The sequence below is a fragment of the Streptococcus sp. oral taxon 071 str. 73H25AP genome, assembly GCF_000146755.1.
Taxonomy (GTDB): Bacteria; Bacillota; Bacilli; order Lactobacillales; family Streptococcaceae; genus Streptococcus; species Streptococcus oralis_T.
The window spans coordinates 284,373-341,268 of sequence record NZ_GL397254.1 but is presented as its reverse complement, the minus strand read 5'-3'; the positions used below and the strand labels follow the sequence as shown (position 1 = coordinate 341,268).

Sequence of the window (56,896 nt, the reverse complement as noted above, 5' to 3'; positions counted from 1 at the left end):
TTTGCCTTGTATTTTGCTTCTTCTAGCAAACGCTGAGCGTCTTGTTCAGCTTGTTGAATAATATTGTTCGAACGTTCTTGAGCAGCCTGTTTGACACGCTCCGCAGTATCTTGAGCAATCAAAACTGACTGACTCAAGGAATCTTTCATCTCATCAAAGTAAGACAAACGTTCTTCCAAACTCTTGATGTGTGTCTCTTTGTCGTGATTACTACGAACCAAATCTTCATAGTCACGAACAACGATATCAAGAAATTCATCTACTTCTTCTGGGTCAAAACCTCTAAATCTTGTACCAAAGGTTTTATCTTTAATTTCTAACGATGTAATTGGCATACTTTTCCTCACTTACTTAATAATAATTGAATGCTTAATTTTATCTTGTCTTTTTTTGTCTGTCCATTGTCTTTGACAACTTTTAGACGACCAAACTTTCTCACACTGATCAAATCCCCAACGGCAACCTGGTAATCAGATTTTTCAACCAGATGATAGTTTACCTGGACAGATTTTTTCTCAATTAGTTGACTGGTTTGATTTCTAGATAATTTCAAGGCACTTGATAAGAGGGCATCCAATCGAAAACTCGAAACTAAAATTTCTCGTTCTCTAAAGTCAATTTTAGATATAATCCTATCGGTAAAAGGACGTTCCTCCAGCGATACAGGAAGTCTGCCAATCTTTCTTATTCCATCCTGAAAAAGAGGAATAAAATCACGATTGACAAAAATCTGTGCTCTCTTTTCATCTACCAAGATATCACCAAATAATTTACGGTCAATTCCTAGCTGGTTGATGATTGTTCCCAATATTTTTCCATGGCTCAGCTGTTCAAACTTGCTCGGATAGCAAATTTCTAACAAGGTCATTTCAAAGTCTGATATCTCCGGTTCAAAGTAATCTGGATAGAGAAGAACTCGAACCGACTCCGTCGGAAGAAAATCACCACTACTTTGGCAACCCAGTCCATATGTCCCAGCTAGCACCCTCAAGATCTGTTCCTGATGGGGATTGATAAAAGGAGTAAGCACTGGTGCATATGTATCTTCTACCCGCTTGATCCACTCTAAACCCTTATCAATAAAGGGAATATCATCCTGGGAAAAATGCTGATAAATAGCTCGATTTACTGTCATAGTAATAGTACTAGTCGTGTTAAGATATTTCCAAGAAACTGGATCAGAATCAACGCGGCCCAAACCGTAAAATCAAGACCAGCAAACTGTAAATTGAGCTTACGAAGTGGCTCGATAACTGGACGAGCAAGTCTGATGACTAAGCGACCTAGTTGACTTTCATAGGCATTTGGAAACCATGAAAGAAGAGCAAATGCAACGAGAATGATGGAGTAAATGCTAACTGCATTTTGAATTAAACGGATTAAGAAAATCATTATCTTGCTCTATTTCGTTTAATATCAAAGCCGAACTCGGCACCTTGTGATTCGTCTGGAAGTTTGATATCCTCAATATTCACGATAACGTTGACAGGCGTCAATAGATACATCGTACTCGCAACTTTTTTCATATTTCCAGCCAAGACGTGACGGGCTCCGTCCAAGTAATCAAGGCAGCGGCGCGCTTGTACTTCTGTCATGTATTGAAAATCAATCAAGATGCTTTCATTTCCAGTTAACAAATCAACAATCTCAGTTGCATCCTCATACTTTCTTGGATAACGAACATCAATCGTCACTTTCTCATCTGAGTGATGGTTTTGCTTTGCCAACTCTTGTTGACGAGCATGGAGGCGAGTAATATTCGCATCTTTTACTGATCCCGGCTGAGCAGATGCTGGTAATTCTTTAGAAGATGAGATGGCTGGGCTAACTGTTTCCTCTTGTTGAGTCTGGTAGTTAGTCGTTTCTTCTCCATCTTCTGTAAAATAATCTATAAATTTATCGAATCTATCTTTTAAAGACATAGCTCTCTCCTATTTAAAAAATGCTGTACCGATTCGAACAAAGGTTGAGCCGAACTGAATCGCTTCTTTAAAATCACGACTCATTCCCATACTTAGCTCTGTCATCGGCATATTAGGGATTTGTTTTTCTCTAATTTCTGCTTGCAGAGCCTGCGTATCCTTGAAAATTTCTTTCAATTCATCACTGCCTGCCTCAAAAGGAGCCATGGTCATTAAACCAACATACTCAATCTGATCTAACTTAGCCAATTCTGGCAAAAGTTCTAGCAATTCTTCTTTTGAAAACCCATGCTTGCTTTCTTCCCCAGAAATATTAACCTGCAAGAAACACTTGATAACATGATCTGTTCTCTTTTGAATTTCCTGTGCTAACTTTAGGGAGTCTAAAGCATGAAAGTAATCCACATATGGGATTACTTCTTTTACTTTCCGTCTCTGTAGTGTTCCTATTAAATGCCAAGTGACTGGGTAATCTTTCAAGGCCTGATATTTTTCTAAAAATTCATCAACTCGATTTTCACCGATATGATGGATGCCAAGTGGAAGCAAGGCTTCCGCTGTTTGTACATCTACATATTTTGTCACTGCGATTACTGAAACAGCATCTAGATTACGGTTGGCTTTTTGACTAGCATCAGCAATTTGCTGAAAAACTAATTCAGTGTTTTTTTTCAAATTCATTGATTAACGATTTTTGAAGAATGGAGGTGTATCCAATTCATCCTCATCTTGTGAAACTGGTGTTTCAAAGCGTTCAACTGGTGAAACAACGGGATCTGTTTGGCGAACAATTGACTCACGGCGCAAGTCCCAATCTCCAAAAGCAGATGCTTGGTTGGTTTCAAAGCGACGTGGACTTGATTTAGGCAGTTCTGCTGTCTCTTCCAAGTCGAATTGACGGTCAAATGTGTGTGCTTGTGGAGTTTTAGTTGATGGTCGACCAACTGGTTGGTTGGTAGCAGACCCGACTACTTTTTCTAGTCGTTCTTGACGAACACCTGTCGCTACAACAGTCACACGGATTTCATCCTTCATGCTTTCGTCGATAGATGTTCCAAGCCAGATGTTTACACCTTTGCCAGCTGCTTGATTGACAATTTCTGAAGCTTCTTCTGCTTCAATCAAAGTTAAATCAAGACCACCAGTAACATTGACAATCACATCTTCGGCGCCATCGATAGTTGTTTCAAGAAGTGGAGAGTAAATTGCTTTACGAGCTGCTTCAACAACGCGCTCTTCACCACTACCAATACCGATACCCATAAGGGCATTCCCTTTGTTTGCCATTACAGTCTTCACGTCAGCAAAGTCAAGGTTAATCAATCCTGGGTTCGTGATCAAGTCAGTAATCCCTTGAACACCTTGGCGAAGAACGTTATCTGCTTCACTAAGAGCTTCAAGAAGCGGTGTTTTCTTGTCAACAATTTCAAGCAAGTTGTTGTTAGAGATAATCAACAAAGTATCAACGTGCTCGCGAAGTTCATTGATTCCTTCTACAGCGTACTGACCACGTTTGCTTCCTTCAAATCCGAAAGGACGTGTCACGACACCAACTGTAAGAGCACCAAGATCTTTAGCGATACGTGCAATAACAGGGGCAGCACCTGTACCAGATCCACCACCCATACCAGCAGTGATGAAGACCATGTCTGCACCGCTGATTGCTTCCGTCAAAGCTTCTTCGCTTTCTTCTGCAGCTTTACGTCCAACTTCTGGACGACCTCCAGCACCCAAACCACGAGTCAATTTGGGACCAAGTTGGATAACGGTTTCTGCTTTCGTACTGCTAAGTGCTTGTACATCAGTGTTAGCTGCGATAAATTCTACACCAGCAACACCTTCGTCAACCATGCGGTTAATGGCGTTACCACCACCACCACCGACACCAATTACCTTAATAACTGCGCCTTGAGCTGCTGCTGTATCAAATGAAAATGTCATAATTTCTTATCCTCTTTTATTCATCAAACATGCTTCCGATTAAACCACGGAAACGTTCTGTTAGCTTCGGTTTACTTTGAGAACTTGCTTGGAATTCTTCCTTGGGAGCAACTGGAGTTTCCTGTACAGTTTCAACTGGAGTTGTCTGTGTTGGGCTTGGTTGCGCCACAGGATTCAAACGTTGATTTGGAATGCCAAAGTTGATTGGTTTTTGACGAAGGAATTCATCTCCTTTAACTGCTTTTTGAGCAAGAAGATTGACTTCAGTCAATTTACCAGCAAACTCAGATAAACTAATCACGTGAGCAAATGCAGGGTTGCGAATTCCAACCTGATTTGGAACATAGAGTTTTACTCGAACACCAAATACTTCTTGGGCTAATTCAACAACGCCCGGCAAAATTGCATTTCCACCGATAAGGACGATACCCCCTGGCAGATCTAACAAGTGTCTTCTTTCCAACTCTTGTTTGATTTGGTCAAAGATATGTTTGATGCGTGCTGAGATAATTTCTGCCAAGTAGCTTTCTGTCACTTCAACAGGCTCTACTTCGCCAATTACTTCAACTTGGAAAGTTTCGTTACTTGCTAGCGGAACATAAGCTTCACCATAGTTCAGTTTCAAACTTTCTGCAATCTTTTGAGATGTTTTCAAGACTTTAGAGATGTCTTTTGTAACGTAATCTCCACCTTCTTGGTAGATGTTGGTGAATTGCAATTCTTGGTTTCGGATAGTCGCTACAGTAGTCTGACCTCCACCCATGTCAATGACAGTCGCACCAAATTCACGTTCGCCTTCATTGAGAACCGAGTTCACAATCGCCAAAGGTGAAATAATCACATTATCAACCTGGATACCTACACGTTCGACCGTCTTGCGAAGATTGTGTAGAATCGTACGAGGACCTGTGTAAAGCAGACCACGCATTTCCAAACGGACACCCATCATACCACGAGGGTCACGGATTCCTTGGAAACCATCCACGATGAACTCTTCAGGAATGAAGGTAATCACTTCACGATCAGGAGTCATGCTCTTTGTCAAAGCTGATTTAACAACATCTTCAACATCCTGATCTGTGATTTCTTTTGTATCTGATGTTACAGGAATCATTCCTTGTGTTGGTTCGACCTGCAGAAGATTTGCTGGAAGACCAACGTTGACAGACTTGATAGAAATGCCTGCTTTCTCTTCTGCCTGTGTGATTGCGGATTTGATTGCCGAAGCAGCCGCTTCAATATCAACAATAATTCCGTCTTTTACACCTTTACTTTTGGCATTACTAACACCAATTACATTTACTTCGCCATCTCTATGCTCAGCAACTAACACCTTAATGGAGCTAGTTCCGATATCTAAGCCTGTAAAAAAACCATCTCTAGTCATTACATCGCATCCTCTCTATCTTCCAAGTTTCTCACTTCTATTTAATAACTATGTTTGGGCATAGCTATTCAAAGAATATTATAACACAAAAAAACTAATCATGCTTAGTTTTTCGTAAATTTCCTGCATGTTTTTTGAGAAAATATTAGAAAATTTTTCTTCTGGAAAAAGTTTTTGATGTTCTTGTCAACAATTCGATAATATTTATAACCCATCAAAAAAAGAAGGTCTTTTTAGACCTTCTCTTGAATAAATTCTTCCGATTTTTGCTGTAAAAAAATCTCTAGCAATTTTGCTGTTACGCAAATTGCTATCACGATAACGCTCGAAACAATAAGGTAATTCAAAAGTTGTCCGTGATTTCCAACAAGTGGCGGTCTCGTTAAGAAACCATAATCCCCACTGACAACTAAATTAACAACCCATATCAAAGCGTTCAAGGTGAAGGTAATCACCGCTACATTTTTGAAGTTGAGCACGGAAGCTTCATAATTCTTAAACAAGTATAGGAGCGCATTCCCCAAAAGTGCCACGTGCCCGATGATAAAGGACAGGATGGTCACATGCGGAAACGGATAAGGGTCAAAGAGTGGGTATGCCAGAGCAACGGTTGCTCCAAAAGTTCCTAGAAGGGCAAAGTATTGCTTGTACTTGGAAGTTCCTGGTATCAATAGCATAACAAACATGGCGATACGGCAATGATAGAAGGGCAAACTTTCTGATAAGGGCATTTGATTCCCCCAATACCAGCTATACAGAACAATCAGTTGAAGAGACTGAAGGATCTGAATAAAACGCTGGTAAGCCACTTTATCACGAAAACGATAAGAAGCATAGAAAGTAAGAGCCAGTAAACATAACAAACCAATGTACCAGTGGAGTTCAAACTGGGGCGGTTCTGATATCTGTGTGGTAAATAATTGTTCCCACAAATTCATATTCTATTCCTCGTTCATCTAGCTAGAGGCAGTAAAAAATTCACTTTCCCCAGCTTTTAAATTTTTTGAAAAACTTGATTCCATGCCATGCATAGAATACTTGCGTCTTAAATTCGCAACCTATTATATCATTTGTATTGCAGAAATGCACCTTGCAGATACCCTTTTTTGATTTGTCGACTTCTCTAGCATAAACTAATCAACATATTGGTATCTTTGTCCTTTATAAACCTGCCAAAGAATCTCCATTTGCTCCTTGGTGATGCGTTTTTCAGATAAGACTGGCAATTGGTCAATGGCAAAAAATTGAAGCTCAGCAATTTCTTGATTCTCTTGAAATTGTCCATCAAGAAGCTTACATTCAAAGACAAACTTTGCATATTGTTTGCTCTGTAGTTGGAAACGATTGGTATCAAAAACTGCAAGTAACCTTTCAGCTTTTGCTGTAAAGCCGGTTTCTTCTTCAATTTCTTTAAGAATATTTTCGGTTGGAGAATAGCCGACTTCACCAAAACCACCTGGCAAAGCCCAACTATCCTCCCCTTTTCCTCTAACTAAACAGACTTTTTCATCCTCAACAATCCAAGCACGGACGTCCATCAGAGGAGTTGCATAAGCGGAAGTCGGTTTCATGACTTCTGCCACTTCTTCTTCATCGAGGTCTGATACCTGATTCAACATTTCAGATAACAGACTTCGCAAGTCTTCGTAGCGCTCACGGTCAAACGGATCTTTTGTAAAGGTTAATCCAGTATCCGTAATGGCTAGCATTCTTTGCAGATACTTGGCAAAATCACTTGCATTCATTTTCTAAACTTTCTACCAACTTGGCTAGATTCATGGAGTTAGAGCCTTTGAGCAAAATTTGGTCATTGGCACCGAGGCTTTCCTTAACCTGCTTGACTAGATCTTCAAATTGGTCCTCGTCGGCTGTTTTCTTGAAATAAAAAACATGGCCGATTGGGAACATTTGACTAGCCAGTTGTGCCAATTCGGCAATGTCTTCTCCGTAGAAAATAATGGTATCCAACACATCTGGCGAGAGGCTCAAAATCATCTGGTTATGGAGTTGAACAGACTGGCTACCTAATTCCTTCATATCCGCCAAAACTGCTATTTTCTTGCCTCCTTCGTTGGCTGGGATGGCAGAGAATGTCTCCAAAATCAACTTCATAGCAGTGGGATTGGCATTGTATACGTCAGACAGAATATCTGCTCCATTGGCTGCTTTCTTCCACTCGGTGCGGTTACGCGTCAATTCTAGGTTCTGGAAAGCCTGACGAATCTGTTCCTCTGAAACTCCTTCTTGTAGACCCACATAAGCAGCAATCATAGCATTGGTGGCATTGTACTTACCAGTCACTGGCAAATCGAGGGCTTGTCCTAAAAAATTCGCCTTAAATGTCAGACTATCCTTGCGCTCAATCAAGTCTGTGACTTCTAACTCAGCTCCTGACCCAAAACGGACCACCTTTTTATCTGTAGGCAAGTAGTCCTCTATAATCGGGTCAGCTGGTGCCAAAAGCAAAGAAACTGGTGCCATACCGTCTGCAATTTGCATTTTCCCTTTAGCGATCTCCGAACGATCTTTGAAAAAGGCCAAATGAGCCTCTCCAACCAGGGTCACGATGGCTGTCTTAGGATGAGCCAATTCAGACAAGAGATGGATATCCCCCAAGTGATCCTGCCCCATCTCCAAGACCAACTTTTCTGTTCCTTCAGGCATGTGGAGAACTGTGTAGGGAAGGCCAATCTCGTTATTGTAATTGCCCTGAGTTTTGTAGGTCTTGTAGGTTGTTGACAGTAAATGCGCCAACATATCCTTGGTCGTCGTTTTTCCATTTGAACCCGTAACCGCAAAGACATCAACAGCCGTTTTTTCAAGATAGTAGGCTGCGAGGGCTTGAAAGGCAGACAACACATCGTCTACTAGAATGTAGGGATGATTTGCAACCTCTTTCTCAGACAGGGTTACTGTTGCACCATTTTCAAAAGCTGTTTCGATAAAATCGTGGCCATCACGCGCTCCCTTGAGGGGCACAAACAAATCTCCCGTCCCAATCAAACGACTGTCAAACTCAGCTTTTTCTAACCAGGTATCCTCAAAAAGACTAACATCATTTTTAGCTCCAACAGCTTGGGCGACTTCATGGATTGTTAATTTCATTTCTACTCCTTTAAAAAGGGGTGAAGTCCGAGAACTCTCATCACCTACAGTGAAGGTTCGGGCTTCTACCCTCTCTTTCATTTTTATAGCAAATGTGCTTCGCGCTTGTCAAAACTTTCCTTGGCAAGGTCAACTAAACGCTCGATTAGTTCTGGATAGCTGATTCCCATATTGTCCCACAGTAGTGGATACATAGACCATTGGGTGAAACCTGGCATGGTATTGAGCTCGTTTAGGAAAATCTCGCCCTTATCTGTATAGAAGAAATCGCAACGAGATAGACCGAGACCACCAATCGCACGGAAGGCAGTTTCTGCATTTTGACGCATGACAGCTACCACATCATCACTGATTTTAGCCGGTATGTCCATGGTAATCTTGTTGTCAATATACTTGGCATCATAGTCATAAAAAGCAACATCCTTGACCACTTCACCTGGCAAAGTGCTCTTGACATCGTAGTTCCCCAAGAGACCAACCTCGATTTCACGGGCATTCACTCCTTGCTCAACCAAGACACGACTGTCATATTGGAAGGCGAGTTCCAAGGCTTGACGGAGTTCCTCTTGGTTTTCAGACTTAGAAATACCGACACTGGAACCCATGTTTGACGGTTTCGTGAAGACTGGATAAGTCAATTTTTCTTCAACTTCAGCGATTTTAGCAGTCACATCATCACCTTCGACGATGGCCACATAAGGAACTTGAGCAATTCCGACAGATTCTAGAACTCGCTTGGTGGTGATTTTATCCATGGCAAGACTAGATGACAAGATATTACAGCCGACATAAGGCATTTTCAAAACTTCTAAAAATCCTTGAACAGAACCGTCTTCTCCCATCGGACCATGAAGGACCGGAAAGACTACTGCACCTTCTTCGTAGATGGCACTTGGCGCTATTTTCTTGTCCCAGTCAATAGTCGCATTGGTCATGAGACGATCCTCTTGACCTGGAGTCTGGCTAAATTCTTGCGTTTTGATAAAGTCACCTGACTGGCTGATAAAGAAAGTCTTGACTGTGAAACGGTCGTAGTTGACCGCACGCATGACACTTTCAGCTGACAATACAGACACTTCACGTTCTGCACTGCGTCCGCCGTATAAAAGAATAATCGTTTGTTTCATATTACTTGTCCTAATTCTAATAGAATATTCGTTCTTTAGTATATCATATTTACTTTTTTTTTAAAACTTGAAGCTAATACTGATCTTCAAAAAACATAAAAAGAGACCGATAAAAACAAAGTCGGCCTCCTTGATTTTTTGTATAGATGAATGGAGTTAGTAAATTGGTCTACACTTACAACTCTGTCCGATTTTCAATGGCTCGTAAGAGTGTGACCTCATCCGCATACTCGATATCTGCTCCCACGGCTAGACCTCGTGCTAGACGAGTAACCTTGATACCAGCTGGCTTAAGCAAACGAGAGAGATACATAGATGTCGCTTCGCCATCTGCTGTCGCATTGGTTGCCACGATCACCTCTGAAACCTCACTATCCATGAGACGAGTCATAAGGCTCTTGAGATTGATATCGTCTGGGCTGATACCATTCATCGGAGAAATGAGTCCATGCAAGACATGATAGAGTCCGTGGTATTCTTGGATATTTTCCATAGCAGCCACATCGCGACTATCCTCTAACACCAAGATGGTTGTCTGGTCACGAGTCGGATCTGTACAGATCGAGCAAGGATCATCATCTGTCAAGCGACCACAGATGGAACAATAGGTCAACTCTCTCTTAGCAGAAAGGAGATTTTTTGCAAATTCATTGACATCGTCATCAGACATTCCAATGGTATAGAAGGCGAGACGAGTAGCCGTTTTGATCCCGATACCTGGAAGCTTCGAATAGCTATCAATTAACTTGGCAATAGGTGTTGGATACAGCATAAGTTCCTTTCTAATTCATTGGATGTTGTTGGTTATAAAGATTGATGATATCACGCGCAATTGAAGGTCCGACACCATTTGTTAGATTGGTGTTATGAGGAAAGACGACTGCGACCGCGATTTGAGGATTATCGGACGGAGCATAAGCAACTGCGTTGGTATTATTGGCCTTTTGACCGCCATTAACATAACTTTCGGCCGTCCCCGTTTTCCCGCTTATGGAAACGGCTGCGCCATTTGAAAAGGCACGACCAGTTGTCAGAGCGCTCGTTCCATGCGAAACTTGATAGAAACCTTGGTGCAAGAGGGCCATATCCGCTTCTGAGATATTGATCTTGTTCAGTTCCTTGGTGGCTGTTTCTTGAACTAGATTACCTAAGCCACCTTGTTCATTGTTTCCATAAACTCCCTCAACGATGTGAGGAGCCAATCGTACGCCATTGTTTGCAATGGTTGCGACATACTGGGCTAACTGCATAGGTGTGTAGTTATCAAACTGGCCAAAGGCGTTATTAATATAGTTGGCCAAATCAAACTCTTTTGGTGTAAATCCTGTAGATTCATCTGGGAGGTCAATCTCCGTTGAAGCTCCGAGTCCATATTCCCCAAAAGTTGATCGCAATTTGCCCATTGCAGTCTCTAACTGATCAGTTGCGACTATCATATTTGGCTGGTAGGACTGTCCCATGATCCCTAGCGCAGTCTGAACCATGTAGGTATTAGAAGAGTACTCCAAAGCTTCAACTGCTGTGATAGGGAAGGAGCCATAGGATAAGGTATACCATGAATTGATCGGAGCCGAACCTTGGAAAACAATCGGCTGATCTGTCAAGGTTTGATTGCCTGACAAGACCCCATTTTCCCAACCAGAGCTAAGGGTTGCCGCCTTAACGACAGATCCTGGAACAAAGACATTGGTTATCGTTCCAAGCGAATCTGAACTTAATTCACCGGATTCGACATCATGCTTGACACCCGACATCGCTAGAACTGCACCGGTTTTAGGATTGAGGGCTACAGCGTAGACTCCTTCAGAGTATTTGGCTCCACCGTTACCCAACTCTGAGTTGAAGTAGCTCTTGAGTAGATCATCTACACCATTCTGAAAAGTTAGGTCAATCGTTAGTTTGATGTTGTTTCCTTTGCTTCCTTCTTCGACATTTTCTACACTTTCCATATTCCCGTGTTTGTCGAGGTGGATTTCCTTGACGGAGCGTTTGCCTTGAAGAACATCTTCATATTGCTTTTCAAGATAGGAAGTTCCCACTCGGTCATTGAGAGAATACCCTTTTTTCAAATAAGCGTCCACTTCCTCCGCTGGAAGACCTGATTTTTCACTTGATACACTACCTACAATTGAAGACAAAGAAGTGTCTAGGACTTTCCGATCCCATGAAGTTGAAATACTAATCCCTGGTAATTCCTTGGATGCTGATGCAACGAGAGCAACTTGGGTATCATTCAAGGCATCCGTAGAAATGGTGCCCGTCGCAAAATTTTCAACGGCATTGAGCTGACTAAAGAGATAGATTTCCTTTTTCTGGTCATCTGTATAATTGAGTTGACTCACGTCAATACTTTCAACTGCATTATTGTAGAGAGTCGCTTCAGATAAGCGGTTCCCATCTGAATCTAGGCGTTTATCGCTTGGCAAGGATTCGACTGTTTTTTTGTAAATATCCTGGTCCGCCAAGTAGTAGTCCGCAATCTGGCGATCCGTCAGATCAGGGGAAGTGACATTCACATATGTCAGCAGTTTTTTAGCCGTCTCCTTTAACTCTGCTGCCGTCATCTTATTGTTTCGTGTGAAAGAAACAACTTGCTTGAGTGTGTTTTCTACCAAGGGTTTGCCTGTTGCATCGTAGATTTGACCACGAGCTGAACTGGTTGTAACCCTTGTCTGGCTGGCTGATGCCAACTTTGCTTCATAGAAGTCTTTATTCAGTACCTGCATGTATAACAATCGACCAATTATGGCCATAAACAGCAGGATAACAATCGCAAACAGTAAATTAAGCCGAATCGGAATCGAATGGCTATTAAATTTTCTCATACAACTAAGACTCTTTTCTAGAAAAATTGCAGATCTCTCGGATAAATCTCAGCTAAAAAATACTAGGATTTGACCGAAGACCAGTACTTTTCATTGTACCATATTTTACGGAGAAACTCTTGGAAAAGTCGAAGCATTTTTTGACTTTCAACTGAAAACGCCTTTTTATTTTGTTATCCTACCTTCTATGATATAATGATAGTAATAGTTAGGAAAGCGTTAACTTTTAAGACTTTGACTCATAAAAAGGAGCCTCATGAATAAGCCAGATATCGCAACCATAATCGATCTCCATTTTGAAGAATTAACCGAGCTCGAGCAAGAAATCGCTCGCTATTTTTTGCAGTCTGATACGATCCAAGACGATCTTTCTTCTCAGCAAGTTACCCAGAAATTACATATCTCCCAAGCAGCTCTGACTCGCTTTGCCAAAAAGTGTGGTTTTACAGGCTACCGAGAATTCATCTTTCAATACCAGCATCAGGCTAGTAAACAGGACATCCATTCACACAAACACAGTCCTTTGACTAAACGTGTTTTGAGAAGCTACAGTATCATGCGAGAACAAACGCAGGATTTGATTGACGAAGAACAACTGGAACGCGTCGCCCAATTAATCGATGACGCTGAACGGGTTTACTTTTTTGGAACGGGAAGTTCTGGTCTGATTGCCCGTGAGATGAAACTGCGCTTTATGCGTCTAGGTGTTGTCTGTGAAGCTTTGACCGATCGGGATGGCTTTGCTTGGACGACCAGTATCATGGATGAAAACTGTTTGGTGCTAGGTTTTTCGCTGTCTGGCACCACCCAATCCGTTCTAGATAGTTTGCTGGATGCCAAGGACATGGGCGCCAAGACCATTCTCTTTACCAGTTCTCCTAGCAAAGACTGTCAGGCCTACACTGAAACAGTCCTAGTCGCAAGTCATAGCCAATCTTCTTACATCCAACGTATTTCCGCTCAACTCCCTATGCTCTTTTTAACAGATTTGATTTATGCCTACTTTTTAGAAATCAATCGTGAGAGCAAGGAAAAAATCTTTAATAGCTATTGGGAAAATAAAAAACTCAATGGCTATCGTAGACAAAAACGCGTTAGAAAATCCTAGTTTGGTTGAACCAAACTAGGATTGTTTTGTCTTGAAATGATAGTAGGCTCCCAACATTCCTGCTGTATTTTGGTGATGGGCAAATTCTAATCGTGTTTTTTCAGCTAGGCTTGGTACCAAGGCCGCCTTCAAGGCTGTGCGAATTTTCGGTTTGAGGATAGCTTCTTGCCCCATGATACCGCCACCGAGAATGACCACTTCTGGATTGGCAACGTAGCAAATATTTGCCAGACCTTTTCCTAAATAGTCTACCATGCGGTCAATGCCAGCCATACAGATCTTGTTCCCTTCAGTAGCTTCCTTGAAAATGCGTCGGCCATTCCACTGGTCAACTGGATCTCCATGAGCTGTTGCTACATACTCTACCAAGGCTGTCGTAGAAGCAAGATCCTGAAAAGCTCCATCCTGCATGTGCATGTAACCGACTTCGCAGGCCGAATTGCTAAATCCATGGAAGACTTTCCCATCCATAATCAAGCAACCACCGATACCTGTTCCAATGGTCAAGCAAAGTATGACACTCGCTCCCTTACCTGAACCAGATACTGCCTCAGCAAGACCTGCACAGTTGACATCATTTTCAATTTCACAAGGAATCGAAAAGCTAGTCTCGATTTCCTTCTTGAACTGGGTTCCTGCATAGTTAGGGATTTGCGGGCCAGCATAGAAGATTTCACCCTTGTCAGGATCCACCATTCCCGCTGAAGAAATAGCAACACCTGCTACTGGGCCTTTTTCTAAATAGCTGGCTACGATATCTTTGGTCTTTTGTAAGATATGGGGTCCACCCTTATGCGCCTCTGTTGGCATTTCGTGCGATTCAACAAGTTGGCCTTCTTGGTCAATCAAACCATATTTGATGTTGGTTCCACCAATATCAATTGCAACGTAGTGTGTCATAAATACCTCCTTATGGATTAGAGGAAGCGCTCCTTGGTTTCACGAATCAATTGCGCTGCTGCTTCTACAACTGGTCGATCTTCTTCAGTCACTGGTGTCAATGGTGAACGAACTGAACCAATGTTCAAACCTTCATTGATCTTCAAAACTTCTTTGATGACACCGTACATATTTCCATGTGCAGCAGTCAATTTACCAATGATTGCATTGATAGCGTATTGCAATTCACGAGCTGTTTCCAAGTCTTTCTCAGCAATCAACTCATTAAGTTTCAAGAAGAGTTCTGGCATAGCACCATAAGTACCACCGATACCAGCTTTTGCACCCATGAGTCGTCCACCTAGGAACTGTTCATCTGGACCATTGAATACGATGTGGTCTTCTCCCCCAAGGCTGACAAAGGTTTGGATATCTTGAACTGGCATAGAAGAGTTCTTAACACCGATAACACGTGGATTCTTCAACATTTCAGTGTAGAGACTTGGAGTCAAAGCAACACCTGCTAACTGAGGAATATTATAAATTACGTAGTCTGTGTTTGGAGCTGCAGCACTAATGTCATTCCAGTATTTAGCAACTGAGTACTCAGGCAAGCGGAAGTAAATCGGTGGAATCGTTGCAATGGCATCTACACCCAAACTTTCTGCGTGGCGAGCAAGTTCCATACTATCCTTTGTATTGTTGCAAGCTACGTGAGCGATGATGGTCAATTTGCCCTTAGCAACTGCCATGACTTCTTCCAAGATCAACTTGCGGTCCTCTACACTTTGATAGATACATTCACCAGAAGAACCGTTGACATAGAGGCCTTGAACTCCCTTATCAATGAAGTATTGAACCAAGGCACGCGTACGCTCTGGACTGACTTCTCCTTGATCATCATAACATGCGTAGAAGGCTGGAATGACACCTTCGTATTTTTTCAAATCTGACATAGATTTTCTCCTAAGATTTCTTTTTTTTCTGCTGAGAGCAGTTCTATTTTTTACAAGTTTAGTATACACCTTGTGAAAATCGCTTTCAATATCTTGTATACACTTAGATTTTAGTTTCTACTTGTATTTTAGAAACTGTAACGATTGAAAGTAGTTTCAGAAACACCTCATCCTACTGGTATTTAGCGAAGATTTTCTCCATCAATCCTGCTTGGAGAAAGACTAGCAAACCAAATCCAAAGAGGATAAAGGCCGATCCACCCAAAAGGAGAGTGAAGGCGGATAGATAAAGAACCATCACAATAAGAAAGAGAATGGCTAACATGAGGAAGAACCATGGAAAGTTAAAACTTGCCAAGATAAGCCCTTTTTGCAGCACTTCTTTCCAAGACAAATCATAGCGGGCAGCGATGGGATAACTAGCCAGCATCACGAGAGTGAGGAAGATGAGAATCCCCAAACAAATAGCTTTCACAATCTGGAAAGGCAAAGCAGTCTGTCCCCAGAAGAGATAGAGGTCTAGAAGGTTTAATGACACAATGCCTAACTCCAGCAAACCTAACTTGAAACCCAGTTTCAGATTTTGCTTGAAGGCTCTTAGATAAGTTCTAAAGACTGGTACCCGTCTGCTTCTCTTAATCTCAAACATGGTCTCGTAAAGGCTGATTTTCGCCACTCCAATCGTCACGATGGGCAAACAAGAGACGACAAAAAGAAGATTGACTGTGACGATATCCAAGACCTTCTCACTGAAACGCATGAGAAAATTATCTGTATCAAATGCTGCCTTGATAAGGCTTACTCCTTTTTGTGCCATGTTTGCTCCTCCTGATTCTTTTAATCAATCAAAATTTTAAAGAGATATTTGCGAACCTTTTCTTCCATCCCTGCGTAGCCATTTGGCTGGTGTGGTTCTCCTGGAAAGAAAATCGCAAAATTGTGATAGCCCAACAAGAGTGGGTATTTTTCATGACAATGGACAAAACCAATGTCACTCGCTTCGTCGAATGCTACTGCCTCGTCTTTGATACGTGAACCGTAGCTCGAATATTCATGTCCTTCTACCAGTAAATGCAAATCTGCATAGTTCTTATGGTGTTCAAATTGATCATTTTCAGCTTGATTGAGGACATTTTCCTGAACAACTAGAAAGACCTTGTCCCCGTCAATCTCATACTTACCTAGCTCAAATGAATCTTTACGATGTTGGTAGAGATAGTCGATAGCCTTATCCAGATTGGGATGAATCCCTTTGTAAAAGGTGATGTTTTTCAAATCGTCAAAAATCATACTGTTTCCTTCGTTTCTGATAGTTAACTAAAATCATAAATTAAGTTGATAAGTGTCTGACAAAATCTTTAAGGTAAGCAAATACCCAACATTTTGTAGACACTTATAAACCTATATTTCTCTTAGCCTATAACATATTCTTCTGAATTTTGATAGACAGTTTTTCCTATACTCAATGAAAATCGAAGAACAAACTAGAAAGCTAACCGCAGATAATACTTGAGTATGGCAAGACGATGCTGACGTAGTTTAAACTCGATTTTCGCAAGGTCTTAACCTTTAACCGCTCCCATAGTAATCCCTTGAGTGAAGGATTTTTGGAAGACAAGGAAGACGGTTACGATTGGCACGGCTGCTAGAGCTGCACCTGCCATGATCAAACCATAGTTGGTTGCCATTTCGGCCTGCATGGTCGCAACCCCGAGTGAGATGGTCAAGTTTTGACGTGAAGTCAACATAACCAACTGCATAAAGTAGTCGTTCCAAGTATTGATGAAGGTAAAGATCGCAAGAGCTGCAAAGCCTGGTTTCACGATAGGAAAGGCTACGCTCCAGAAGGTACGAATCTCACCACATCCGTCGATTTTAGCTGATTCAAGCAATTCTGTAGGGATATTTTCACTAAATTGTTTCATAAGGAAGACCCCAAATGGCCATCCAATCAAAGGCAAGATAACTGCCCAAAGAGTATCGTGAATTCCCATGAAGTTGACGATACGTACCAATGGTACAAGGACAACTTGTTTTGGAAGAGCCATGGCAGCGATAAAGACTGCAAAAAGAATGCGCTGACCATAGAAACGTTTTTTAGCCAATACATAACCTGCTAGAGAAGAGGTTGCACAAACCAAGAACATAGTTACTAATGAAATAAATACAGAGTTCCACATCCACTGCATAGCAGGGTTTTGCACCATGAGTTGTTGGAAGTTCTCCATGGTTGGCATTTTAGGGAACCACTGTGGCGGAATCATAATGGTATCAGGCTGTGATTTGAAGGCCCCTGTCAAGATCCAGTAGAATGGAAAGATGAACAGTACGGTCAACAAGAGCAAGATAATCGTTGAAATAACAGTGAAAGCTGTTAAAGGTTTCTTTTGTGTAGGTTGCATAACTGTCTCCTTTCTTTAGTATTCTACGTCATTTCCGAGGATCTTGAATTGAGCAAAGCTGACAATGGCAATCATCACTGCCAAGAAGACACCGATGGTATTTGCATAGCCGTACTCTGTCAATTGGAAAGCTTTTTCGTAAAGGTAGTACATCAGTGTACTTGTTGAATAGTTTGGACCACCAGATGTCAACAACTGAATCAAAGCGAAACATTGGAAAGAGTTGATGGTTGTGATGATCGCGATGTAAAGAGTTGTTGGAAGGAGGCTAGGCCATTTGATCTTCCAGAAAACTTGGAACTCAGTCGCACCGTCAACACGCGCCGCTTCAACAAGTGAGTTGTCAATATTCCCCATAGCAGCGATATAAAGGATAATCGGTTGACCAACAGATGTTGTCAAAAGGATAATCATAATCGCTAGCAAAGCCCAGTTTTTGTCACCCAGCCAAGAAATGTTTTGGCTGATGATATGGCTTGACTTAAGGACAAAGTTTAGAATCCCTGATAGGGGGTCATAGATCCATTTCCATACAACCGTTACGGCCACACTACCTGTAACTACAGGAAGGAAGAAGACGAAACGATAGAAAGATCGGGCAATCGCATTTTGATGATAGGTTTGAGATGCTACAAAGAGCGAGAAGAGTACAACAATCGGAACAGATCCAATAACCAGGATAACAGTATTGATCAAAGACTTGGTAAAGACAGGGTCTTTAAACATGCGAATGTAGTTATCCAAGCCAACAAACTCAAAGCTGGTCATGGAGTAGTTAAAGAAGCTTGTAATGAATCCCATAATCATAGGAGCCAAGACAAAGATGACAAAGAAGAATAACACTGGTGCTAGGAAAGCGTAGGAAATCACTGTTTCCCGCATGCGAATTTTATTGACTTTCACAGTCGGCACCTCTCTTTCAAATAGAATATTTTTTGATTTTCTTGAACTGTTTTAAAATCAAAATGAAATTTTTTAAGATTCGCTTATGTAAGAACTTCATTTTAATTTCGTGACAGTTCCTTACATTTCAAACAAAAGTCCCCCTTTTCTTACACCGTAGTGCACAGGGAAAAGGGGGAATCAATCTGACTTAGTGCTTATTGTTTTGTAGCTTTTTTGATGGTTTCGTTAGCTTTTTCAGTGAAGGCTTTCAAAGCATCTGCTGGTTTTTCGTCACCATTTGATACAGATTGCAACATTGGGAACCAAAGTGTTCTCATTTCAGCAAATCCGTTGATTGTATTGTAGTATGGTGAATAGTATTTAGTCCAGCTACTGATTGTTTCCATACGTTTGTCATCATAAAGTTTGCCAAATGATGTACGAACTGGGAAGGCACCTGTACGAACAACGTCTTTAGGACCCCATTCTTTGTCATCTGCGATGAATTGAACGAATTTCTTAGCTGCTGCGACTTTCTTGTCGTCTTTGTTGTTAAATACTGCAAATCCATTTACAAGGTATTCAAGAGATGGTTTACCAGAGTCTGATGGGAATGGTACTTCTACCACGTCTACCTTACTTGCTTCCAAGAGTTTAGCTTGGATACCGTTTTGAGCTGGTGCCCAAAGGATTGTGTATGAAGTTTGACCGTTGGCAAAGTTTTGGATGTCTGCTCCACCGTCAAATTGTGAACCATTGTTCAACAAACCGTCTTTGATCCAGCTAGCAGCTTTTTCAAGACCTTTGACGAATTTAGGATCGTCAGTTGTATATTTGGTTACATCTTTATCTGTTACAGAACCGCCATAAAGGTTTGCGATGAAGGCACGTGTTCCTTGGTCTCCCCCTTGACCAGAACTGAACAATGAACCTGGTGTATATCCTTTATCTTTAAGCGCTTTCAAAACTTTTTCAAAGTCATCAGTTGTCCAACCTTCTTTTACAAGGTTTGCAACTCCAGCATCTTCCAACATTTTCTTGTTCATAGCCATGTAGAATGGAGCTGAACTGATTGGATACATGTAAGCTTTGTCTCCAGCCTTACTTGCTTGTACGATGTTCTCATTATTGACATCTTTGACGAATTCGTCTGTGAAGAGGTCGTTCAACTCAGCCAACTTACCATTTTTACCGTATTGGATGATACGTCCTGGTGCGTCAAAGAGTACATCTGGTGCTGTTCCTGCTTCGATGGCTGTTGTGATCTTTTCAGGTCCTGACTTGAAGTCGATAGTTTCCAATTTCACTTTTACATCTGGATTTGCTTTTTCGAAAGCCTCGATGATTGATTTTTCATAAGTTCCAACACCATCGCCAGTCTTTTCTTGTGTGAAGACTGGGAATGCCCACCAAGTGATTTCTGTTTTTCCGCTATCGCTACCAGATTTTCCAGCATCCTTACTTCCACCAGAATTCCCACAAGCAGCAAGGCCAAGAATCGCAGCACCTGCAAGTACTGTACAAGCTAGTTTTCTAAATTTCATTTGTATTCTCCTAATTGTTAAGCGTGTCCATATTGGATAGTGAGTAAGCTTCTATTTGTATACGTTTTCATTTCATCCGACGCATCGACCACTCTCCTCTGTTTTGAGATTATGTTATTTAAGACCGGCAACAAAGCGTTCCGTAATCTCTTTTGGTCTAGTAATAGCTCCACCAACAACGATACCTCGCACCCCATATTCAAGGATTTGTTTGGCTTGTTCTGGTGTATGAATTTTTCCTTCAGCGATGACATCCACACCTGCTTCACACAGTTTTTTGATCAGTTCAAAGTCTGGACCATCCACTTTGGGACTATAAGAGGTGTAACCTGATAGGGTTGTTCCAACAAAATCAATTCCTGCTTCGACTGCAGCTATTCCCTCTTCAAACGTACTGGTATCAGCCATTAAGAGTTGATGCGGATATTTTTCTTTGACTTGTCGGATAAAGTCTTGGATTTCCAAACCATCGTAACGTTCACGTTTGGTACAATCCAGAGCAATGACCTCAATGTCGAGTTCAGCCAGTTCATCCACTTCTCTCATCGTAGCTGTAATGAAAGGCTCCTGTGGCGGATAGTCACGTTTGATAATCCCGATAATCGGGAGTTTCGTAACCTCCTTGATCTCCTTGATATCGCGAACACTGTTTGCTCGGATACCGACTGCTCCACCTTGCTCAGCCGCTTTGACTAGCAAGGGAATGACTCCTCCCGCTTCTGTATAAAGCGGTTCGTGAGGAAGTGCCTGGCAAGAGACAATGATTCCATCTTTGATTTGTTCAATCAAGGCTTCTTTGCTGATCTGTGGCATCCTCTTTCCTCCCTTTCTTGTTCTTATGGGCTTATTATATATTATTTGTTAAGCGCTTTCAATAGCTTGTAGTGGAATAGATTTCAGTTTCAAAACTATTTTATAGAACAGCCGTTCCTGAAAGTAGTTTCAGACCTCTTATGATTTCAAATCAACCTGAATGTCATCAAAAAAGATAGCAGGCTTGAAAACCTGCTATCTCTTCTGAGACCTACTCAAATAGCTCTTGCTATTATTCTTTTCTCTTCTTTCCAAATGCAAAGAGGGATAAAAGGACGCCCGCAAGGCCAAGGGAAATTAGTGAGCTGGTTTCCTTGCTTCCCGTATTTGGAAGTTCATCTTGTTTAGCTGCTGGCGCTTGATAGGTCACATCTTGGCCTAGAGACAGTTTGTTGTCTGCAGCTGCTAATACTAGATTGGTGTCTCCCTTGTACTCTGGCACTTCATGGACTGCTGCCTCAGCGCCATTGACTCCACCCTTATACTCTGGCAGGTCATTTGAAGCTGCCAAGACAAAGTTAGCACCTCCGCTATATTCTGGAACCTCGTTTGAGGCTGCTTGAACTGCATTCACTCCTCCTTTAAACTCAGGAATCTCATGGACTGCTGCCTCAACTGCATTGACACCACCTGTGAATTCTGGTTTTTCTACCGTTGGAGCCGGTTCTTCACCTACCGTTGCCAATGGACCGGTGTACTCTGGTACCTCTGCTACAGCCGCTTCTTCTGCATTGACACCACCTGTGAATTCCGGTTTTTCTACTGTTGGAGCTGGTTCTTCACCTGCTGTTGCCAATGGTCCAGTGTACTCTGGTACCTCTGCCACAGCCGCTTCTTCTGCATTAACACCACCTGTAAACTCTGGAACTTCATGGATAGCAGCTTCACTGCCATTAATACCATCGCTTAGTTTAGAGCCAGCTAAAGAAACTGGTAAATTATGCATACTTTCAATTGCACCCTCTGCCAGACCTGTAATCCTTTGCCCCATATCCTCTGGATCCACTGTAAATAGGAGTGTTTTTGTATCGTACTGGGTCATAAAGGTTGCTGTCTTGCCATTTGCCAATTGAAGGGTCGGAGCCTTGTTGACCAATACTTCCGAATCGAACTCCATGGCAATAATACCTGGCCATTTTTGGATAGCATATTTCACTTTTGCTTCTTTAGGAGAAATTCTTTCCTTGGTCAAGAAATCCCAGTTGAATTTCTTGAAGGAAAGTGTGTATGGAACACCTCCAGGAGCATGGTGTTCGTATAAAAGTCCAAATTCATCTGGTCCGATTTGTTGAAGTGAGTTATAAGCATACTCACCTTCTTGAATCAAATGGTGGTGCAACCAAGTTAGCTGACCATCTTCTTCTACACGAGCCACTCGAATATACCCATTTTTACGACCAGGACCATTTGCATTTGCTAATAGAATATACTCTTTGCCATTTTGAACCGTGTGAGTCGCAGCCATTTGAACATAAACGTCTGGCACATCGTAGCGTTCAACGTTATTGTCCCAAGTTAGACCACCATCATGACTGGTCGCAACCTGTAGATCTTCTGTCAATCCTCGCATAAAGAGTTTGAGGTCCCCATTGTTTAACTGAACAACAGAAGCCTCTGTATTTTGAGCATAATAATTATTCATGGTACTTGAATCAACCACTGTACCATCATAAAGTGTACGATTGTCGTTGACACCACCACCCATATGCCATGTCTTACCATGGTCGTCTGAGTAGATGATTCGAGATGATTGAGAACCATTGAGGTGGTTAGTCCGATTGCTTGTATAGACAGGAACGACGATTCGACCTTTATGCGGTCCAGTACGAAGGGTTATCCCCACTCCAGGACCTACGCCTAGGAATTTCATCCAATCGGCTTTGACCATCGGAGTAATATCTTGAGGAGCAGACCAGGTCTTCCCGTCGTCATCACTGTAAGACATCCATAGGTAGCTATCCTTGGCAATTCTAAATGGAGAAGTTTTGTTTGTGGTGAAGTAGATATTGCCTAGTAGCTGGTCACCCTTGTATAGATCACCCTTGTCGCTGTATGCTGGTTTAACAGGATCTACAACAACGCGATAGTCTGTTGCCTTGCCATCTGGAGTGTAAACTGTACCATTTTCTCGAATAGTATAAGCTCCCTGTTCACCTTCTCGATAGAGGAGTTGATAGGTTTTACCATTGATTTCTTTGTAAGCTTCTTCTTTTTGCGAAGACATTCCAAAGATCCCTTTTCCTTCTGGGAACATGTCATAAATGGCAAAGATGCGTTTGGTTTCAGGATCTTGAGTCAAGGTCATATCGATATTCACTGGTGAACCGATTGATGGGTCAGAAGCTCTTGGATTGTCACGTAAGTTGGTAATGGTTACTCGATCTCCCCAAGTTTTACCATTATCTTCACTGCGTCTAATGACCATACCGATATCACCCCAGTCACTCGAATGGAGACGGCGTTCATCTGCACCTGCAATCAGCGTTCCTTTATCAGTCTTGAGAAGAGCTGGAATACGATAACTCTTGATGCCATCTTTGTTTGGTTGGTTATGCATTCCCCCTTTAAAGACATCTTCTTTCTCTGAGATTTTCGCGCCCTCAGGAAGTTTCTTTTCTAAATCACCTCTTTCAAATAGTTGACTCCGTGTTTGAACTTCATCTGGGCTTAAAGCACGATCATAAACGGTTAGGTTTCGAACTTGTAGGTTTGATGCCCAAACTGTTTTATTGCCCCGTTTGGTTGCTCCAAGTTGAGCTTGATTAACATCTGGCATATCTTTGATAAAGTTACCAGATTTTAGACTTGTTCGGGATAAGACACCGTTCACATAGAGACGAACTCGACCATGAGGTAACTCTGCTGTCGGTTGTTCGACAGTAAAGGTCACGGAGTTCCATTGTCCAGGGCGAACTTTCAAAGGAGCATCTGTATACTTATCATAGAACTGCTCCCCGTTAGCGCCACGCCCTTCAATAAGAGCTGTATTATCAAGGACCGACATAGTAAAGTACTCATTTTCCTTGGTGTCACTGGATACCGAGAAGAGATTGTAAAAGCGTGGAGCTGATGCATCTGGTTTGAACTCCATGTGAACTGTAGCATTTTGAAGTTTCTTTAGTTTGTCTAGTTCACTTGATAAATCGACTCTCTGACCATTTGCTGCATTGGTTTCAACATCTTCTTTTTCAAGGACAGGATTAGCATTTTTTAAATCTCTTGAGTAATAGTCACGAGGAAGCGCTCCTTGATCCTCTGATTCCGCTTCCTTATTTGCTTCTTCTGCAGGGGTTTCCGTAGAGGATGGAGTTTCTGATTCTGCACTCTCATTTTTTTTCAAATGATCTTGGTCCACCTCAACGCCGTTGTCTTGAGCTGCTGCCAATTTACCAGCCAAATCCTTATCCAAATGTTCAAGATCACCAGAAGACACTTCTTTTGGTAACTCTGATAATCCTTGCCCTTGACCAGATTCGACTGTTTCTGTACTAGCACCTGCTGCATTGGCTTGCTCTTGAGCTAAGACTGGATTTACTCCAAATACTACTGTACCAATCACTACTGATGCTGCTCCGATTGCAAATTTTCGAATTCCGTATCGCTGTTTCCGATGTAAAGAGTTGTAATTCATGTTTGTCCTTCCATTTTTCATAAAAATAAAGCGCTTTCTTTTTTCTTTAAAAATTTTTATTGTCTCTTCAAGAGACAAGTTTTACAAGAAAGTATCCAACTCAATGAGAGCTCCCAATCCTCTCCCATTTTCTGCTGAGCCATTCTTTAAGCGCCCAGCAGCATTTTTCCTCCTTTCACAAGTGATTTTTCCTTTATTATACAATAAAGTCTTATATTTATATCTATGTTCTCACAGAATAGATTTTACTTTTAAGAATATTTTAATATTTTAAATTTTCTAAAAGTACTTTCGGGTTTTGGACATAAAAAAGAGAGCTCCTGGGCTCTCTCGTTCATTATCTTACATACTTAAAAGGAATTTCACTACCACAGAGCCAGTTGTAGACTTGGTCATTGACAAAAACATTCATGGCTTCGTGGGCATACTCAGGCATGATGCGATAGGCCTTATCACAGGTCAGACGGTTGTAAATTGCAAACTGGGTAATGGGATAGCAGACATCGTCATCCAAGCCCGTAATCATCTTGACCTCTCCTTTGATACGATGGGCAAGATTCTTCACATCGATATAGGCTAGAGTCGCCATGATTTCATCCTCTGTTTCATGGAAGGGATCGTAGAACTTGAAATAACGGAAAAGTTCATCATAGGCTTCACTGGTATTGCCAATCTCAAGCACTCGTCTAAAGTCAGACAAGAAGGGATAGATGGCAACTGTTCGCTGAATCCGAGGATTGAGCGCTGCTGCAACCAGGGCTAAAGCTCCTCCTTGTGAGGCACCATAGCTTGAAAGTCTTTCCTCATCTACCTGTGGCAGACTAGCAACAATTTCGATCAACTGGTAAATATCCAGATAGACATCCTTATAAAAGAGCTGGTCTCGACCTTCAACAGCACCACGGATGATATGTCCCTTAACGGTATTTCCCAAAGGAGAGCGCAAACCATCTTGCGAATAACCTGACTGGCCTCGAACGTCCATAGAAACAACACCGTAATCAGCCACGGTGAAGGCCAGCATGTCGGCCCAGTCCCAACCACGTCCCATATAGCCATGAAAGTGAAAGATTAGGGGAACTTTACCCTCACTCTTTGGAAGGACGACACGTGCGTAGACCTTGCCTTCATTGGTTCCTTCAAAGGTTAGCTCATAGCACTTGACTTGGGGAATATGGAAATCTCTTTCCTCCAACTGGTAGGCTGGAAGAGTTGAAACCTTTTTCACTTCCCCATCCCAAAAAGTATCAAAGTCTTCTGGAACCTCATCTCGCCCTCTATAAGTCTTGATTTCTTCTAACAAAGCTGGATGTTTCATAGCATGCTCCTTTTGATTTGTAATCGCTATCATAACTCTAGCATATCTGGGAAAGCAATGCAAGAAAGAATGGTAAACAGAAAGTGATTTTAGATTCTCCTCCCTCAAACTGATCGTCTGAAAGTAGTTTTAAAATCTTAAACTTCTAATCTTCCGTTTTACATATGATCCTTCACAGCAACTGCTACCATTTTGGCTTTGGCACGGACTTTAGTAGCCACTGTCATCTCCATAGCAATAATTGCTTTTCTTTCCCCTAATTCCTCCAGAGTAGAAGTAACCACAATTTCATCTTCAATTGGACTAGGACTAAGGTAATCAATCTCCAAGCGAGCTGTAATAAAACGTCCTATCACAGTTGATTCCGTCAGTTCCAACCCTTTTTGATGATGGGCAAACCAAGCTGCTGAGGCCGTGCCATGGCAATCAAAAATAGTCGCTATCATTCCTCCAAAGACATTTGATGGAACTCCACCAGTATAAGCATTTTCAAGCTTTATCCGACTAATACAACTATTCCCATCTATACTTGGATAGGTTTTTAAATGTAAGCCTAAATCATTCTTGGGACCACATCCCCAACAATGCTGAAATCGTTCTCCATACCTATCTTGGATAGCAATCGTTCTGGTTTCTAACATTCTTTTCACTCCTCTTTACTCAGATGGGGCAATTATATCAAGCTTCAGTCAAAGAGTAAATAGGCTTGGAGACTAATATCTTTTTATCACTCGACTAAGTTTGATTTATAGCCGACCATTTTATAAAAATAAAAAGAGCGTTTCCGCTCTTTGTGTATCAATAGGTGCTAGCTCCTTTCTCTAGTTTGACGGTTTGGAATTTCTTTTGGTAGGTTACTTTAATCGTCATGTGAGAGTCCTCGTTTCTTTTTGATGACTCTAGTATAAGACCCAAACCTAAAAGCTAGCTTATAGATTTCTTAGAAAAGGCTTAATCCAGATGTTCTCTCTTCTCTAGGTGGAGAGCAATCATGCGCCATTCTGGATCCTCTTTCCAACCTTCTATCGAACTAATGTAGCTGGCAACCTTCCTAGCTTCTTCTAAAATCGGAAAATCTTCGATAATATCCGCCACTTGAAACTCTGGCAGACCTGACTGTCTGGTTCCAAAAATCTCACCTGATCCGCGCATTTTCAAATCCTCCTCAGCAAGGACAAATCCGTTGGTGGTTTCTGTCATGATGCGCATGCGGTCTTTCCCTGACTCGGTCTTGGGATTGGCAACGAGAACAGCATAGGACTGCTTGTCTCCCCGACCCACACGACCTCTGAGCTGGTGAAGCTGGCTGAGACCGAACCGATCGGCATCCATGATGATCATGACGGTCGCATTGGAGACATTGACTCCAACCTCGATAACCGTCGTCGAAACCAGAATATCCGTCTTTCTCTCTTTGAATTCCTGCATGATCTGGTCTTTTTCGTCACTCTTCATCTTACCATGTAGAAGAGCCACTTCAGCCTTGCCGGCAAAATGAGCTGTCAACTCCTCAGATAAGGCAATGGCATTTTTCAGATCCAGAGCTTCAGATTCTTCAATCAAGGGAGAGATGACATAGGCTTGCGAACCTTTTTGGATTTCCCCCTCTAGCCAAGTCAAGACCTGAGGCAGTTGCTCATGTTTGATCCAACGTGTCACAATGGGTTTCCGACCCGCAGGCATCTGGTCGATAATGGAAACATCCATATCGCCAAAGGCTGTGATAGCCAATGTTCGCGGAATGGGCGTCGCCGTCATCATGAGAACGTCTGGGTTGTCGCCTTTTTCCCGTAAAATCCGTCTTTGTCCCACACCAAAACGGTGCTGCTCATCGATGATAATCAAACCAAGGCGAGCATAATCCACTCCATCTTGTATCAAAGCATGAGTCCCGATAATAAAGTCGGCCTCACCCTTGGCAATGGTCTCCAAGACTTCTCTTTTTTCTGCAACTTTTAAGGAACCTGTCAAGAGAGCGAGTTTCAAGTCTGGAAAAAGGTTCTGTAAACTCTCAAAGTGTTGCTCTGCTAGGATTTCTGTCGGTACCATGAGAGCAGCCTGGTAGCCAGCTGTCACCGCCGCAAACATGGCCAAGCCAGCGACTACCGTTTTTCCGCTCCCCACATCTCCTTGCAGGAGACGATTCATGTGGTGGTCCGACTTCATGTCGATCAAAATTTCCTGTAAACTCTTTTCCTGAGCTTGAGTCAAAGCAAAAGGCAGGTTTTCTTTGACTTCTGTCACTTTTTCTTGAGACCAGTTCAGAACCAGACCACTTCCCTGAACTCTATTTTCAGACTTGAGCGTCTGCAACTGCATTTGGAAGTAAAAGAGTTCCTCAAACTTGATACGACGAAGGGCCTGCTTGTATTCTGCCAAATCCTTAGGAAAATGCATAGCGCGAACAGCCTGGCAACGGGACATGAGTTTGTATTTATCAAGTAAAGACTGGGGAAGGTTTTCCTCAATCAAGAGGTCCAATCCCTGATCAAAGGCTGTCTTAATGACCTTAACCAAACTGGCCTGACTGATTCCCTGAGCCAGACGATAGACAGGCTGGAGGTCATCTTCCACCTGAGCTAGAACCTTCATCCCAGTCAGACTAGCCTTGGCACGGTCCCACTTCCCAAAAACAGCAAGGGTTGCTCCCAACTCTATCTTGTCTGCTAGATAGGGCTGGTTAAAGAAATTCACCGCAAAAACGACCTCTCCCTGCTTAAGGCTAAAACGTAGGCGATTGCGCTTGAAACCATAATACTGTACACTGGCAGGTGTCACGACTTGACCAGACAGGACCGCCTTTTCGCCATCTTCCAGCTCCAGCACCCGCTTGGTTTTGAAGTCTTCGTAACGGAAAGGAAAGTAGAGCAAGAGGTCTTGCAAGTTTTCAATTCCTAGTTTGGCGTATTTCTCTGCTGACTTTGGCCCCACACCAGGCAAGACATGCAAGGGTTGATGTAGGTTCATGCTCCACTCCTTTCTTTTTAATAATATTCTCTCGGAATGCGGTCACTGAGGAGACAAACCACCTCATAGTTAATGGTTCCACGGTAGGTCGCTACCTGAGTTGCTGTGATTTCCTGGTCACCATTGCTACCGATCAGGGTTACTTTTGTTCCGAGCGGATAAATCTTAGGCAGACGAATGGTGATTTGGTCCATAGATACTCGTCCGACAATTGGGCAAGCTTGTCCATCTACCAAGACAGAGAAATTCTGCATGTCTCGTGTCCAACCATCCGCATAGCCGATTGGCACGGTCGCGATGACTTGCTCGCTATCCGCCTGATAGGTGGCTCCATAGCCCATGCAAGCTCCAGCTGGAACTGTCTTGACATGAACCAGAGCAGATTCCAAGGTCAAGGCTGGAGTCAAGTCGTAAGGCAAGTTCAGAACCTCTCCACTTGGATTGAGACCATACATGGAATCTCCCATACGAACTGCATTGAAAATAGTCTCTGCATGCCAGAGGGTCGTTGCCGAGTTGCTGGCATGAACCAGCTCTGGAACTTCCTTCATACTTGCCAAAATAGCTTTAAAGCATTCTAACTGCTGATTAAAGTAGGTATCTGATTCCTCATCTGCAGTCGCAAAGTGGGTAAAAATTCCTTCAACGCGAGCACCATGTTGCTTGAGCAAGTCTTGAACCAAATCAGCTTCACTGGCATCTCTAAAACCAATTCGTCCCATTCCTGAATCAATCTTGAGATGGACAGTCAAGTCAGTTAAATCTGCTTCCTTGTCTAACAGCGCTTGAATCCACTCCAACCCTGCCACTGTCAAGGTGATGTCGTATTCTTTAGCTAGGGAAACAGCTTCTAGCTCAGAAACTCCTAAGATGAGGATTTTCTTGTTTATACCTGCTTGACGCAACTCGATAGCTTCATCGATATTGGAAACGCAAAATCCATCAACAATATCCTGGATCGCCGTTGCAACAGCTACCGCCCCATGTCCATAAGCATTAGCCTTGACTACTGCAAATTTGAGCGTACCATTAGGGATATGACTTCCCATTTGTTGTATATTTTGTCGAATAGCTCCCAAACGAATCAGAGCCTTGGTCGGTCTATGTGGACTAGCTTTCATGATTTTCCTCCAAAATGACACTGGCTGTCACAAACTGATCTGTATGGCTGATCGACAGCCAAATCTTTCCTAAAAATGGTGACTGACTAAAATAGGGAGCCCCTCTTTCATTGTTCAAAACTTCCAAATCCTGAAAGGTCAGTTTGCCAATTCCTGTCCCCATAGCCTTGGAAAAAGCTTCCTTAGCCGACCAGCGACCAGCCAAATATTCGATTTGTCTGCGCCCTTTGAGACTGGTAAATCGCTCCATTTCCTTAGTTGTCAGCACGCGCTTGGCAAAGCCCTCACGTCGTGTAACTGCACTTTCTATCGAAGCCAATTCTTCGATGTCAATTCCGTGTCCAACTATCATACTCATAAAAGGAGCTGAGATTCCCCCAACTCCATCCTTTTCACTTATTTTGTTAAGGTAGTATAAATTTCTTCTACCAAGGCTACTGTATTTTCCCATCCTAGACAAGGGTCGGTAATGGAGCAACCAAAGACCTCTGGTTGATTTTGGCGACCGTCTGCTAGGTAAGATTCGATCATAAAGCCTCGAACCGTCTTTTTAATCTTTTCATTCCAGTCACGATTCAGCAAGGCTTGACGAACAATGCGAATTTGTTCCATATACTGCTTGCCTGAATTGTCATGATTGGTATCGATGATAATGAAGGGATTTTCAAGTCCCATGGTCTCATAACGGTTGATTGCATTTAAGAGGGTTTCATAGTAGAAGTTGGGTTCATTTTTACCATATTCATTCATGGCACCACGAAGGATAACGTGGGCCAAAGGATTTCCTGAAGTTTCCACTTCTTGACCATGGTAAAGGAAGGTTTGCTTGTTTTGAGCTGCATAGATAGCATTAAACATAACCCCAAGGTTGCCAGATGTGGGATTCTTCATCCCCACTGGAGCATCAATCCCAGAGGCTACAAAGCGGTGTTCTTGGTCTTCCACTGAACGAGCCCCAACAGCATGGTAGCTGACCAGGTCATCAACCAAAACGAGATTTGACGGATAGAGCATCTCATCAGCTGTTGTCAATCCAGTCTCCGTAATCACACGGTAGTGCAGTTGACGAACGGCTTGCAAGCCATTAATCAAGCTTGGAGCTTTCGAAGTATCGGGCTGATGAACCAAACCCTTATAGCCATCTCCATTGGTACGAGGTTTAGCTGTATAAACACGCATCACGATAAAGATTTTATCCGCAACTTTTTTCTGCAAGTCTGCTAAGCGGCGAGCATATTCGAGTACTGCTTCTTCATTGTCCGAAGAGCAAGGCCCCATCACCAAAAGGATTCGGTCGTCCTCACCCGAAATGATGGCTGCCAACTCTCTATCACGGGCTTCTTTTTTTCGCAAGGCTTCAGGTGACAACTGGGTCTCAGCCTTGATTGCTTCAATATCAATTTCTTGACCTTTTTCGATAAATGCCATCTTACTCTCCTAGCGTTTGGTAAATTTCGCGAACAAGTGCTTCTGTGTTGTCCCAGCCTAGACACGGATCTGTAATGGACTTACCAAAAACTTCAGGTTCATTTTGACGTCCATCTTCTAGATAGGACTCAATCATAAAACCACGAACGTATTTCTTGATTTTCTCATTCCAGTCACGGTTAATCAAGGTCTGACGAACGATACGGATTTGATCCATGTACTGCTTGCCTGAATTGTCATGATTGGTATCAATGATGATAAAGGGATTTTCTAAGCCCATCTTTTCATACTGGGCAATGGTATCTATCAAATTGTCATAGTAGTAGTTGGGAATATTTTTCCCGTATTCATTCAAGGCACCGCGAAGAATGGCGTGGGACAATGGATTCCCCGTTGTTTCCACCTCTTTACCGAGGAAGAGGAAACTCTGTTTATTTTGCGCTGCATAAATCCCGTTAAACATAACATTGAGATTTCCAGATGTGGGATTTTTAAATCCTGTTGAAAAATCTGCTCCGCTCGCTACAAAACGGTGCTGTTGATCCTCTACAGAACGAGCTCCAACAGCCATATAAGAAATCAAATCATCCACCAGCGGAAGATTTTCAGGATAAAGCATCTCATCAGCTGTTGTCATCCCCGTTTCAGAAATAACGCGGTAATGTAAATGACGAACAGCCTTGATTCCATTGATCAAGCTAGGAGCTTCTGTCGCATTTGGTTGATGAATCAAGCCCTTATAGCCATCTCCATTGGTACGAGGTTTAGCTGTATAGACACGCATGACCATAAAAATACGGTCTTTGACCTCTTCTTGCAAAGCAGATAGACGCTTGGCATACTCGAGAACCGCCTCTTCGTTATCAGATGAACATGGTCCAATCACCAAGAGAATACGCTGGTCTTCCCCACGAATGATGGCTTCCAATTCCTGATCACGTTGCTTTTTTCTCGCAAGAGCCGCCCCCTCTAATTTAGACAAGGCGCGAACTTCTTCAATGTTAATTTTAGGACTTTTAGCTGTAAATACCATGATTCATCTCCTTATAAAGCAAACGGACACCAAGCAAAAAATGACTTTTACCAGGTATCCGCCTGTATCTTATCTCGTATTATTGTCTCTTACCATGACAGTTCTTGAATTTCTTACCAGATCCACATGGGCATTGGTCATTTCGTCCGACTTGGCTCAAGTCCACATCTTTTGGAAGCTGAATCTGCTGCGCTGCGATATTACGAGTCGCAGTTGTACTGATATTGTGTTCAGTTTGAGGACGTTCCTGTTCGTGGATTTGTGCTTTCATCATCAAGCGGGTTACATCGAATTCAATCGATCCAATCATGTCATTAAACATGCGGAAACCTTCTGCTTGATATTCTACAACAGGGTTGTTTTGGGCATATCCACGAAGACCAACAGCATTTCGCAACTGATCAAGAGCATCGATATGGTCTGTCCACTTGTTGTCTACAACACGTAGGATCAAGACTTTTTGGAATTCTTTTACTGCATCTTCATCACGAAGTTTGGCAACTTGACTGTCATAAACTTTCAAGGCACGTTGATACAGTTCATCTTTGATGGCCTGATCTGACAAACCTGCAAGATCTGAACGGTTGATTGAATCTTCTGGAAGCAAGTTGTATTTAGCAAAGTTCAAGATTGCTTCCAATTTTTCATCTTCCTTAGAACGTGCATGTGCATCCACGATACGACCAATTGTACGACGGATCATAGCATGGATCTCTGGTGCCAAGTCACGATCTGCTGTAATGACATCATAACGTTGCGCATAGATGATCTCACGTTGTTCACGCATGACGTCATCGTATTGAAGGACTTGTTTACGAGTGTCGTAGTTGTTTCCTTCTACACGTTTTTGAGCTGCTTCAACCTGACGCGTCAACATGCGAGATTCGATAGCTTCGTCAGACATGTTGAGGCGTTCAAAGACACCTTTCAAACGTTCTGAACCAAAACGTTTCATCAAATCATCTTCAAGAGACAAGTAGAATTGTGACTCACCTGGGTCTCCTTGACGTCCTGAACGTCCACGAAGCTGATTATCAATACGGCGACTTTCGTGGCGCTCTGTACCGATAACACACAGTCCACCAAGTTCACGAACCCCTTCACCAAGCTTGATGTCGGTACCACGGCCGGCCATGTTGGTTGCGATAGTAACTGCACCACGCTGACCAGCGTTCATGATGATTTGCGCTTCTCTGTAGTGGTTCTTCGCATTCAAGACTTCGTGAGGAACACCTGCCTCTACCAGTTTCTTAGACAGAAAGTCACTCGTTTCAACTGCAACTGTACCTACCAAGACCGGCTGACCTTTTTGGTGACGAGCTTTTACATCTTCAACTACAGCCTTAAACTTCGCATCAAGACTGGCATAGAGAAGGTCTGAGTGGTCGATACGTTGGATTGGACGGTTGGTTGGGATTGGGATAACACGAATATTGTAGATTTCGCGGAATTCTTCTTCTTCTGTTTTACCAGTACCTGTCATACCTGCCAATTTCTTATACATACGGAAGAGGTTTTGGTAGGTGATAGAAGCTGAAGTCTTGGTCTCATCTTGGATTGGCACACCTTCTTTTGCTTCAATCGCTTGGTGCAAGCCGTCAGAATAACGACGACCTTCCATGGTACGACCTGTAAATTGGTCGACGATCAAGATTTCTTGCTCTTCGCTAACCACATAGTCGATATCCAAAAGCATGATGTAGTTAGCACGGAGGGCATTGTCGATAAAGTGGGTAAGAGCTACGTTTTCGACGTCATAGAGATTTTCCAGTTTGAAATAGCTCTCAGCCTTGTCAATCCCAGAATCAGACAAACCAATCGTCTTAGACTGAATGTCAATAATATAGTCATCCTTGTCCAAAGACTTCACAAAATGATCCGCCATGTGGTAGAGTTGGCTAGTCTCAACTGCATTGGCACCTGAAACGATCAAAGGAGTACGGGCTTCATCGATCAAGATCGAGTCAACCTCATCGACCAAGGCATAGTTAAGCGGACGTTGTACCATGTTTTCTGCACGAACGACCATATTATCACGAAGGTAGTCAAAACCAATCTCTGAGTTGGTTGAGTAGGTAATATCACAGAGGTACGCTTCTTTTTTCTCCATTGGAGATTTGGCTGCTAAGTTGATTCCTACTGACAGACCAAGCCATGAGTACAATTCACCCATCTCAGTCGCGTCACGTTCTGTCAGGTATTCGTTGACAGTAACTACGTGAACCCCTTTACCTGCAAGGGCATTGAGGTACACTGGCATGGTCGCCGTCAAGGTTTTCCCTTCACCAGTACGCATCTCTGGAACGTCACCATGGTGAAGAACAATCCCACCCATGACCTGAACTTTATAAGGGAAAAGTCCAAGGACACGTTTTGCTGCTTCACGGACTACCGCAAAAGCCTCATATAACAGTGAATCAAGTGATTCTCCCTTATTGTAGCGTTCTTTAAATTCGTCAGTTTTTGCTTTTAGTTCTTCGTCCGACATTGCGGCCATTTGGCTCTCATAGTTAAGAACCTTATCAGCCATCTTTTCTAGACGACGAAGTTCCCCTTTATCATTTTCGATAATTGTTTTTAAAATATTAGCCATGATTTTCCTTACTTTAGATTCTGAATATTTTAGAATGTTCTTTTAATTTTAGCATATTTACCATTATTTTTCAAGAAAGAATCCTTGTTTCACAAGGGGAAAAAAGGACTAGAAGCCAGTCTAGTCCATCATTTTTTAATGTTTAATTTCCCAAGAATGCAGGTAATATCCCAAAATACCAAAAGAGATTAATCCAGAAGGCCAAGCAAAAGATGATGCCAAAGAAGAAAAGACTGATTTTTTTAATCAGCACGGAGTATAGGATGGATAAAACGCCAAAAACCACGAAGAGTTTTTTCATAACGAAATAATATACTGAAACTCCTCCTGCTTGCCAATCCCAAGGAAAGAAAAACATGAGGAACCAGAGAAGGCAAATCGTAAGAATATATCTCTTGTAGTGCGCTTCAAGAAAGGCTTTTGTTTTCTCCATAGCAAACCTCCATTTGAGTCACTGTCTCTTCCCTTTTATTATACCAAAAAAACCTGGAAAAGACTTTCCAGGTTTGAGTTTGAAATCACTAGTCATGCTAGAAAAATCACTCTATTCATAGGATGATTCACTTTATTGACTTGATGAAGATGTTCCAAAATCGACCTTAGGAACTGTCTTGGCTTCTTCTGTTTCTTTAAAGGTTTCAGCTTCTTTAAAGCTCATCATATTCGCAAAAAGCACAGTTGGAAAACTTCTCAACTTTTGATTGTACTCGGCAGCGACTTTATTATAATCCTTGCGTGCTACAAAAATACGATTTTCACTGCCTGAAAGTTCGACCATTAGTTGCTCAACATTTTGATTGCTCTTGAGTTCTGGATAATTCTCCGTCAATGAAATCAAGCGAGAAAGAGCAGAGCTCAATTCTCCCTGAGCCTTTTGGTTTTCTTCAGAAGTTACTGAGCTACTACCGATTTTAGCTCTAGCATCAGCAATCTTGGTAAAGACTTCGGTTTCATGATTCATTTGTCCTTTAACGGACTCCACCAAGTTACCAATCAAGTCCGAACGACGTTGGAGGGCTGTCGAGACATCGGCCCGAGCCTGCTCCACCTTAGTCTGTTCACCAACCAGACCATTATAGGTCGTAACTGCGGAACAACTTCCCAGAACTAGTAGTCCAAAGAAAATCGCCACTATTGAGAGAATTACTTTATTTTGTTTCATATCAAAACCTTAACACTTTCTTTTATCAACTTTTCTGAGAAAATACTCAGATTTTAAATCAATTTCCCAAACTTTGTTTTTATTTTTAATTAAGGAGTAAACTCTTGCAAAGGAGTCACCTTACTGTATGGAGAAATCGGTTTGAGTAATATATGATCACTCACCAGTCATCAGACGAACCACCGCCATCAAAGCCACCGCCGTCCCAGCCTCCAGATGAGTCGGAGCCCGAATCAGATGAGTCGCCGCCCCACCAGCCACCGCCAGAATCATCTCCACGTGAACCACCACGGCCTCCAAAAATAAAGCCGATAATCATCACAATGAAGTAAATGAGAATTCCAAATCCGATAACTCCGTCACTCGAACTGCTTTTTCGATGACGTTTTGAAGATCGGCTCTCAACGGTATACTTTTCAATTTCTCTTAGACGACTAGAATTAGAAGCATAGTCGTAACTACTTTTAGAACTTGAAGCAGGCGTACTCGATCCACTATAAAACATGTAGTTGAGATTGTTTGCTATAGAAAGAACTCCATTACTGTAGTCTCCCTTTTTAAAGTAAGGACGTGCTGTTGTCAAGAACCTGTGAGTCTGATAGTCAGTGATCTTACTGGCCACATTATTACTGGTTTCAATCCGTGATTTTCTATCTTGGACTGCTACCACAATCAAGACACCGTGATTGTCTCCCGAGTAGCCAATTTTCCAAGCCCTAGCTGTTTCATTGGCCACAGTCTCGATTGTTTCTCCATTTAGGCTTTTCACAACGTAAACACCCATCTGGAATTTTTCTGATTTTTTACTATTGACATTATTCAATTCCCGAATCTGACTTATAGTCTCATCCGTTAAATAATGATCCGGGTCATAGATCCCGTACTCAGGTTTTTCAGGTGCTGTGAATGCTGACAAGAAGAGAAAGACCATCAGCAACCCAAGCAAGCGAACCAACAAACTATGTTTAAACAATTTGCTTTTTTTCATAATAACCTCCCTGATAAAGGAAAATCGATTTAAGGAATTATAGCATTTTGATTTTTACAAAGAAAGTACATTTTCATTACAAAACTGTGACAGCAACCCTGAAATTGATGTTAATTTGATGACAAGTCTTCCAAAACTCGACCCCAATAAGAAAAAGAAGACCTTGTGTTTTCTTTTTTCTTATTGAACTTACTTTTCTATTAAGATTTTAACTGGTAATTTAAAATATCTTTTTCTAATTTTTTGATTGGGTAATACCCACTTACTTTAATTATTTCATTGTTACATCCAGCGTATCCTTGCACGACATCCACTTGTGGAATGACCACCCAATCTCCAAGAACTTCTTGCGCGGCTTCCGCTTTTTCATCCAGAATGCACACAAAGCGGTATTCTCTCTCGTGTTGCCACTCTTTGAATTTTGCAAAGGTCGCCTTAATATAAAAGTTCAGATTCGAATAAGAGAATTGGTTGCTATTGCTTCTCGTATTAGGACGTTTATCGATATACTCCACCGGGCCGTATACACAGAGTCCGTCTACCTTCAAGGAATGAATTTTATCCAAAAGACTCGCATACGAATACTCAAGCGCATAACCTGCGTGGCTATTGGCGTAATAGGACCACATTAAAATATTATCTGCAGCATGCGTAAAACAAAACACACGGAAGAAATCCATCATCGAATGACCATCCGCATAGTAGCAATTACAGTCAAACGGGTCGTTGAAATGCTTCGGATGGCTAAACGACACATTGCCTTCCACAACCTGGTAGGGATTCTTCTCAATCGTTTCCTTGGCATAGTACTTCACAAAAACTTGTCGCTCTTCTTGAATCGCTGCTTCTGCCTTTTTAAAATACGTCTCAACGTCTTCTTTAAATACCCCTTGAAACTGCTCGACTAACTGATCTGGTGCTAAAAAGCCCAGTCGAATATTCTTGGCAAGCTGGTCATTAAATCCTTTATCCGCCTTTTCTATATCAAATCCTTCAGGAATCCTAGTATTCCTGGTTTGAATAAACATAACCTTCTTACACTCTACCTCTACCGTTTTCCTAGTCGGTTGTTTAAAGAGCGCCACAAACACTTTCTCTTCTGTTGCACGATTGGCAATTAAAAAACAATTACTATCTAAGAAAGATTCCACCAAGCGATATTCTTTATGCGTCTGTAAGAATGTTACCTTTGCAATCAAATAACGATATAGTTCAATGTCCTCTTTTAGAATAATTTTCAATAAAGTCACCACCTCTATAAAAATTTAAAAATTATTTAAACACTCAATATTGTTTAGTAAAAAAGAGCAATCATATACAATTACTCTTTCATCACTGATTACTAGGACTTAATCCTTTTTATCATTTTACTTGCGTTTTCTTGCAATGAGATGGATTGGTGTTCCTTCAAAGACAAAGGCCTTGCGGATTTGATTTTCCAAGAAGCGCAGGTAAGAGAAGTGCATAAGTTCTTCTTCGTTAACAAAGATGACAAAGGTTGGTGGCTTGGTTGCCACTTGGGTCGCATAGAAAATCTTGAGGCGTTTTCCTTTGTCTGTCGGTGTTGGATTGATAGCAATGGCATCCATAATGACATCGTTCAAGACCGCTGAAGGAATACGGGTGTTTTGGCTTTCGCTGATTCGCTTGATCATCTCAGGTAGTTTGTGGAGACGTTGCTTGGTCAGAGCAGAGACAAAGACAATCGGAGCATAAGGCAGATATTGGAACTGCTCACGGATATCTTCTTCCCATTTCTTCATCGTATGGTTGTCTTTCTCAAGGGTATCCCACTTGTTGACCACGATGATCATTCCTTTACCAGCTTCGTGGGCAAATCCAGCGATACGCTTATCATACTCACGAATACCTTCCTCGGCATTGAGGACCATCAAGACCACGTCAGAACGGTCAATGGCACGCATGGCACGCATGACAGAGTATTTCTCCGTATTTTCGTAGACTTTACCAGACTTACGCATACCAGCTGTATCAATCATGGTAAACTCTTGTCCATCCGTATCTGTAAAGTGGGTATCAATGGCATCACGCGTTGTCCCAGCTACTGGACTAGCAATCACGCGGTCTTCTCCCAAAATAGCGTTGATCAAACTTGATTTTCCAACGTTTGGACGGCCAATCAAGCTGAATTTAATGACATCTGGATTTTCTTCTTCAACTTCATGTGGTAGATTTTCCACGATGGCATCCAGTACATCACCCGTACCAATACCGTGGACAGACGAAATTGGCAGTGGTTCACCCAATCCAAGCGCATAGAAATCAAAGATATCATTTCGCATCTCAGGGTTGTCAACCTTGTTAACGGCAAGGATAACAGGCTTATGGGTTTTATAGAGTTTGCGAGCTACGTACTCGTCCGCATCTGTAATCCCTTCTTTACCTGAAACGACAAAGACGATGACATCTGCTTCTTCCATGGCAATTTCTGCCTGGTGCTTGATTTGCTCCATGAAGGGAGCATCGACGTCGTCAATCCCTCCAGTATCAATCATACTAAAGGAACGATTGAGCCACTCACCCGTCGCATAGATACGGTCACGTGTCACACCTTCAACATCTTCTACGATTGAGATCCGCTCACCAGCGATCCGATTAAATAGGGTTGATTTCCCAACATTGGGACGTCCCACAATGGCAATAGTTGGTAAGGCCATGTTTTCTCACTTTCTACAATAACTTTTTCTGTTCTAGATTCTTCCGAGTTGAACTAGGTTCGGCTTGCCCAAACTGCTCTGCTAAACGCTGACTCCAAGAGGTCGTCGCACGCGCACCAGCATAGTCTGCCTGTTCTTGGTCATAGTCAAAAATCGCTTCAACTGGCTGTTCTTGGTATTCTTCTTCAAAAACCACTTGGCTCAAAGGCAGTCTTGGTTTGACATCATGTTGTTGGTTTGGCACGCCAAGGGCAATCCCAAAAACTGGGTAGGTATAGTCAGGCAAATTAAAAAGCTCTGCCACTTCTTCCGATTTGTAACGGACTAAGCCGATAATCACACCACCATATCCCAGACTCTCTGCTGCAAGCAAGGTGTTTTGACCAGCAAGCGCAGCATCCACAGACGTGATAAGGAGACCTTCCACCCCTTGGGGTTGGAAAGTATCCGTATGAAGACTTGCTCCCTTTTCAGCTCGGTTCAAGTCACCAACAAAGAGCAAAAAGGCAGCTGACTGGCGAATAGCTTCCTGAGGAACCAATTCATATAAAGCGTCTTTCTTCTCTTGACTGCGTACAAGAATCACAGAATAGGATTGGAAATTTTTCCAAGATGACGCCATTTGGGCAGCAGTCAAGATTTCATTTAAGTGTTCTTGAGGAATCTCTTGCTCCTTAAAACGACGAACTGAAGTATGAGCTTTCATCAGTTTAATGGTTTCTGTCATCGGCGATTTTCTCCTTCTAGTCTCGTTTCCTCTGCTAAATAGCGGATCCTTTCCATAACCCGTCTAGCTTCCCAAGTCTCATCATTTCCATTCTTTCCTTTGGCAAAATGTTTTTCCAAATCTTGGAAATTAAAGTTGGAAGTAAAGAAGGTCGGCAAATCTTCCTGCATGCGGTACTGAAGAATGACTTGGAGAATCTCATCACGCACCCAAGGAGTCGACTGCTCTGCGCCAATATCATCCAAGATCAAGACCTCTGCTAACTTGATGTCATCCACCAAGGTCTTCACAGAGCCTTCACCGATGGCATTTTTCACATCAATGACAAAACTTGGATAGTGGAGAATAGTCGTTGAAGCCCCACGTTTTTCAGATAAGTCGTGAGCCAGGGCCGCCATCATGAAACTCTTTCCGACACCAAAATCTCCATAAAGATAGAGGCCTTTTCGGATGCTTGGGTAAAGGTCAACAAAGGCATAGAGTCTCTCAAAAATCGGCAAGCGTCCTAGATCATCCAGGTCAATCTGAGCTAATTTCGCTTTCTTGAGACTTGCTGGTAGATTGATCAACTTGAGGCGATTCTTGATTGCAGCCTCTTTTTCAGCCGCGATTAGTTCTGGTGTTTCTTCATAAGAAACGTCCGCATAACCGTGATTCATGACCAAGATAGGCTTGTAACCACGTGCTATATAGTCCGCATCCCCACGAAGAAACTTGTCCCGTTCTGTGATATATTGATTGAACTTGGAGATGCTACGATTCAACTCCTCTGGACTGAGGGATTCTTTCTGGATAAAAGCCGCTACATCTGGGTCCTTCATGATCTGCTGGACCAGGTCCTGATACTGAAAACGACTTGTCTGACGTTTGATTACATCACCAACACTTTCCATCTAGTCTCCTCCTTCTTCTAATCGGGCTAACATTTCTTGTTTTTTACGTTCTAGTTCCAGACGAGTCTCCTCACTGGTTTGATTCTTGTATTCTGGATTACTCCACTTAGGAACATTTGTCTTAGTTGAGCTAGCCTTGTTTTTCTGTTCTTCTTGCCCTTTTTGCTGACGCTCTCGAATCCGAAGCACAGCTTCTTCTGCTGTCCGAATCTTGCGATAGGCATAGTCGTTTGCGACTTTCATAGCATATTTTTCATTGACATTGGCCGAATCAACCTTGTTAAAGGTTAAAAGTAAGACGATATTGATGACTTCGTCCAACAAGCCTAAAGACGCCATCTGGTGAAGGAGTTCTCTTTCACTTTGGGTGATGTTTCCCTTACGCGTTTGCTTGATTTCCGCTAAAAATTGCAGGGGTGTTTTATTTTTGGCTTCATTGATAATGGTCATTTCTTTGGGACTAAAGTCAGAAGACGCTGGTTTTTGTGCTATCTTTTCACGCATACGTTTGACAGAAATAACCTGAGCCACTGTAGTCGCCTTGGCTAATTGATAGGTTTCAAACCAAGTCCATTTTTTTTCATCTGCGATGGCAAACAATTCCAAAACATCCGCCTGCTCGTCTTCAAAACGCAAACCATCTCGAGCCATCAGCCGCTGAAAATGCTCTAAGTCAAAATCATTTTTCATCTTGATTTTAAACTCGGTTGGAGTCACTTCTTCGGTCAGGTTTGGAAAGACTTGGCTCAAAGAAACAGAGAGTTCTTCTCCCTCACTTGGAGCCTGCTTCAGGGAAGCAAGCGCAGTATCCCCAATCTTTCTCTCCAAGAGTCTACTATAGATAGAATGACTTAGAAATTCCTGACTGGATAGAGGCGAATGGATGACCAACTCATAACTCTCCCCCTTCTGATAAAGGGTCAACAAATCCAAAGCAGATAAGACTTTAAGGGATTGGAGCAAGGTAGGCATGCCAAAGTTTAAGTGATTGAGGATATGGGAAAAGAGATGCTCCTTTTGCCCACCATCCCAAAAGGTAATGGCATATAGATAGAGGCTCAGCGCCTCCTGACCGATAATCGGGAGGTAGCACTGCACCAGAGAAGAGGTATCTTGTGACACCCGATTATTCTTTAGAAAAGAAAAACGGTCATTTGGCTTCATTTATTTTTCCTTTTTCTTTTTTGAGGATTGGGTGATTTGCTGGAGCAGACTCTCTAACTCACTCACATCCTTAAAACTACGGTAAACACTGGCAAAACGAACATAGGTAATCTCATCCAGCTCTGCCAATTCTTCCATGACTAAAGATCCAATATATTCACTTTGGATCTCATTCTCACTGCGACTACGGAGTTTTTGCTCGATACGATTGACCACCATGTTGATTTCATCACTTGAAACCGGGCGTTTCTGGGCTGAACGGATAATCCCATTAAAGATTTTATCTCTTGAAAATTGTTCTCGCGTACCGTCTTTTTTGACGACAACTAGCGTTCTTTCTTCTACTCGTTCATAGGTTGTAAAACGATGCTGACACTCGTCGCACTCACGTCTTCGACGGATGGTATTTCCTTCTTCGGCTTGTCGACTATCAACAACACTAGACTTGGTAGCCCCACATTTTGGACAACGCATGCATTTCCCTCCTTGTCGTTTTCTTTTCATTATACCATTTTTTGAGCAATTCCCAAAACAATTCTTATTTTTACTTGACAAGTTTTTTGTTTTATTGTATTATTTAATTAGAACAATAAAGACATAGAAAGGAGACTATGATGTCCTGGTCATTTGATAATACAAAACCGATTTATTTACAGATTATGGAAAAAATCAAACTACAGATTGTTTCCCATGAACTGGAACCCAACCAACAGCTCCCAACCGTAAGAGAACTGGCGAGCGAGGCTGGGGTCAATCCCAATACCATCCAGCGCGCCTTGTCTGACCTTGAACGTGAAGGATTCGTATACAGCAAGCGGACAACTGGTCGTTTTGTCACCGAGGATTTGGACCTCATCCTTCAGTCCCGCAAACAACTTTCCGAGGAGCAGCTGCAACAATTCGTCTCTTGCATGCTCCAATTTGGCTACCAAAAAGAAGAACTGCCAAATGTATTAAGCGACTATATTAAAGGAGTTTAAGACTATGACACTACTAGCACTTGAAAATGTATCAAAATCATATGGAGCAACTGCGGCACTTGACAATATCTCACTAGAGATCTCAGCCGGAAAGATTGTCGGACTCCTTGGACCAAACGGTTCTGGGAAAACAACCTTGATCAAACTGATCAATGGCCTTCTTCAGCCTGATAAAGGACGTGTTCTCATTAACGGATTGGATCCAAGTCCTGCTACAAAGGCGATTGTCTCCTATCTTCCTGACACAACTTATCTCAATGAGCAAATGAAGGTTAAAGAAGCCCTGACTTACTTTAAAACCTTCTATCAGGATTTCAATCTTGAACGTGCCCAACATCTGCTTGCAGACCTTGGCATTGATGAAAATAGTCGCTTAAAGAAATTATCAAAAGGGAACAAGGAAAAAGTTCAACTCATCCTGGTTATGAGTCGCGAAGCTCGTCTTTATGTCCTCGATGAACCGATCGGTGGAGTGGATCCAGCTGCCCGTGATTATATCCTCAATACCATCATCAACAACTACTCACCAACTTCAACGGTACTGATTTCAACCCACTTGATTTCGGATATTGAGCCTATCTTGGATGAGATTATCTTCCTCAAAGACGGAAAAGTCGTCCGCCAAGGAAATGTTGATGATATTCGTTACGAGTCAGGTGAATCCATTGACCAGCTCTTCCGTCAAGAGTTCAAGGCTTAGTTAAAGGAGATTATTATGTTTTGGAATTTAGTTCGTTATGAATTTAAAAATATCAATAAATGGTATTTGGCACTCTACGGTGCTGTACTTGCAATTTCAGTTTTGATTGGAGCTTTTATTAGCAGCCTTAGCCAGAGTTACAATCCTAACAATGCTGCTTATTTCATCTTCTTTTTAGTATTAGTCTTTGGAGGACTCAGCGTCACTCTTTGGATTGCAACAATCTTTTTAATCATCCGAAGATTTAAGGGCAGTGTCTATGATCGCCAAGGTTACTTGACCTTGACTTTGCCTGTATCAGAGCACCAAATCATCACCGCAAAACTTTTGGGTGGTCTTGTCTGGTCCATCTTAAGCTATATCGTCTTTATCTTGAGTATATTGATTATCTTCTTCTTAACACCAATAGAAAAAGACTTCACTGCTCTCTATAACTTCATTTCCCCTTACCTCAGCTACGGCTGGCTGTATGCCCTATCACTGTTTGTCAGTTCGATCGCATGGATCTTGTCCATATACCTCGCAATCTCGATCGGACAACTCTTTAATGAGTATCGAACAGCTATGGGAATTCTGGCCTATATCGTCATTGCCATCGTTATTGGTTATATTTCTCTCTTTTTCCGAATTGAAAATGACTTTAACATGATGATTGGTACAGAAATCTTGCGCGATCTCTTTTTATCGGCTATCTACTATCTCGGTACCTACTATATCTTGAAAAACAAGGTTAACTTGCAATAAAAAAATGCCCAGCTTACAAGAGCTGGGTTTTGCTTTAACTCAATATCAAACTGGCTACAATAGGGCTAACAAAAACATAGAGAATACCGGTGACACCGATGGCCAAGCCACCCATGGCTCCTGCTACCGAGCCGTATCGAAAGGCTGTTCCTGTTCCGACTGCATGACCTGTTCCACCAAGGGAAAGACCAACTGCCACTGGATCGTCAATTTTCAACCACTTCAAAAGGGTTGGTCCGATCACACTGGTTAAGATCCCAGTCGCTACTACGACGACCAAGGTCACAGTCGTTAAACCCTGCAATTTTTCTGTAATCCCCACTGCCATGGCGGTTGTTACTGACTTAGGAAAAAGAGAAATGGCTAGGAAAAAGTCCATGCCAAATATTTTCGCCACTATGGCAGTGAAGCTAGTATTGACAACTACTGCTAGCAGACTACCAAAGAGAATACTCCGAGCATGGTGCTTCATCAAGTGAAAACTCTTATAAAGCGGAATCCCTAGAGCCACCGTCGACGGGACAATCAAATTATTCAGATAAACCCCACCTTGGTAATAATCTTGATAAGAAATCCCCGTCGCCTTAAGGAAAATAATGATAAAAATAGCCGACAAAAGCAAGGGCGTTGTCAAAGGATGGGGAAAACGTCTGTAAATCAGCATTCCCACTAGATAAGCTAGGATAGATAATGCAATCCCAAACAGAGGATTGGATACAAATTCACTCATTTGGCATCTCCTTTCTCATAATCTCCCTCAAATCGTCTCTTGATAAACTGAACCACTAGGGCTATGAGGATAATGTTGATGACAGCCGCAAAAAAGATAATCAAAACAATAGGCAAAAGATAGGGAGCAATGACATCAAACTTTTCCATGATACCCACTGCTGGCGGCAAAAAGAGAATGGTCATATTGGCCAGCAAGAAATTCCCAACCATGTTGACATGCCTGGTCCTTAGCCACTTGAACTGTAGGGCTAGAAAGAGAATAATCAAACCGATAATACTGCCTGGGATGGGCAGATGAAAGAAACTGGAGATTCCCTCACCGATCAATGAAATCACAAAAAGAATCATTAATTGAACATATAATTTCATCCTAAACTCCTTGAAATAGAATTCTTGCATACCAGTTTACTCTTTTTTCAGAAAATTTCAAGGAAATATTGAAATTCTTCTTTCTTGCAAGGATAAGTTAAAAGTAGTATAATCATTGCATGCGCAATCATCTTGTGTTAGGAAGACAGTCAGTAATGATTTTGTGATTTTTACTTTGAAAAGAAAGGAGAAAGCAATGACCTATTTGGAAAAGTGGTTTGACTACAACCGCCGTCAAAAGGAAATGGAAGCCTTGTTGGAAGAAACTATTGCCCAGCAGAGTGAACAAAGGCTGAACTTGAAAGAGTTTTACCTTCTCTACTATCTGAATCTAGCCCAAGAAAAATCTCTACGACAAATTGACCTGCCAGATAAACTCCATCTCAGCCCAAGCGCTGTTTCTCGAATGGTGGCTAGGTTAGAAGAGAAAAACTGTGGCTTGCTTAGTCGCAGATGTTGCGACCAGGATAGACGGGCTAGTTTTATCTGCCTGACTGACGAGGGACAAACAACCCTGGCTTATCTACAAAAAGCCGTCGAAGAAAGATTGGAAACCAGTCTTGATTTCTTGCCTTAATGAGTATTTTAAAAAAAAGTTGCGTGCGCAATCATTTTTCTTGACATTCCTCTTTTCAAGGAGTACAATAAAGTCAAGATCGAACAAAGGAGTTTAATATGATCGAAATTACCTATCTAGACACCAGCAAACAAGAGAGAACCATGACTTTCGAGTCTTACGAAGACTTTGAACGTTCTCAACAAGCTTGCCTTATCGGTGTCGCAGACTATTACCCAGTTCAAAAATTAACCTATAATGGTCATGATTTGGACTACCATGGGACTTATGGAGATGTCTTCTTCTATCTCATGAAACAAGATTTAAGCCAATATAATTAAAAAGGAGAAATACAATGGCAAAAGCAATTACAGATGCAACATTTGAACAAGAAACAAAAGACGGATTGGTCTTGGTAGACTTCTGGGCAACTTGGTGTGGTCCATGTCGTATGCAAGGTCCAATCTTGGATAAATTGTCTGAAGAACTTTCAGAAGATGTTTTGAAAATCGTTAAAATGGACGTTGATGAAAATCCAAACACAGCTCGTGCCTTTGGAATCATGTCTATTCCAACTCTTCTCTTCAAAAAAGACGGCCAAGTGGTGAAACAAGTTGCTGGTGTTCACACTGCAGAACAAATCAAGGCCATCGTTGCTGAATTGAGCTAATCACACGAGAGACCAAGTACTTTATTTGGTCTCTTTTTTTCTTGCCCTTTGCCATTTTTCAAAAAATATGCTAGACTGTAGGTAGAATATTACGATGTTTGGGACATGCCATCGCTAAAAAAAACCTCTACTTGGTATTTTTTAGCTCCCCTAAAGGGAGCTTTTTGCGTGCTCTGAACATTTCCCATTTTGGAAGGAGTACTATGAAACGTCAATCAGCCTTGGTCGTCTTTAGTGGCGGTCAAGATTCCACAACTTGCCTCTTTTGGGCTAAAGAACACTATGAAACAGTCGAAGCTGTCACCTTTGCCTATGGCCAACGTCATCATCTCGAAATTCAAGTTGCTAGAGAAATCGCTAAGGAACAAGGCATTCGTCATCACATCTTAGATATGTCTCTACTGGGGCAAATCACTGAAAATGCCTTAACCTCTGATTTGGAGATCGAGCAAAAAGAGCGAGAGGTTCCCAATACCTTTGTTGACGGTCGCAACCACCTCTTTCTTTCCTTTGCGGCAGTTCTTGCCAAGCAACGGGGCATTAAAGACATCGTGACAGGTGTCTGCGAGACAGATTTTTCAGGCTACCCTGACTGCCGGGATGTCTTTGTCAAATCCCTTAATGTTACGCTCAACCTTGCCATGGATTACGACTTTGTTATCCAAACACCTCTCATGTGGCTAGACAAGGCTGAAACTTGGAAGTTAGCCGACCAACTCGGTGCCTTTGACTACGTTCGTGAAAAGACCTTGACCTGCTACAATGGGATTATCGGAAGTGGCTGTGGAGATTGCCCAGCTTGCCACCTACGTCAGCATGGCCTAGATGTTTATCTCTCACAGAAAGGAGAGGGCTAATGTTTTTTGCACCTAAAGAAATCAAACAAGAAACTGGGGAATCTCTTGTCTACAATCCTCACAGAACCTTGGTATCAAAAGAATTTACCTTCGACGCTGCCCACCACCTCTTTCACTATGAAGGAAAATGCAAATCCCTGCACGGCCACACTTATCATCTGCAGATTGCTGTCAGTGGATTTTTAGATGAACGTGGCATGACCTACGATTTCGGAGATATCAAAGCTATCTACAAGAACTACTTAGAGCCCCACTTGGATCATCGCTATCTCAATGAAACCCTGCCTTATATGAACACGACTGCTGAAAATATGGTTTACTGGATTTTTCAAACCATGAGTCAAGAGTTGCCAGACGAGCGCAGTCTCCGTTTGGAATACGTCCGCCTCTATGAGACTCCGACTGCCTTTGCGGAGTTTAGACGGGAGTGGTTAGATGACTAGGGAACGTGTCCTCAAACTACCAGTTCTGGAAATTTTCGGCCCAACCTTTCAAGGTGAAGGCCGTGCTATCGGGCAGAAAACTATGTTTGTCCGCACTGCAGGTTGCGACTACCACTGCGACTGGTGCGACTCTGCCTTTACTTGGGATGGTTCTGAAAAACCAACTCGCATGACGGCTGACGAAGTCATTGCTGAATTAGACAAGCTAGGAAGCTACGACTATGTAACTCTATCTGGGGGAAATCCTGCTATCCTAGCAGCCAACATGGCCGAATTGGTCACTAAACTCAAGGAACGTGGTGTCACTCTGGCTGTTGAAACTCAAGGCTCCCGCTGGCAAAATTGGTTGAAAGACATCGACCAGGTTACTCTGAGTCCAAAACCTCCTTCATCCAAGATGGAAGTCAACTTTGAGACCTTGGACTTTATCGTTTCCCAACTGGATCCAGATAAAGTCACCTTTAAAATCCCTGTCTTTGATGATGCCGATTTGGCCTTTGCCAAAGACATTCAAGAACGCTACCAACCAGATGTTCTCTTCTTATCAGCAGGAAACCCTGAGCCCAAGGCTACAGGCAATATCGTTCAAGACCAACTAGACCGCCTCAAAGAACTCTGGGAACGTGTCGCTGCTGATGATAGCTGGGGCAATGTCCGCGTCCTCCCTCAACTTCATACCCTCCTCTACGACAACCAACGTGGTGTTTAAGATTAGAAAGAAAAAATCATGTCACAACAAGAAGAAATGAAAAACCTAAGCCTACTGGGCAACAAAGAAACCAACTACATTTTTGACTATCAACCAGATGTCCTCGAATCTTTTGACAATCGTCATGTGGAAAATGACTATTTCATCAAATTCAACTGTCCTGAATTTACCTCGCTTTGCCCAATCACTGCTCAGCCAGATTTTGCGACGATTTATATTTCCTACATTCCTGACAAGCTCTGTGTCGAGTCAAAATCCCTCAAACTCTACCTCTTTAGCTATCGAAATCATGGGGATTTTCACGAAAACTGTATCAACACTATCGGGAAAGACTTGGTCAACTTGCTAGACCCTCGCTATTTAGAGGTCTGGGGAAAATTCACTCCACGCGGGGGCATTTCAATCGACCCTTACTACAACTACGGTAGACCTGGAACCAAGTATGAAGGCCTGGCAGAACAACGCCTCTTCCAACACGATCTTTATCCAGAGAAAATTGACAACCGCTAAACTCATACTCAATTAAAATCAAAGAGCAAACTAGGAAGTTAGCCGCAGGTTGCTCAAAGCACTGCTTTGAGGTCGTAGATAAGACTGACGAAGTCAGCTCAAAACAGTGTTTTGAGGTTGCAGATGGACGCTGACGTGGTTTGAAGAGATTTTCGAAGAGTATCATACGAAAAAGCCCTGTTCCTCAAAACGAGGAGCAAGGCTTTTTGAGTTTCAATTATTCTTCTATTCCAAGAAAGTTTTTCGCAACAAGGGCTGCAAGAACACCACCAACGATTGGGGCAAGGATGAAAATCCATACTTGTTGAAGGGCTGCGCCACCTGCCAAGACAGCAGGAGCCAAGCTACGAGCTGGGTTTACTGAAAGTCCAGTGATGTTCAATCCCACAAGGATCAAGGCTGTCAATGACAAACCGATTATCAAACCAGCGATTGCGCCATTGCCCTTGCTTGCTGATGTTACAGTCATGATAACTAGGACAAACAAGAAAGTTGCGATTGTTTCAAACAAGAAACCACCAAAGACAGTGACACCGTTTGCCAAGGCATTTTCGCCAAGACTAGCAGTTGACATGCCTGAGTTAGACAAGAGGAAGAATACTGCAGCCGACGCAAGGAAAGCTCCAACTACTTGTCCAAGGATGTAGTTTACAAGTTCTGAAGATGACAAACGTTTGTTTACAAACATAGCGATCGAAACTGCCGGGTTCAAGTGAGCCCCTGAAACAGTTCCGATTGAGAAAGCTGCGACTACAATTGCCAAACCAAAGGCAAAAGCAATCCCAAGGTGGCCAAGACCTTCAACACCATTCCCAAAAACAACAGCTCCTGTTCCGATGAACACAAGCATAAATGTACCGATTAATTCAGCAATAAATTTTTTCATGATAAGTCTCCTTTTTTTAAACTATGTATTAGTCTATCAAAAGAAGGAAAGGGTTTCAAGAAAATTGACTGGAAAGTTATTTGAAGATCATGAACCGACTCGCTTATCCTTAGTACTGAAAGGATTGAATAGCTTCTTTCAAGTCATCTTGTAAAAGTTTATGACAGTCTAGTTGAAGGTAAATTTCTAGCAAACAAGATCTGAAATTGGAAAATTTATGGAAATCATTTACTTCTTTCAAGGGAAATTCGACTGTTTGCAGCCAAGCAGTGAGGAGAGACGATTCGATTTTCCCTCGTAAGATTGGTTCATAAAGTACTCTCGCTAACCGCCAATCTTCATCATTTGTAAAACGAATCTCAACACGTTTAAAGATTTTCCCAATGATTTCAAATGCTTCGGCTATATCTGACTTTGGAAAGCTAGGATGGCATATAACCTCCGTCAAGAGATCAGCCCCATGCGCAAATGCGTGGATCCACCCAAACTGATGAGAGTAACCCGTCGTCTCTTTTTCCTTTGTAAGATAGTGTAAGCCTTGATTTAGCATGGTAACCCTGATAGGAGAAGACAACTGCTGGTAATAAAGTGATTCCTTAGTACCATCGCAGGACAGTAGATTGGCATAAATAAGCGCCCTAAAAGAACGTTTAAGAGCCGAGACACCTCTACTATCAATTTCTTTGTATAGACCTTCATCAGAGGAGACCCCTTCTGAGATAAACTGAAACTGCTCAAGGGAAAACAACTCTTCTTGAATCCCTCTTGCTAAACTCGTAAAAACAAGTTCGTCTCGAATTTCTGGAGAGGCATCCCCTAAATGCTCAAGCAACCACTGAATTTCTTCTCGGCTATAGCTTGGTTTTTCTTCTGTCACTTTTCTTTGTAATTCTTTATGCATCTTATGCATCTAAAGTACCTCTGGATTTCTAGTAACTTATCAAAAAGTCATCCGAAGATGACTTTTTTTCTCATTCTATTTTTGATGGAGTTTTTCCTGCTGCAATCGCATCTGCTTCGGTCATCTCAACAACGTTGGCATTATTCGTTTTTGAAGGCATTCTATCCTTACTATACCAATAAACTTTTGATTTTCCATTGTTTGCAACATAGACAATTCTATCTTGCTGTTGAGCTTTGGTTTCAGCTTCACGTGTAATTCTTTTTTCTTCTACTTTTTGAGAAATTGATGATTCAACTGCACCTATTCTATCAAGCAGCTCTGTCTTTTTATCATTATTTTCAATCTGATTAACTATCTCTTTAGCAGACTTCACTTGGCTCGCATCTTGACTTTCTTCCAATTGTTTGACTAAGGTTTCACCTTTTTCTTGCAACTCCTTTGCAACTTTTTCTTTGGCAATTCTCTCTTCTTCTGCTTTTTCTTTAGATTTTTTCTCTTCTTCAACTCGTTTTGCCTCTTCTATACTAGATGAAGTATCCGTAGTTGAAGCTGTCGAAGTAGTAGATGTCGCAGTCTGCTTAGTTTCTGATTGAGAAGATGAAATTTTCTTTGTGACTGTCGGAGTTTTAAGAGCAACTGCAACAAAACTGACAATGAAAAGCCCTATCATTAGATTTCTTTTTCGAATATCTGGCGATTTCTTTACAAAATACCAAATACCAACTCCGCTCAAAACAAGATAGAGAGTAGGCAAAGCAATCAATAAAATGATTCCCAATAAAACTAGACCAATTTTGATAAAGAGCATTCTTTTGGGGTCTTGCTCTAGCCATTCTTTGATTCTATTCATATTACTCTCCTAAAACTCTGTCCAATCTTTACTCCCCCAACTCAGCACTGTAGGCAATAATCTGATCAACCGTGTCAGACAAGAACTGAATCGTATCACGGAGTGGTTTATCCGTTGAGATATCGGCTCCGATAATCATGGCTGACTCAAGCGGTGTCTTGCTACCACCTGATTTGAGGAGATTAAGCCAGTCTTCAGCTCCAGTTTCTGAATGTTTCAGATGAAGATAACCCGCAGTCGAAATAACTAGTCCCGCTGAGTAGGTATAGCTATACAAGCCCATGTAATAGTGAGCTTGGCGCATCCAAGTCAAGGCCGCATCGTCATCAATCTCAATAGCATCTCCCCAGAAGTCCGTCAAAACTTCCTTCATAATACTGTTGAGCTTGCTTGCCCCAAAGGTTTCTCCTTCTTCAATCAATGTATAAACCTTGCGCTGGAAGGCTGCTTCCAAGAGGTGGGTAATAAAGTTATGGAAGTAGGTATCTGTCAAGCGGTGGGCAAGAGCAAAGCGTTTTTGACGAGGGTCGTCAGACTGATGTTCCAAATAATCACTTAAAAGCAATTCATTGAAGGTTGACGGCGCTTCGACGTAATAAGTAGACATGTGGGCATTAAAGTAACTCTGATGATTGTCAGAAAAGATAAATTGACCAGAATGCCCGATCTCATGAATCAAAGTATAGACATCGCTCAAACGGCCTGTCCAACTCATAAGGACATAAGGGTGCACGCGATATGGATCCGCCGCATAACCACCAGAATCCTTGCCACTGTTAGCAGCGAAGTCCACCCAACGTTCTTCTTGATAGCGAGCAATTTCTTGGGTGTATTCTTGACCCAATGGTGCGACTGACTTCATGACCAAATCATAGGCGTCGTCAATAGTCACTTCAGGATTAAGAGCGCTATCCAAGTCCAATTTCCAGTCAGCAAAAGTCATCTTTTCAAGACCATTAACCTTGGCAACATGCTTGAGGTATCTCTGAGCAACTGGCGCAAAATCCTTCATGATGAGGTCAATCTGGCGGTCAAACATGGCACGGTCCACTTCTTGCTCAGCCAGGAGATAGTCAAAAACTGAGTCGTAGCCCTTCATATCTGCTAATAGTTTTTCAGACTTAACCTGAGCTAGATAGGCTGCGGCTGCTGTATTTTGGTGCTTACGGAGTCCTTCTGAGAAGGAACGGAAGGATTTCTCACGAATTTCAGCATCTTCATGGTTTTGGTAGAAATTCTCATAAGTCACAAAGCTGTTTTTATAAGTCTTGCCATGGGCTTCAAAGTCAGCCATTTCGAAATCCCCAGCTCGCATCTTAGTGTAAATGTCCTGTGGGCTGTAGAAAACTTCACCCAGATTTGTCAAAGCCTTCTCCACATCAGCCCCTAGGTAGTGGGCTTTTTTGATTTTGGCCTGACGAATGGCTGCCGTTAAGTGTGGCAGCTCACCCAAACGGTCCAAGACTTCCTCGTCTGCAGCCACTAAGGCGTCGTCAAAGAAGGTCAAGGCTACGCTGGCGTCTGTTTCAAATTCCATCCCAGCTTGGGCGATATTAGCAAAATCCTCATTGCTATAGTCCGTCGTCTGAGGCATAAAAGAATAATTGCCGATATGACTCATCTGGATATAGATTTGTTCCAATTCCGCAAAGGCCTTCTCAAACTCCTCAAAAGTGTGAAGATTGCCCTTGTAGTCACGGCTAAATTGGTTGATGTCTTCGCGAGCCTTTTCGATTGCTCGCAAGAAATCCTCACGATCTTGGTATAAGGCTGTTAAATCCCAAAGTTCCTTTTCTGGAAATTCTGAACGGTGTTTTTGTTCCATTTTCTTCCTCTTATTTCTCTAATTCTAATAATACGCTAAGGACTGATAAGGCGTAAAGCGGGGCTGTTTCTGCTCTTAATATACGAGGTCCAAGACCTGCCAAAACAGCTCCTTTGGCTTCAAAACTTTCAATTTCTGCTGGTGAGAGACCGCCTTCTGGGCCAAAGATAAAGAGCAATTTAGCTCCTTTTTCAAGTCCAGCGACTGCTTGTAAAAGCGCAGCGACTTCTCCTTCTTTTGCTGATTCTTCATAGGCTACTATGATAGAGTCAAACTGGTCAAGCTGAGCTAGAAAATCTGCTTTTTTCTCGAAGAGCTGGATACTTGGGACGATATTACGCTTGCTTTGTTCTGCTGCTCCAAGGGCGATTTTTTCCAGTTTTTCAACCTTTTTGCCTAGTTTCTTGCCGTCCCACTTAGCAACCGACCAGTCGGCAGGGAAGGCCCAGATTTGGCTAGCGCCTAGTTCGGTTACTTTTTGAGTGATGAACTCTAGCTTGTCTCCCTTGGGAAATCCAGATGCGATGGTCACTTGGATTGGCAGTTCCACATTGTCAACTAATTCTTCAACCAACTCAAACTGACGATTTTCCACATCTACCACGCGCGCCAAGCGCTTAATGCCATCATCAAAGACCAAGGTCACCTCATCATCTTCTTTCAAGCGCATAACCTGAAACATATGCTTGCTGGTTTCCTTGTCCTCAATGGTGACAGGAGAGATTGCACTGCCCTTGACAAAATACTGTTGCATGCTAGCCTCCAATCACACCAGAGATATCCTTGGTCTTCTTAAAGACACAGGCATTCCATTCCCCTTGAATCATATGGGTTTCAAGGAAGAAACCTGCCGACTCAGCTGACTCACGCACCATATCCCACTTGTCCTTGATAATGCCACTCATGATCAGGTAGCCTTCATCCTTGACCAAGCGATAAGCATCATCCGTCAGATGAATGAGAATATCCGCTAAGATATTAGCCACAATCACATCTGCCTCAATCTCCACACCCTTGAGCAAATCACCTGCCGCTACATGGATATTTTCCATGCCAGGGTTGAGCTCAATATTTTCCTGAGCCACACGAACTGCCACATCATCTAGGTCATAGGCGAAGATTTCCTTGGCACCAAGCAACGAGCTGGCAATGGAGAGGACACCTGAACCTGTCCCCACATCCAGCACCGTTTCGCCACCACGAAGAACCTGCTCCAAAGCAAAAAGGCTCATCTTGGTCGTCGGATGGGTTCCTGTCCCGAAGGCCATACCAGGATCCAGCTTGATAATCTTCTCTCCCGCAGTCGCCTCATAGTCTGTCCAAGACGGCACGATGGTCAAGTCATGAGTGATACGAGCTGGCTCATAGTATTTCTTCCAGTTATCTGCCCAGTCCTCCTCAGCCAAGGCAGTCGTGCCAATCTTGACTTCTCCTAAGTCCATAAAATCCGTCAAGTCTGCCAGACGTGCCTGCAAGTCTGCCTCAACCGCTGTCACATCCACCGTTTCAGGATAGTAGGCTGTCACCACGATTTCTTCCTGCTGTTCAACCTCTGGGAAAATCTCACCAAAACGATCTACATTTCCCACATAGTCCATACTGTCTTCGATCGCAACACCTTGAGCACCTAGCTCAATCAAGAGATTAGAGACCAGCTCCTCTCCCTCGCGCTTCACTGTAACTTTTAGCTCTTGCCATGTTTCCATAATTAAGATACCAAGCCCGTAAAACACAAAGCCAAAATAGGAAATTCTCTGAAGACGCTTGGGTCTAAGAGAAGTTTATCTTTTTGGCACAGTGTTTAGGGCGGGTTCAGTTTAGAAATGTAACCGAACCATCCTTTCTATTTGTCAATCAATTTTTTCATGTAGACCATATCCATACCTTCTTTTTCAGGTTCGATATGGGTTTTGCGGTAGCCATTTTTCTCATAAAAAGCGACCATGCCCGCATCCTGTAATACCGTACACAAATCCCACTGTGTGATGGTTGGAAATTCTTTTTCCAGCAAGCTCAGTCCCTCAGATCCATACCCTTTTCCTTGGTACTGGGGCAAAATCGCTGCCGTTCCCAACCAAGCCTCCGTCAACTCTTCATTGGTCTGAATTCGTAAAAAACCGATAATTTCGTCCTTTTCTTTTACAAAGTAGTAATAACTATTAAGACGCTCGACTAGTTTCCATTTGATTCGTTCGCGGTCCTCCAGATAAGGATCATACTCATCTTGATATTTTTCATAGACAGCCTTAAAGCTAGCTCTTTGAATTGCAATTACGGTTTCTAAATCCTCTGCTCCTGCTCGGATAATCTGAATCATACTAATACCTCCAAATCCACTCTCTCAACTCGCTTCCTATGCTCTTCCACACGCTGTTTTACTGACCCTCAAATTCTTCAATCACATCCGTGTAGTGTTCTTTCATTGCGTTATGAATCTGCTGTTTAAAAATACCAAACATAAGATAATAAACAAATAGAACAATTCCTGCAAACAGTATCAAAAATAAAAAATATACTGGAAGGGGCAGTACGAGACCTCTACCACTCAGTAAGGGTATAGCAAG

At 42.4% G+C, this 56,896-nt stretch carries 60 protein-coding genes (2 of these 60 only partly in view); 11 read left to right on the top strand and 49 right to left on the bottom strand.

Translation table 11 applies throughout. The annotated features are described in order from the left end of the window. The 13 genes from HMPREF9189_RS04005 to pbp2b form a co-directional block, all read right to left on the bottom strand. On the bottom strand, positions 1-335 hold the 5' portion of the coding sequence (locus tag HMPREF9189_RS04005; RefSeq protein WP_001123186.1) for a DivIVA domain-containing protein. It extends 460 nt beyond the left edge of the window; only the first 335 of its 795 coding nucleotides appear in the window; the start codon lies at positions 333-335; the stop codon falls past the left edge of the window. Between the two features lie 8 nt (positions 336-343). Then, positions 344-1,135: an RNA-binding protein gene (locus tag HMPREF9189_RS04000; protein ID WP_000217811.1), complete on the bottom strand. Its 792-nt coding sequence runs from the start codon at positions 1,133-1,135 to the stop codon at positions 344-346. Beyond that, a complete protein-coding gene (locus tag HMPREF9189_RS03995) occupies positions 1,132-1,392 on the bottom strand; it encodes a YggT family protein (RefSeq protein WP_000576499.1) in 261 nt (86 codons plus the stop codon). The genes HMPREF9189_RS04000 and HMPREF9189_RS03995 overlap by 4 nt, the downstream gene beginning before the upstream one ends. After that, on the bottom strand, positions 1,392-1,922 hold the full coding sequence (locus HMPREF9189_RS03990; RefSeq protein ID WP_000053368.1) for a cell division protein SepF: 531 nt from the start codon (positions 1,920-1,922) through the stop codon (positions 1,392-1,394). Before HMPREF9189_RS03990 ends, HMPREF9189_RS03995 begins: the two co-directional genes overlap by 1 nt. Before the next feature lie 9 nt (positions 1,923-1,931). Further along, positions 1,932-2,603 carry a YggS family pyridoxal phosphate-dependent enzyme gene (locus tag HMPREF9189_RS03985; RefSeq protein ID WP_001049620.1) on the bottom strand — a complete coding sequence of 224 codons (672 nt, stop codon included), beginning with the start codon at positions 2,601-2,603 and terminating at the stop codon, positions 1,932-1,934. A gap of 3 nt (positions 2,604-2,606) precedes the next feature. Continuing rightward, positions 2,607-3,863 (bottom strand): cell division protein FtsZ, encoded by a 1,257-nt coding sequence (ftsZ, locus tag HMPREF9189_RS03980; RefSeq protein ID WP_000144258.1) that lies wholly within the window; start codon positions 3,861-3,863, stop codon positions 2,607-2,609. 16 nt (positions 3,864-3,879) lie between these two features. After that, positions 3,880-5,250, bottom strand: a complete 1,371-nt coding sequence (ftsA, locus tag HMPREF9189_RS03975) for a cell division protein FtsA (protein ID WP_000196341.1) — start codon at positions 5,248-5,250, stop codon at positions 3,880-3,882. 233 nt (positions 5,251-5,483) lie between these two features. After that, positions 5,484-6,188, bottom strand: a complete 705-nt coding sequence (locus HMPREF9189_RS03970) for a TIGR02206 family membrane protein (RefSeq protein ID WP_001055273.1) — start codon at positions 6,186-6,188, stop codon at positions 5,484-5,486. A gap of 195 nt (positions 6,189-6,383) precedes the next feature. Then, positions 6,384-6,995 carry an NUDIX hydrolase gene (locus HMPREF9189_RS03965; RefSeq protein ID WP_000994198.1) on the bottom strand — a complete coding sequence of 204 codons (612 nt, stop codon included), beginning with the start codon at positions 6,993-6,995 and terminating at the stop codon, positions 6,384-6,386. Beyond that, entirely contained in the window at positions 6,982-8,355 is a 1,374-nt protein-coding gene (murF, locus tag HMPREF9189_RS03960; RefSeq protein ID WP_000778738.1) for a UDP-N-acetylmuramoyl-tripeptide--D-alanyl-D-alanine ligase, read from the bottom strand. The genes HMPREF9189_RS03965 and murF overlap by 14 nt, the downstream gene beginning before the upstream one ends. Before the next feature lie 83 nt (positions 8,356-8,438). Then, the gene (locus HMPREF9189_RS03955; protein WP_000814661.1) at positions 8,439-9,482 is read right to left on the bottom strand and encodes a D-alanine--D-alanine ligase; all 1,044 of its coding nucleotides are present in this window, start codon (positions 9,480-9,482) and stop codon (positions 8,439-8,441) included. A 175-nt stretch (positions 9,483-9,657) separates the two neighbouring features. After that, positions 9,658-10,254 carry a recombination mediator RecR gene (gene recR / locus HMPREF9189_RS03950; protein ID WP_000966754.1) on the bottom strand — a complete coding sequence of 199 codons (597 nt, stop codon included), beginning with the start codon at positions 10,252-10,254 and terminating at the stop codon, positions 9,658-9,660. A 10-nt stretch (positions 10,255-10,264) separates the two neighbouring features. Then, a complete protein-coding gene (gene pbp2b / locus HMPREF9189_RS03945) occupies positions 10,265-12,307 on the bottom strand; it encodes a penicillin-binding protein PBP2B (RefSeq protein WP_001224833.1) in 2,043 nt (680 codons plus the stop codon). Positions 12,308-12,563: 256 nt separating this feature from the next. On the opposite strand from pbp2b, the gene HMPREF9189_RS03940 reads away from it, so the two are divergent. Then, positions 12,564-13,415, top strand: coding sequence for a MurR/RpiR family transcriptional regulator (locus HMPREF9189_RS03940; RefSeq protein WP_001039486.1), 852 nt, complete (start codon positions 12,564-12,566; stop codon positions 13,413-13,415). A gap of 15 nt (positions 13,416-13,430) precedes the next feature. On the opposite strand, the gene HMPREF9189_RS03935 is transcribed toward HMPREF9189_RS03940, so the two are convergent. From HMPREF9189_RS03935 to nrdR, 26 genes are all read right to left on the bottom strand, one after another. Next, positions 13,431-14,315 (bottom strand): ROK family protein, encoded by an 885-nt coding sequence (locus HMPREF9189_RS03935; RefSeq protein WP_000150254.1) that lies wholly within the window; start codon positions 14,313-14,315, stop codon positions 13,431-13,433. 17 nt (positions 14,316-14,332) lie between these two features. Beyond that, positions 14,333-15,250, bottom strand: a complete 918-nt coding sequence (locus tag HMPREF9189_RS03930) for a dihydrodipicolinate synthase family protein (protein WP_001281481.1) — start codon at positions 15,248-15,250, stop codon at positions 14,333-14,335. A gap of 172 nt (positions 15,251-15,422) precedes the next feature. Beyond that, positions 15,423-16,067 (bottom strand): YesL family protein, encoded by a 645-nt coding sequence (locus tag HMPREF9189_RS03925; protein WP_000057500.1) that lies wholly within the window; start codon positions 16,065-16,067, stop codon positions 15,423-15,425. 20 nt (positions 16,068-16,087) lie between these two features. Beyond that, on the bottom strand, positions 16,088-16,540 hold the full coding sequence (locus tag HMPREF9189_RS03920) for a YhcH/YjgK/YiaL family protein (RefSeq protein WP_000575449.1): 453 nt from the start codon (positions 16,538-16,540) through the stop codon (positions 16,088-16,090). A 272-nt stretch (positions 16,541-16,812) separates the two neighbouring features. After that, entirely contained in the window at positions 16,813-17,652 is an 840-nt protein-coding gene (locus HMPREF9189_RS03915) for a carbohydrate ABC transporter permease (RefSeq protein WP_001183243.1), read from the bottom strand. 15 nt (positions 17,653-17,667) lie between these two features. After that, entirely contained in the window at positions 17,668-18,534 is an 867-nt protein-coding gene (locus HMPREF9189_RS03910; RefSeq protein WP_001209417.1) for a carbohydrate ABC transporter permease, read from the bottom strand. A 218-nt stretch (positions 18,535-18,752) separates the two neighbouring features. Then, entirely contained in the window at positions 18,753-20,081 is a 1,329-nt protein-coding gene (locus HMPREF9189_RS03905; RefSeq protein ID WP_000672110.1) for an ABC transporter substrate-binding protein, read from the bottom strand. 114 nt (positions 20,082-20,195) lie between these two features. After that, positions 20,196-20,894 (bottom strand): N-acetylmannosamine-6-phosphate 2-epimerase, encoded by a 699-nt coding sequence (locus HMPREF9189_RS03900; RefSeq protein ID WP_001135658.1) that lies wholly within the window; start codon positions 20,892-20,894, stop codon positions 20,196-20,198. 232 nt (positions 20,895-21,126) lie between these two features. Continuing rightward, a complete protein-coding gene (locus tag HMPREF9189_RS03895) occupies positions 21,127-24,525 on the bottom strand; it encodes a YSIRK signal domain/LPXTG anchor domain surface protein (RefSeq protein ID WP_001108827.1) in 3,399 nt (1,132 codons plus the stop codon). Positions 24,526-24,862: 337 nt separating this feature from the next. Next, positions 24,863-25,843 (bottom strand): acetylxylan esterase, encoded by a 981-nt coding sequence (locus HMPREF9189_RS03890; protein WP_000682265.1) that lies wholly within the window; start codon positions 25,841-25,843, stop codon positions 24,863-24,865. A 158-nt stretch (positions 25,844-26,001) separates the two neighbouring features. Next, positions 26,002-26,484 carry a thioesterase family protein gene (locus tag HMPREF9189_RS03885; RefSeq protein ID WP_000894826.1) on the bottom strand — a complete coding sequence of 161 codons (483 nt, stop codon included), beginning with the start codon at positions 26,482-26,484 and terminating at the stop codon, positions 26,002-26,004. 310 nt (positions 26,485-26,794) lie between these two features. Beyond that, complete coding sequence (recG, locus tag HMPREF9189_RS03880) at positions 26,795-28,810, bottom strand: ATP-dependent DNA helicase RecG (RefSeq protein WP_001048793.1); 2,016 nt, start codon at positions 28,808-28,810, stop codon at positions 26,795-26,797. A gap of 17 nt (positions 28,811-28,827) precedes the next feature. Next, positions 28,828-29,931: an alanine racemase gene (alr, locus tag HMPREF9189_RS03875; RefSeq protein WP_000648097.1), complete on the bottom strand. Its 1,104-nt coding sequence runs from the start codon at positions 29,929-29,931 to the stop codon at positions 28,828-28,830. Next, complete coding sequence (gene acpS / locus HMPREF9189_RS0102000) at positions 29,921-30,283, bottom strand: holo-ACP synthase (RefSeq protein ID WP_025168498.1); 363 nt, start codon at positions 30,281-30,283, stop codon at positions 29,921-29,923. The genes alr and acpS overlap by 11 nt, the downstream gene beginning before the upstream one ends. Before the next feature lie 44 nt (positions 30,284-30,327). Continuing rightward, entirely contained in the window at positions 30,328-31,359 is a 1,032-nt protein-coding gene (locus tag HMPREF9189_RS03870) for a 3-deoxy-7-phosphoheptulonate synthase (protein WP_000864051.1), read from the bottom strand. A gap of 1 nt (position 31,360) precedes the next feature. After that, a complete protein-coding gene (locus HMPREF9189_RS03865; protein WP_000232181.1) occupies positions 31,361-32,392 on the bottom strand; it encodes a 3-deoxy-7-phosphoheptulonate synthase in 1,032 nt (343 codons plus the stop codon). Positions 32,393-32,471: 79 nt separating this feature from the next. Then, positions 32,472-34,985: a preprotein translocase subunit SecA gene (gene secA, locus HMPREF9189_RS03860; RefSeq protein ID WP_001274111.1), complete on the bottom strand. Its 2,514-nt coding sequence runs from the start codon at positions 34,983-34,985 to the stop codon at positions 32,472-32,474. 142 nt (positions 34,986-35,127) lie between these two features. Next, a complete protein-coding gene (locus tag HMPREF9189_RS12500) occupies positions 35,128-35,418 on the bottom strand; it encodes a hypothetical protein (RefSeq protein WP_000415954.1) in 291 nt (96 codons plus the stop codon). Between the two features lie 132 nt (positions 35,419-35,550). Beyond that, on the bottom strand, positions 35,551-36,147 hold the full coding sequence (locus tag HMPREF9189_RS03850) for a LemA family protein (protein ID WP_000812474.1): 597 nt from the start codon (positions 36,145-36,147) through the stop codon (positions 35,551-35,553). 160 nt (positions 36,148-36,307) lie between these two features. Then, positions 36,308-37,135: a YgcG family protein gene (locus HMPREF9189_RS03845; RefSeq protein WP_000748675.1), complete on the bottom strand. Its 828-nt coding sequence runs from the start codon at positions 37,133-37,135 to the stop codon at positions 36,308-36,310. Positions 37,136-37,335: 200 nt separating this feature from the next. Continuing rightward, the gene (locus HMPREF9189_RS03840) at positions 37,336-38,385 is read right to left on the bottom strand and encodes a DUF2971 domain-containing protein (RefSeq protein ID WP_255261167.1); all 1,050 of its coding nucleotides are present in this window, start codon (positions 38,383-38,385) and stop codon (positions 37,336-37,338) included. A gap of 117 nt (positions 38,386-38,502) precedes the next feature. Next, positions 38,503-39,813: a ribosome biogenesis GTPase Der gene (gene der / locus HMPREF9189_RS03835; protein ID WP_001207689.1), complete on the bottom strand. Its 1,311-nt coding sequence runs from the start codon at positions 39,811-39,813 to the stop codon at positions 38,503-38,505. Between the two features lie 13 nt (positions 39,814-39,826). Beyond that, a complete protein-coding gene (locus tag HMPREF9189_RS03830) occupies positions 39,827-40,540 on the bottom strand; it encodes an NADPH-dependent oxidoreductase (RefSeq protein ID WP_000140839.1) in 714 nt (237 codons plus the stop codon). Further along, positions 40,537-41,433 carry a primosomal protein DnaI gene (dnaI, locus tag HMPREF9189_RS03825; protein ID WP_000446483.1) on the bottom strand — a complete coding sequence of 299 codons (897 nt, stop codon included), beginning with the start codon at positions 41,431-41,433 and terminating at the stop codon, positions 40,537-40,539. The genes HMPREF9189_RS03830 and dnaI overlap by 4 nt, the downstream gene beginning before the upstream one ends. Then, positions 41,434-42,597, bottom strand: a complete 1,164-nt coding sequence (locus tag HMPREF9189_RS03820) for a DnaD domain protein (protein WP_000803923.1) — start codon at positions 42,595-42,597, stop codon at positions 41,434-41,436. After that, on the bottom strand, positions 42,598-43,071 hold the full coding sequence (nrdR, locus tag HMPREF9189_RS03815; protein ID WP_001203678.1) for a transcriptional regulator NrdR: 474 nt from the start codon (positions 43,069-43,071) through the stop codon (positions 42,598-42,600). It lies immediately after the preceding gene. Positions 43,072-43,211: 140 nt separating this feature from the next. Here nrdR and HMPREF9189_RS03810 point away from each other — a divergent pair, with 140 nt between their 5' ends. From HMPREF9189_RS03810 to HMPREF9189_RS03800, 3 genes are read left to right on the top strand one after another with little or no spacing between them, the layout of a single operon-like run. Further along, a complete protein-coding gene (locus HMPREF9189_RS03810) occupies positions 43,212-43,577 on the top strand; it encodes a GntR family transcriptional regulator (RefSeq protein WP_000119120.1) in 366 nt (121 codons plus the stop codon). Between the two features lie 4 nt (positions 43,578-43,581). Further along, the gene (locus tag HMPREF9189_RS03805; protein WP_000173181.1) at positions 43,582-44,277 is read left to right on the top strand and encodes an ABC transporter ATP-binding protein; all 696 of its coding nucleotides are present in this window, start codon (positions 43,582-43,584) and stop codon (positions 44,275-44,277) included. A gap of 15 nt (positions 44,278-44,292) precedes the next feature. Next, positions 44,293-45,021, top strand: a complete 729-nt coding sequence (locus HMPREF9189_RS03800) for a hypothetical protein (RefSeq protein ID WP_000498751.1) — start codon at positions 44,293-44,295, stop codon at positions 45,019-45,021. Between the two features lie 34 nt (positions 45,022-45,055). Here HMPREF9189_RS03800 and HMPREF9189_RS03795 read toward each other — a convergent pair whose 3' ends face one another. Together HMPREF9189_RS03795 and HMPREF9189_RS03790 are read right to left on the bottom strand one after the other, a co-directional pair. Next, positions 45,056-45,751 (bottom strand): LrgB family protein, encoded by a 696-nt coding sequence (locus tag HMPREF9189_RS03795; protein WP_001288935.1) that lies wholly within the window; start codon positions 45,749-45,751, stop codon positions 45,056-45,058. Beyond that, on the bottom strand, positions 45,748-46,122 hold the full coding sequence (locus tag HMPREF9189_RS03790; RefSeq protein ID WP_000781322.1) for a CidA/LrgA family protein: 375 nt from the start codon (positions 46,120-46,122) through the stop codon (positions 45,748-45,750). The genes HMPREF9189_RS03795 and HMPREF9189_RS03790 overlap by 4 nt, the downstream gene beginning before the upstream one ends. A 196-nt stretch (positions 46,123-46,318) precedes the next feature. Here HMPREF9189_RS03790 and HMPREF9189_RS03785 point away from each other — a divergent pair, with 196 nt between their 5' ends. The 7 genes from HMPREF9189_RS03785 to queF all read left to right on the top strand — a co-directional run bounded on the left by HMPREF9189_RS03785 (position 46,319) and on the right by queF (position 49,867). After that, entirely contained in the window at positions 46,319-46,699 is a 381-nt protein-coding gene (locus HMPREF9189_RS03785) for a MarR family winged helix-turn-helix transcriptional regulator (protein WP_000221644.1), read from the top strand. A 98-nt stretch (positions 46,700-46,797) separates the two neighbouring features. Next, the gene (locus HMPREF9189_RS03780; protein ID WP_000570266.1) at positions 46,798-47,019 is read left to right on the top strand and encodes a DUF4649 family protein; all 222 of its coding nucleotides are present in this window, start codon (positions 46,798-46,800) and stop codon (positions 47,017-47,019) included. A 14-nt stretch (positions 47,020-47,033) separates the two neighbouring features. Continuing rightward, positions 47,034-47,348: a thioredoxin gene (gene trxA, locus HMPREF9189_RS03775; RefSeq protein ID WP_001029581.1), complete on the top strand. Its 315-nt coding sequence runs from the start codon at positions 47,034-47,036 to the stop codon at positions 47,346-47,348. Between the two features lie 203 nt (positions 47,349-47,551). Further along, entirely contained in the window at positions 47,552-48,205 is a 654-nt protein-coding gene (gene queC, locus HMPREF9189_RS03770) for a 7-cyano-7-deazaguanine synthase QueC (protein WP_000828771.1), read from the top strand. Then, entirely contained in the window at positions 48,205-48,648 is a 444-nt protein-coding gene (queD, locus tag HMPREF9189_RS03765) for a 6-carboxytetrahydropterin synthase QueD (RefSeq protein ID WP_000464577.1), read from the top strand. The genes queC and queD overlap by 1 nt, the downstream gene beginning before the upstream one ends. After that, positions 48,641-49,357, top strand: coding sequence for a 7-carboxy-7-deazaguanine synthase QueE (gene queE / locus HMPREF9189_RS12405; RefSeq protein WP_000196474.1), 717 nt, complete (start codon positions 48,641-48,643; stop codon positions 49,355-49,357). Before queD ends, queE begins: the two co-directional genes overlap by 8 nt. 18 nt (positions 49,358-49,375) lie before the next feature. Next, a complete protein-coding gene (gene queF / locus HMPREF9189_RS12400) occupies positions 49,376-49,867 on the top strand; it encodes a preQ(1) synthase (RefSeq protein WP_000082576.1) in 492 nt (163 codons plus the stop codon). A 217-nt stretch (positions 49,868-50,084) separates the two neighbouring features. On the opposite strand, the gene HMPREF9189_RS03750 is transcribed toward queF, so the two are convergent. The 8 genes from HMPREF9189_RS03750 to HMPREF9189_RS03715 form a co-directional block, all read right to left on the bottom strand. Then, entirely contained in the window at positions 50,085-50,753 is a 669-nt protein-coding gene (locus HMPREF9189_RS03750) for an MIP/aquaporin family protein (protein WP_000713412.1), read from the bottom strand. A 109-nt stretch (positions 50,754-50,862) separates the two neighbouring features. Then, positions 50,863-51,654, bottom strand: a complete 792-nt coding sequence (locus HMPREF9189_RS03745; RefSeq protein ID WP_025168497.1) for a DUF2785 domain-containing protein — start codon at positions 51,652-51,654, stop codon at positions 50,863-50,865. A gap of 70 nt (positions 51,655-51,724) precedes the next feature. Further along, the gene (locus HMPREF9189_RS03740; RefSeq protein WP_001079815.1) at positions 51,725-52,507 is read right to left on the bottom strand and encodes a hypothetical protein; all 783 of its coding nucleotides are present in this window, start codon (positions 52,505-52,507) and stop codon (positions 51,725-51,727) included. 28 nt (positions 52,508-52,535) lie between these two features. After that, positions 52,536-54,332, bottom strand: a complete 1,797-nt coding sequence (gene pepF, locus HMPREF9189_RS03735; RefSeq protein WP_000435587.1) for an oligoendopeptidase F — start codon at positions 54,330-54,332, stop codon at positions 52,536-52,538. A gap of 10 nt (positions 54,333-54,342) precedes the next feature. Further along, the gene (locus HMPREF9189_RS03730) at positions 54,343-55,086 is read right to left on the bottom strand and encodes a 16S rRNA (uracil(1498)-N(3))-methyltransferase (RefSeq protein ID WP_001188190.1); all 744 of its coding nucleotides are present in this window, start codon (positions 55,084-55,086) and stop codon (positions 54,343-54,345) included. 1 nt (position 55,087) lies between these two features. Next, positions 55,088-56,038, bottom strand: a complete 951-nt coding sequence (prmA, locus tag HMPREF9189_RS03725; RefSeq protein WP_000451173.1) for a 50S ribosomal protein L11 methyltransferase — start codon at positions 56,036-56,038, stop codon at positions 55,088-55,090. Between the two features lie 137 nt (positions 56,039-56,175). Further along, positions 56,176-56,649 (bottom strand): GNAT family N-acetyltransferase, encoded by a 474-nt coding sequence (locus HMPREF9189_RS03720; protein WP_000614680.1) that lies wholly within the window; start codon positions 56,647-56,649, stop codon positions 56,176-56,178. A gap of 58 nt (positions 56,650-56,707) precedes the next feature. Continuing rightward, positions 56,708-56,896, bottom strand: the 3' portion of a protein-coding gene (locus HMPREF9189_RS03715; protein WP_000575391.1) for a hypothetical protein. It continues 180 nt past the right edge of the window; only the last 189 of its 369 coding nucleotides appear in the window; its start codon lies beyond the right edge, outside the window — the gene reads right to left on this strand; it ends in the stop codon at positions 56,708-56,710.

Bases quoted from the DNA above. Each gene is read 5' to 3' on its own strand.
- queD (WP_000464577.1), top strand. From the start codon at position 48,205: ATGTTTTTTGCACCTAAAGAAATCAAACAAGAAACTGGGGAATCTCTT.
- HMPREF9189_RS03895 (WP_001108827.1), bottom strand. From the start codon at position 24,525: ATGAATTACAACTCTTTACATCGGAAACAGCGATACGGAATTCGAAAA.
- der (WP_001207689.1), bottom strand. From the start codon at position 39,813: ATGGCCTTACCAACTATTGCCATTGTGGGACGTCCCAATGTTGGGAAA.
- HMPREF9189_RS03990 (WP_000053368.1), bottom strand. From the start codon at position 1,922: ATGTCTTTAAAAGATAGATTCGATAAATTTATAGATTATTTTACAGAA.
- murF (WP_000778738.1), bottom strand. From the start codon at position 8,355: ATGAAATTAACAATCCATGAAGTCGCCCAAGCTGTTGGAGCTAAAAAT.
- HMPREF9189_RS03910 (WP_001209417.1), bottom strand. From the start codon at position 18,534: ATGCGGGAAACAGTGATTTCCTACGCTTTCCTAGCACCAGTGTTATTC.
- HMPREF9189_RS03830 (WP_000140839.1), bottom strand. From the start codon at position 40,540: ATGACAGAAACCATTAAACTGATGAAAGCTCATACTTCAGTTCGTCGT.
- pepF (WP_000435587.1), bottom strand. From the start codon at position 54,332: ATGGAACAAAAACACCGTTCAGAATTTCCAGAAAAGGAACTTTGGGAT.
- HMPREF9189_RS03955 (WP_000814661.1), bottom strand. From the start codon at position 9,482: ATGAAACAAACGATTATTCTTTTATACGGCGGACGCAGTGCAGAACGT.
- HMPREF9189_RS03905 (WP_000672110.1), bottom strand. From the start codon at position 20,081: ATGAAATTTAGAAAACTAGCTTGTACAGTACTTGCAGGTGCTGCGATT.
- HMPREF9189_RS03750 (WP_000713412.1), bottom strand. From the start codon at position 50,753: ATGAAAAAATTTATTGCTGAATTAATCGGTACATTTATGCTTGTGTTC.
- HMPREF9189_RS03845 (WP_000748675.1), bottom strand. From the start codon at position 37,135: ATGAAAAAAAGCAAATTGTTTAAACATAGTTTGTTGGTTCGCTTGCTT.
- recG (WP_001048793.1), bottom strand. From the start codon at position 28,810: ATGAACCTACATCAACCCTTGCATGTCTTGCCTGGTGTGGGGCCAAAG.
- HMPREF9189_RS03780 (WP_000570266.1), top strand. From the start codon at position 46,798: ATGATCGAAATTACCTATCTAGACACCAGCAAACAAGAGAGAACCATG.
- pbp2b (WP_001224833.1), bottom strand. From the start codon at position 12,307: ATGAGAAAATTTAATAGCCATTCGATTCCGATTCGGCTTAATTTACTG.
- HMPREF9189_RS04000 (WP_000217811.1), bottom strand. From the start codon at position 1,135: ATGACAGTAAATCGAGCTATTTATCAGCATTTTTCCCAGGATGATATT.
- HMPREF9189_RS03730 (WP_001188190.1), bottom strand. From the start codon at position 55,086: ATGCAACAGTATTTTGTCAAGGGCAGTGCAATCTCTCCTGTCACCATT.
- queF (WP_000082576.1), top strand. From the start codon at position 49,376: ATGTCACAACAAGAAGAAATGAAAAACCTAAGCCTACTGGGCAACAAA.
- HMPREF9189_RS03795 (WP_001288935.1), bottom strand. From the start codon at position 45,751: ATGAGTGAATTTGTATCCAATCCTCTGTTTGGGATTGCATTATCTATC.
- recR (WP_000966754.1), bottom strand. From the start codon at position 10,254: ATGCTGTATCCAACACCTATTGCCAAGTTAATTGATAGCTATTCGAAG.
- HMPREF9189_RS03790 (WP_000781322.1), bottom strand. From the start codon at position 46,122: ATGAAATTATATGTTCAATTAATGATTCTTTTTGTGATTTCATTGATC.
- HMPREF9189_RS03865 (WP_000232181.1), bottom strand. From the start codon at position 32,392: ATGGTATTTACAGCTAAAAGTCCTAAAATTAACATTGAAGAAGTTCGC.
- HMPREF9189_RS03720 (WP_000614680.1), bottom strand. From the start codon at position 56,649: ATGATTCAGATTATCCGAGCAGGAGCAGAGGATTTAGAAACCGTAATT.
- HMPREF9189_RS03935 (WP_000150254.1), bottom strand. From the start codon at position 14,315: ATGACACACTACGTTGCAATTGATATTGGTGGAACCAACATCAAATAT.
- secA (WP_001274111.1), bottom strand. From the start codon at position 34,985: ATGGCTAATATTTTAAAAACAATTATCGAAAATGATAAAGGGGAACTT.
- HMPREF9189_RS03810 (WP_000119120.1), top strand. From the start codon at position 43,212: ATGTCCTGGTCATTTGATAATACAAAACCGATTTATTTACAGATTATG.
- HMPREF9189_RS03800 (WP_000498751.1), top strand. From the start codon at position 44,293: ATGTTTTGGAATTTAGTTCGTTATGAATTTAAAAATATCAATAAATGG.
- HMPREF9189_RS03965 (WP_000994198.1), bottom strand. From the start codon at position 6,995: ATGAATGCAAGTGATTTTGCCAAGTATCTGCAAAGAATGCTAGCCATT.
- HMPREF9189_RS03920 (WP_000575449.1), bottom strand. From the start codon at position 16,540: ATGATTTTTGACGATTTGAAAAACATCACCTTTTACAAAGGGATTCAT.
- ftsA (WP_000196341.1), bottom strand. From the start codon at position 5,250: ATGACTAGAGATGGTTTTTTTACAGGCTTAGATATCGGAACTAGCTCC.
- acpS (WP_025168498.1), bottom strand. From the start codon at position 30,283: ATGATAGTTGGACACGGAATTGACATCGAAGAATTGGCTTCGATAGAA.
- HMPREF9189_RS03885 (WP_000894826.1), bottom strand. From the start codon at position 26,484: ATGTTAGAAACCAGAACGATTGCTATCCAAGATAGGTATGGAGAACGA.
- HMPREF9189_RS03820 (WP_000803923.1), bottom strand. From the start codon at position 42,597: ATGAAGCCAAATGACCGTTTTTCTTTTCTAAAGAATAATCGGGTGTCA.
- HMPREF9189_RS03930 (WP_001281481.1), bottom strand. From the start codon at position 15,250: ATGTCAGATTTGAAAAAATACGAAGGTGTCATTCCAGCCTTCTACGCA.
- HMPREF9189_RS03995 (WP_000576499.1), bottom strand. From the start codon at position 1,392: ATGATTTTCTTAATCCGTTTAATTCAAAATGCAGTTAGCATTTACTCC.
- HMPREF9189_RS03940 (WP_001039486.1), top strand. From the start codon at position 12,564: ATGAATAAGCCAGATATCGCAACCATAATCGATCTCCATTTTGAAGAA.
- HMPREF9189_RS03915 (WP_001183243.1), bottom strand. From the start codon at position 17,652: ATGCAACCTACACAAAAGAAACCTTTAACAGCTTTCACTGTTATTTCA.
- HMPREF9189_RS03925 (WP_000057500.1), bottom strand. From the start codon at position 16,067: ATGGCACAAAAAGGAGTAAGCCTTATCAAGGCAGCATTTGATACAGAT.
- queE (WP_000196474.1), top strand. From the start codon at position 48,641: ATGACTAGGGAACGTGTCCTCAAACTACCAGTTCTGGAAATTTTCGGC.
- HMPREF9189_RS03900 (WP_001135658.1), bottom strand. From the start codon at position 20,894: ATGCCACAGATCAGCAAAGAAGCCTTGATTGAACAAATCAAAGATGGA.
- HMPREF9189_RS03745 (WP_025168497.1), bottom strand. From the start codon at position 51,654: ATGCATAAAGAATTACAAAGAAAAGTGACAGAAGAAAAACCAAGCTAT.
- trxA (WP_001029581.1), top strand. From the start codon at position 47,034: ATGGCAAAAGCAATTACAGATGCAACATTTGAACAAGAAACAAAAGAC.
- prmA (WP_000451173.1), bottom strand. From the start codon at position 56,038: ATGGAAACATGGCAAGAGCTAAAAGTTACAGTGAAGCGCGAGGGAGAG.
- HMPREF9189_RS03850 (WP_000812474.1), bottom strand. From the start codon at position 36,147: ATGAAACAAAATAAAGTAATTCTCTCAATAGTGGCGATTTTCTTTGGA.
- HMPREF9189_RS03985 (WP_001049620.1), bottom strand. From the start codon at position 2,603: ATGAATTTGAAAAAAAACACTGAATTAGTTTTTCAGCAAATTGCTGAT.
- nrdR (WP_001203678.1), bottom strand. From the start codon at position 43,071: ATGCGTTGTCCAAAATGTGGGGCTACCAAGTCTAGTGTTGTTGATAGT.
- HMPREF9189_RS03805 (WP_000173181.1), top strand. From the start codon at position 43,582: ATGACACTACTAGCACTTGAAAATGTATCAAAATCATATGGAGCAACT.
- queC (WP_000828771.1), top strand. From the start codon at position 47,552: ATGAAACGTCAATCAGCCTTGGTCGTCTTTAGTGGCGGTCAAGATTCC.
- HMPREF9189_RS03870 (WP_000864051.1), bottom strand. From the start codon at position 31,359: ATGGCATTTATCGAAAAAGGTCAAGAAATTGATATTGAAGCAATCAAG.
- ftsZ (WP_000144258.1), bottom strand. From the start codon at position 3,863: ATGACATTTTCATTTGATACAGCAGCAGCTCAAGGCGCAGTTATTAAG.
- HMPREF9189_RS03970 (WP_001055273.1), bottom strand. From the start codon at position 6,188: ATGAATTTGTGGGAACAATTATTTACCACACAGATATCAGAACCGCCC.
- HMPREF9189_RS03890 (WP_000682265.1), bottom strand. From the start codon at position 25,843: ATGAAACATCCAGCTTTGTTAGAAGAAATCAAGACTTATAGAGGGCGA.
- HMPREF9189_RS03785 (WP_000221644.1), top strand. From the start codon at position 46,319: ATGACCTATTTGGAAAAGTGGTTTGACTACAACCGCCGTCAAAAGGAA.
- dnaI (WP_000446483.1), bottom strand. From the start codon at position 41,433: ATGGAAAGTGTTGGTGATGTAATCAAACGTCAGACAAGTCGTTTTCAG.
- alr (WP_000648097.1), bottom strand. From the start codon at position 29,931: ATGAAAGCTAGTCCACATAGACCGACCAAGGCTCTGATTCGTTTGGGA.
- HMPREF9189_RS12500 (WP_000415954.1), bottom strand. From the start codon at position 35,418: ATGGAGAAAACAAAAGCCTTTCTTGAAGCGCACTACAAGAGATATATT.
- HMPREF9189_RS03740 (WP_001079815.1), bottom strand. From the start codon at position 52,507: ATGAATAGAATCAAAGAATGGCTAGAGCAAGACCCCAAAAGAATGCTC.